41 protein-coding genes are annotated in these 49508 nt (G+C 50.0%); 21 read left to right on the top strand and 20 right to left on the bottom strand.

What is annotated here, in order from left to right:
- The first annotated feature begins 33 nt into the window (after positions 1 to 33).
- The 7 genes from BZG72_RS13725 (at position 34) to BZG72_RS13695 (ending at position 7200) form a co-directional block, all read left to right on the top strand.
- On the top strand, positions 34 to 1071 hold the full coding sequence (locus tag BZG72_RS13725) for a hypothetical protein (protein ID WP_131828037.1): 1038 nt from the start codon (positions 34 to 36) through the stop codon (positions 1069 to 1071).
- A 244-nt stretch (positions 1072 to 1315) separates the two neighbouring features.
- A complete protein-coding gene (locus tag BZG72_RS13720) occupies positions 1316 to 2071 on the top strand; it encodes a DUF2931 family protein (protein WP_077667045.1) in 756 nt (251 codons plus the stop codon).
- Positions 2072 to 2209: 138 nt separating this feature from the next.
- The gene (locus tag BZG72_RS13715; RefSeq protein WP_077667044.1) at positions 2210 to 2968 is read left to right on the top strand and encodes a DUF2931 family protein; all 759 of its coding nucleotides are present in this window, start codon (positions 2210 to 2212) and stop codon (positions 2966 to 2968) included.
- 232 nt (positions 2969 to 3200) lie between these two features.
- Positions 3201 to 3719: a type VI secretion system effector Hcp-2 gene (gene hcp-2, locus BZG72_RS13710; RefSeq protein ID WP_077459225.1), complete on the top strand. Its 519-nt coding sequence runs from the start codon at positions 3201 to 3203 to the stop codon at positions 3717 to 3719.
- A gap of 124 nt (positions 3720 to 3843) precedes the next feature.
- Positions 3844 to 5790, top strand: a complete 1947-nt coding sequence (locus BZG72_RS13705; protein ID WP_077667043.1) for a type VI secretion system Vgr family protein — start codon at positions 3844 to 3846, stop codon at positions 5788 to 5790.
- 35 nt (positions 5791 to 5825) lie between these two features.
- Positions 5826 to 6110, top strand: a complete 285-nt coding sequence (locus BZG72_RS13700) for a type VI secretion system PAAR protein (protein ID WP_077459223.1) — start codon at positions 5826 to 5828, stop codon at positions 6108 to 6110.
- Complete coding sequence (locus BZG72_RS13695; protein WP_077639322.1) at positions 6094 to 7200, top strand: sel1 repeat family protein; 1107 nt, start codon at positions 6094 to 6096, stop codon at positions 7198 to 7200. Before BZG72_RS13700 ends, BZG72_RS13695 begins: the two co-directional genes overlap by 17 nt.
- A 56-nt stretch (positions 7201 to 7256) precedes the next feature.
- Here BZG72_RS13695 and BZG72_RS13690 read toward each other — a convergent pair whose 3' ends face one another.
- Complete coding sequence (locus BZG72_RS13690) at positions 7257 to 8651, bottom strand: sensor domain-containing diguanylate cyclase (RefSeq protein ID WP_077579462.1); 1395 nt, start codon at positions 8649 to 8651, stop codon at positions 7257 to 7259.
- Positions 8652 to 8743: 92 nt separating this feature from the next.
- A complete protein-coding gene (locus BZG72_RS13685; RefSeq protein WP_077607018.1) occupies positions 8744 to 9628 on the bottom strand; it encodes an aspartoacylase in 885 nt (294 codons plus the stop codon).
- A 222-nt stretch (positions 9629 to 9850) separates the two neighbouring features.
- Here BZG72_RS13685 and BZG72_RS13680 point away from each other — a divergent pair, with 222 nt between their 5' ends.
- Positions 9851 to 11281 (top strand): 6-phospho-beta-glucosidase, encoded by a 1431-nt coding sequence (locus BZG72_RS13680; RefSeq protein ID WP_077667042.1) that lies wholly within the window; start codon positions 9851 to 9853, stop codon positions 11279 to 11281.
- A 137-nt stretch (positions 11282 to 11418) separates the two neighbouring features.
- Here the strand turns inward: BZG72_RS13680 and BZG72_RS13675 are convergent, their stop codons facing one another.
- The 3 genes from BZG72_RS13675 to BZG72_RS13665 all read right to left on the bottom strand — a co-directional run bounded on the left by BZG72_RS13675 (position 11419) and on the right by BZG72_RS13665 (position 15052).
- Positions 11419 to 11958, bottom strand: coding sequence for a histidine phosphatase family protein (locus BZG72_RS13675; protein ID WP_077607020.1), 540 nt, complete (start codon positions 11956 to 11958; stop codon positions 11419 to 11421).
- A 193-nt stretch (positions 11959 to 12151) separates the two neighbouring features.
- The gene (locus BZG72_RS13670; protein ID WP_077579466.1) at positions 12152 to 13987 is read right to left on the bottom strand and encodes a GGDEF domain-containing protein; all 1836 of its coding nucleotides are present in this window, start codon (positions 13985 to 13987) and stop codon (positions 12152 to 12154) included.
- Positions 13988 to 15052, bottom strand: a complete 1065-nt coding sequence (locus tag BZG72_RS13665; protein WP_158075480.1) for an ABC transporter substrate-binding protein — start codon at positions 15050 to 15052, stop codon at positions 13988 to 13990. It lies immediately after the preceding gene.
- Between the two features lie 208 nt (positions 15053 to 15260).
- Here BZG72_RS13665 and BZG72_RS13660 point away from each other — a divergent pair, with 208 nt between their 5' ends.
- The 4 genes from BZG72_RS13660 (at position 15261) to BZG72_RS13645 (ending at position 18130) form a co-directional block, all read left to right on the top strand.
- A complete protein-coding gene (locus BZG72_RS13660; RefSeq protein ID WP_052708091.1) occupies positions 15261 to 15647 on the top strand; it encodes a hypothetical protein in 387 nt (128 codons plus the stop codon).
- Between the two features lie 57 nt (positions 15648 to 15704).
- On the top strand, positions 15705 to 16061 hold the full coding sequence (locus BZG72_RS13655; RefSeq protein WP_046075510.1) for a hypothetical protein: 357 nt from the start codon (positions 15705 to 15707) through the stop codon (positions 16059 to 16061).
- Positions 16062 to 16110: 49 nt separating this feature from the next.
- Positions 16111 to 16665, top strand: coding sequence for a GNAT family N-acetyltransferase (locus BZG72_RS13650; protein WP_198930074.1), 555 nt, complete (start codon positions 16111 to 16113; stop codon positions 16663 to 16665).
- A gap of 160 nt (positions 16666 to 16825) precedes the next feature.
- Positions 16826 to 18130, top strand: a complete 1305-nt coding sequence (locus BZG72_RS13645; protein WP_077667040.1) for an MFS transporter — start codon at positions 16826 to 16828, stop codon at positions 18128 to 18130.
- A gap of 63 nt (positions 18131 to 18193) precedes the next feature.
- Here BZG72_RS13645 and BZG72_RS13640 read toward each other — a convergent pair whose 3' ends face one another.
- Positions 18194 to 19864, bottom strand: a complete 1671-nt coding sequence (locus tag BZG72_RS13640; RefSeq protein ID WP_077667039.1) for a methyl-accepting chemotaxis protein — start codon at positions 19862 to 19864, stop codon at positions 18194 to 18196.
- Between the two features lie 403 nt (positions 19865 to 20267).
- Here BZG72_RS13640 and BZG72_RS13635 point away from each other — a divergent pair, with 403 nt between their 5' ends.
- From BZG72_RS13635 to BZG72_RS13625, 3 genes are read left to right on the top strand one after another with little or no spacing between them, the layout of a single operon-like run.
- Positions 20268 to 20999 (top strand): 5-oxoprolinase subunit PxpA, encoded by a 732-nt coding sequence (locus tag BZG72_RS13635; protein WP_077667038.1) that lies wholly within the window; start codon positions 20268 to 20270, stop codon positions 20997 to 20999.
- Positions 20996 to 21691: a 5-oxoprolinase subunit PxpB gene (pxpB, locus tag BZG72_RS13630; protein WP_077667037.1), complete on the top strand. Its 696-nt coding sequence runs from the start codon at positions 20996 to 20998 to the stop codon at positions 21689 to 21691. The genes BZG72_RS13635 and pxpB overlap by 4 nt, the downstream gene beginning before the upstream one ends.
- A complete protein-coding gene (locus tag BZG72_RS13625; protein WP_077667036.1) occupies positions 21676 to 22626 on the top strand; it encodes a biotin-dependent carboxyltransferase family protein in 951 nt (316 codons plus the stop codon). The genes pxpB and BZG72_RS13625 overlap by 16 nt, the downstream gene beginning before the upstream one ends.
- Before the next feature lie 77 nt (positions 22627 to 22703).
- Here BZG72_RS13625 and BZG72_RS13620 read toward each other — a convergent pair whose 3' ends face one another.
- Both BZG72_RS13620 and BZG72_RS13615 read right to left on the bottom strand, forming a co-directional pair.
- Entirely contained in the window at positions 22704 to 24533 is a 1830-nt protein-coding gene (locus tag BZG72_RS13620) for a DUF3413 domain-containing protein (RefSeq protein ID WP_077667035.1), read from the bottom strand.
- A gap of 73 nt (positions 24534 to 24606) precedes the next feature.
- Positions 24607 to 25008, bottom strand: a complete 402-nt coding sequence (locus BZG72_RS13615; RefSeq protein WP_077667034.1) for a diacylglycerol kinase — start codon at positions 25006 to 25008, stop codon at positions 24607 to 24609.
- 96 nt (positions 25009 to 25104) lie between these two features.
- Between BZG72_RS13615 and BZG72_RS13610 the strand changes: the two genes are divergently transcribed.
- Positions 25105 to 26148, top strand: coding sequence for a glycosyltransferase family 9 protein (locus tag BZG72_RS13610; protein ID WP_077667033.1), 1044 nt, complete (start codon positions 25105 to 25107; stop codon positions 26146 to 26148).
- A 39-nt stretch (positions 26149 to 26187) separates the two neighbouring features.
- On the opposite strand, the gene acnA is transcribed toward BZG72_RS13610, so the two are convergent.
- Positions 26188 to 28926 carry an aconitate hydratase AcnA gene (gene acnA, locus BZG72_RS13605; protein ID WP_077579479.1) on the bottom strand — a complete coding sequence of 913 codons (2739 nt, stop codon included), beginning with the start codon at positions 28924 to 28926 and terminating at the stop codon, positions 26188 to 26190.
- A 176-nt stretch (positions 28927 to 29102) separates the two neighbouring features.
- Positions 29103 to 29705 carry a DUF6151 family protein gene (locus BZG72_RS13600; protein ID WP_077579480.1) on the bottom strand — a complete coding sequence of 201 codons (603 nt, stop codon included), beginning with the start codon at positions 29703 to 29705 and terminating at the stop codon, positions 29103 to 29105.
- A gap of 438 nt (positions 29706 to 30143) precedes the next feature.
- On the opposite strand from BZG72_RS13600, the gene BZG72_RS13595 reads away from it, so the two are divergent.
- The 3 genes from BZG72_RS13595 (at position 30144) to BZG72_RS13585 (ending at position 32689) form a co-directional block, all read left to right on the top strand.
- Positions 30144 to 30779: a 2OG-Fe dioxygenase family protein gene (locus tag BZG72_RS13595; RefSeq protein ID WP_077579481.1), complete on the top strand. Its 636-nt coding sequence runs from the start codon at positions 30144 to 30146 to the stop codon at positions 30777 to 30779.
- Positions 30780 to 30781: 2 nt separating this feature from the next.
- Positions 30782 to 32029 carry a cysteine desulfurase-like protein gene (locus BZG72_RS13590; RefSeq protein WP_077667031.1) on the top strand — a complete coding sequence of 416 codons (1248 nt, stop codon included), beginning with the start codon at positions 30782 to 30784 and terminating at the stop codon, positions 32027 to 32029.
- Positions 32030 to 32221: 192 nt separating this feature from the next.
- Positions 32222 to 32689 (top strand): ASCH domain-containing protein, encoded by a 468-nt coding sequence (locus BZG72_RS13585; RefSeq protein ID WP_046075497.1) that lies wholly within the window; start codon positions 32222 to 32224, stop codon positions 32687 to 32689.
- Positions 32690 to 32743: 54 nt separating this feature from the next.
- Here BZG72_RS13585 and BZG72_RS13580 read toward each other — a convergent pair whose 3' ends face one another.
- Entirely contained in the window at positions 32744 to 33028 is a 285-nt protein-coding gene (locus BZG72_RS13580; protein ID WP_077667030.1) for a hypothetical protein, read from the bottom strand.
- 154 nt (positions 33029 to 33182) lie between these two features.
- Between BZG72_RS13580 and BZG72_RS13575 the strand changes: the two genes are divergently transcribed.
- On the top strand, positions 33183 to 34565 hold the full coding sequence (locus BZG72_RS13575) for a class II fumarate hydratase (protein ID WP_077667029.1): 1383 nt from the start codon (positions 33183 to 33185) through the stop codon (positions 34563 to 34565).
- Positions 34566 to 34571: 6 nt separating this feature from the next.
- Here BZG72_RS13575 and BZG72_RS13570 read toward each other — a convergent pair whose 3' ends face one another.
- The 6 genes from BZG72_RS13570 to BZG72_RS13550 form a co-directional block, all read right to left on the bottom strand.
- Positions 34572 to 35579: a GGDEF domain-containing protein gene (locus BZG72_RS13570; protein ID WP_077667028.1), complete on the bottom strand. Its 1008-nt coding sequence runs from the start codon at positions 35577 to 35579 to the stop codon at positions 34572 to 34574.
- 179 nt (positions 35580 to 35758) lie between these two features.
- Positions 35759 to 35983: a hypothetical protein gene (locus BZG72_RS16210; protein ID WP_131828036.1), complete on the bottom strand. Its 225-nt coding sequence runs from the start codon at positions 35981 to 35983 to the stop codon at positions 35759 to 35761.
- A 120-nt stretch (positions 35984 to 36103) separates the two neighbouring features.
- On the bottom strand, positions 36104 to 36547 hold the full coding sequence (msrB, locus tag BZG72_RS13565) for a peptide-methionine (R)-S-oxide reductase MsrB (RefSeq protein WP_046075494.1): 444 nt from the start codon (positions 36545 to 36547) through the stop codon (positions 36104 to 36106).
- 107 nt (positions 36548 to 36654) lie between these two features.
- Positions 36655 to 37743: a succinylglutamate desuccinylase/aspartoacylase family protein gene (locus BZG72_RS13560; RefSeq protein ID WP_046075493.1), complete on the bottom strand. Its 1089-nt coding sequence runs from the start codon at positions 37741 to 37743 to the stop codon at positions 36655 to 36657.
- Positions 37709 to 38614 (bottom strand): 30S ribosomal protein S6--L-glutamate ligase, encoded by a 906-nt coding sequence (rimK, locus tag BZG72_RS13555; protein ID WP_046075492.1) that lies wholly within the window; start codon positions 38612 to 38614, stop codon positions 37709 to 37711. Before rimK ends, BZG72_RS13560 begins: the two co-directional genes overlap by 35 nt.
- A gap of 14 nt (positions 38615 to 38628) precedes the next feature.
- The gene (locus BZG72_RS13550) at positions 38629 to 39069 is read right to left on the bottom strand and encodes an ATP-dependent zinc protease family protein (RefSeq protein WP_046075491.1); all 441 of its coding nucleotides are present in this window, start codon (positions 39067 to 39069) and stop codon (positions 38629 to 38631) included.
- A 218-nt stretch (positions 39070 to 39287) separates the two neighbouring features.
- Here BZG72_RS13550 and BZG72_RS13545 point away from each other — a divergent pair, with 218 nt between their 5' ends.
- Positions 39288 to 40628: a magnesium transporter gene (locus BZG72_RS13545; RefSeq protein ID WP_046075490.1), complete on the top strand. Its 1341-nt coding sequence runs from the start codon at positions 39288 to 39290 to the stop codon at positions 40626 to 40628.
- A gap of 70 nt (positions 40629 to 40698) precedes the next feature.
- On the opposite strand, the gene BZG72_RS13540 is transcribed toward BZG72_RS13545, so the two are convergent.
- The 3 genes from BZG72_RS13540 to BZG72_RS13530 form a co-directional block, all read right to left on the bottom strand.
- On the bottom strand, positions 40699 to 41610 hold the full coding sequence (locus BZG72_RS13540; protein WP_235606061.1) for a mechanosensitive ion channel family protein: 912 nt from the start codon (positions 41608 to 41610) through the stop codon (positions 40699 to 40701).
- A 111-nt stretch (positions 41611 to 41721) separates the two neighbouring features.
- Complete coding sequence (locus BZG72_RS13535) at positions 41722 to 48444, bottom strand: VCBS domain-containing protein (protein WP_241832556.1); 6723 nt, start codon at positions 48442 to 48444, stop codon at positions 41722 to 41724.
- The coding region (locus BZG72_RS13530; RefSeq protein WP_241832555.1) for a VCBS domain-containing protein at positions 48434 to 49508 on the bottom strand (1075 nt) is incomplete at its 5' end. The genes BZG72_RS13535 and BZG72_RS13530, both read right to left, overlap by 11 nt.

Raw genomic sequence — 49508 nt, 5'->3', positions numbered from 1 at the left:
ATAAAAGATTCCAAATAATAATTGGTGGTTAATGTGAGTTTTTTGAAAGTTTTAATGATTACTGCTTGTATTTTTCCATTTGTATCTCGATCGGAAACGTTAGAGAAAGGGATTGATGTATTAAATCAAGGTCAGTTTAAAAAGGCTCGTGAGATATTTAAACCTTTGGCTGAACATGGCGATGCTAATGCAGCCTATTGGTTAGCTTATACTCAGTTTAAAACATCAAGTACATTAGAGGCCGGATCTAGCCTTTTAAAATCTGCTGAGGGAGGTAATCCTTGGGCAATGGCGACACTTGCAGGTATACATATGCCGAAAGTTGATCGTTCTTTTTGTGGTTATTTGGGTTGGCCATGTGACGAGCAATGGGTAGATAAAGCAATTGAAGGTTGGAAGAAACTTGCCGAAGAGGGTGATGGTAAAGCAATGTATGCACTCTTATATCATGACCCTAGCTGGTGGCAATATATTCCCATTTATCGAGAATATCGCTATGGTGAGCTAGCCGAAAAACTATATAAGAATAAAGGCTTTACTTTTTTTTATGATAATAGCTTTTGGTCTTTTCTGAATGAAGATAAACGGATAGAATATTTGGAAAAGATGGCTTTACATGGCGATGGGATTGCGTCTTATAAATTGTTCTACATATTCGATGATAACAAAGAGCCTCAAGAGGCGATTAGTTATATTGAAAATGGAGTAGAAGAAAAAAATTATTATTCACTATATAGGGCGTCTACAGGGTTGATGCGTCTCAAGAGGAAATACGATATAGGTTCGGAAGATGAAAGAACGTCGAAACGTGCTTATTTCTATTGTTATGCAGCACATAGTCTCTTCGAAAAGGGGTATGATTGTAGTGTCAGTGGTTTCTTCGATTTCGAATATGATAGAGATATAGAAATGCATAGGTACTATGACAAAATTACCGGAGAAAGGGTAACAGAAGAACAGCTTGAGAATATTCGGGACAAAGCAAGAGAATATGTCTCAGGGTATTATGCTGACCTGCAGTTGGATGAAACGACTGTCGAGTTTTTTAGAGGATTTTACAAGAACTTTTAGCAGTGTGAAAAAGTCTGTGTCCGGTGCCGAGAAAGCGACCTGGCGTTTTCCACTGCCTAGAACACTTACTCCGAGGACGATTTTCTGTTTGGCTAAAACCAATATTTCGTTTTAAGTGTAAAGCTTCTTCCAAGTGTTGAGTGTGTAGTCTAAATATTTACCGCCCAGTGAGTGATACAACACTCACTGGGCGGTATGTTTACTCTATTGAAATGATGGATAAAGCCCAGAAGGAAAACTACCTTTGTCTGCACTAACAAAATATAAAAACATAATAGCAACTGTGTTGTCATTGCTTCTAATTAGTGGATGTGAAGAGCTTGAGCCTATACCGGGACAGCCTTGGCAGGTTTCTGTGGTAACGCCTTCATTTTATCCCATTAAAATCACGCAAGCGTATGGTGTAAATGAAGAGCAAGACTGGACAATGCCGATCCATGGTCTCTCTCAATCGATGAGAAAAAGCCGCATAGATTATGTCCGTACTGTGTTTCCTGATTATGATGGGTTTGGTTTTCCTTTATCATCTTTGACCGCTGTTAATGGACGCCAGGTGGGATCTGCGAATAAACACTTACCAGATAGCATATATATATATTGGACCTCATTGATTAATATGCGGTTTTTTGTGACTAAGTATGACCTTTCTCCGAAGGTTAAGGAATTAATGGCGAAAGGGGTCAGCTTTGAGCGATATGATGGCTCTTTAGGTTACTGTTTTCGGACTGAATTTTTCTTTGGCATGCTGCCCAATGGCAAAGCTAAAGTGTGGTTGATGGGCTGTGATCAACTTATTTATTTGGCAGAGTTAGAGCCAGCTCGAGAGAAAGATCGTGACCAAAATGGTGTGACGGCTGAAAGATATCGAGAGTCACCTTACTATTTTGACACCATTAATCAACGTGCAAAAGATGAAGGGGTTGCCATTGAGCCAATCCCATGGGAGAAAGTTGGCAAAGTCTACAGTCACGATCCAGTCGAATTGCTCAGTGAGCAGTAATTTTGGGTAGCTCGAAGTAATGTCTTCATAGATTCATCATAAACTTAAATTTTCATCGCCCAGTGAGTGAATAGCACCCACTGGGCGGTGTGTTCACTCTATTGAGATGATGGATAAAGCTCAGAAGGAAAACTACCTTTGTCTGCACTAACAAAATATAAAAACATAATAGCAACTGTGTTGTCATTGCTTCTAATTAGTGGATGTGAAGAGCTTGAGCCTATACCAGGACAGCCTTGGCGTGTGTCTGTGGTAACACCTTCATTTTATCCCATTAAAATCACGCAAGCGTATGGCGTGAACGAAGAGCAAGACTGGACAATGCCGCTCCATGGTCTAGCTCAAACGATGAGTACAAGCAAACTAGACTATGTCCGTACTGTGTTCCCCGATTATGATGGGTTTGGTTTTCCTGTATCACCTTTGACCGCTGTAGGTGGAAGCCAGGTGGGATCTGCGAATAAACACTTACCAGATAGCATATATATATATTGGACCTCATTGATTAATATGCGGTTTTTTGTGACTAAGTATGATCTTCCTCAAAAAGTGAAAGAAATAATGGCGAAAGGGGTCAGTTTTGAGCGTTATGATGGTTCTTTAGGTTACTGTTTTCGGACTGAATTTTTCTTTGGCATGCTGCCCAATGGCAAAGCCAAAGTGTGGTTGATGGGCTGTGATCAACTTATTTATTTGGCAGAGTTAGAGCCAGCTCGAGAGAAAGATCGTGACCAAAATGGTACAACGGCCGATGAGTATAAACAGGGCCCCAAACCCACACCGCAAAGAGTTCGACAGCGTGGAGTCGATGCAGGTATATCGACTGTCCCAATCCCATGGGAGAAAGTTGGCAAAGTCTATAGCAGGGACACCGTCGAACAGGTCAGTGAGCAGTAATTTTGGGTGACTCGACGTGCGTTCCGGCAGTTTGTATACGCTCAGTGATATGCCAAGCAACTTTTTGCTTGGCTTGGCAAGAAGTTGCTTGAGGCGTGCAAAAAATTGGTCAGCAAATAATTAACTGTCTGATATATAACGAATTAAAAGTTGGCATGAATCTAGCTTTCTAGTAGGGCTAGACAGCAAGAGTCGCTGTTGAAACTCAAATCAAAAAAATAGAGGAGCGATTATGCCAACGCCATGTTATATCTCGATTGAAGGTGAAACCCAGGGTTTGATCACTGCCGGTGCCTGCACAGCTGATTCAATCGGTGATGCATTCGTTGAAGGTCATGAAGATGAGATGCTGGTACAGCAGTTTGATCACAATGTCACTGTTCCAACTGATCCTCAGTCTGGTCAGCCATCAGGACAACGTGTTCACAAGCCATTTAAGTTTACCGTGGCATTGAATAAAGCTGTTCCATTGCTTTACAACGCGCTGTCTTCAGGCGAAAAAATGTCTACTGTGGAGCTGAAATGGTACCGCACGTCGATTGAAGGTAAGCAAGAAAACTTCTTTACTACCAAACTCGAGAGTGCGTCAATTGTTGACATCCACTGTGAAATGCCACATTGCCAAGATCCGGCTAAATCTGATTTCACTCAGAATCTCACCGTATCTATGTCTTATCGTAAGATCACCTGGGATCACGTTAACGCGGGTACGTCAGGATCAGACGATTGGCGTAAGCCTATTGAAGCCTAAGGGCTCATTATGTTGCGTCGGCATATTGCCGGCGCTTCATCATTTGTCTAGCGTGCTTCAGTCATTAGTCTGAGGAGTGCTAGACAAGTGTTCACTGTTGCGGGAACAAGATTCGGGAGACATCATGGCGAAATTACGTTTTGAATTTAGCGTCGAGGGCTTAGAGCCAGACACGTTTGTGGTCAGAGAGTATCAGGGCAATGAATCTCTCTCTGCTGCGGCGTTCGATCAGCAAGCTTGCAACGGGTTTCGTTATTCGATTGCTTTGGCGAGTCGTGACCACTCACTTACTCCAGACCAAGTGGTGGACTGCCAAGCAACGCTTTCCCTCTACCGTAATGAGCAGTGTGAGCGTCGTGTCAGTGGCATTGTGCGTCAATTTTCTCAAGGGGATATTGGCCATCATCACACTTACTATGATATTGAATTAGTCCCCGATATTGAGCGCTTGTCGCTACGTCAAAATAGCCGTGTTTTCCAGCATCAAACGGTTCCGCAAATCATTTCCGTGCTTTTGCAGGAAATGGATATCACGGATGTCGGCTTCGGACTGACAAAAGAATACGCTGAGCGTGAATTTTGTGTTCAGTATCGAGAAACAGATCTGGCGTTTTTCCATCGAATCGCCGCAGAAGAGGGGCTCATCTACTGCTTTTTATGGAAAGAGGGAAAGCAGCTTTTATACATTACTGATTCACCTTTCGCTCTCCCAGCTCTAGAGCAGCCGATTGCCCACAACGCGCAGTCAGGGGCGGTGGTGGATGAGCCGTATATCCGTGCGATAGAAAAACGCACGCGCATTGTTCCCTCGTCGTTGGCAATGAAAGACTATAGCTTTAAAAAGCCGAGTTATAGTTTTTTGCAACAAGTAAACACGGCAGGCATCGATTATCAACGCCAAGATTATGAGGTTTATGATTTCCCAGGCAGATATAAAGATGATGCCCAAGGCAAACACCTAGCGCAGGTACGGCAAGAATTTCTGGTGCGTGATAAAGTCACCGCGGACGGAAAAAGTAATCATTTTCTTGTACAGGCGGGGCATGCATTTGAAATGCAAGATCATCTCGACCGTACCATGAATCAAAAATGGCAAGTGGTGCGCGTTCAGCATTACGGCACCCAGCCACAAGCGGTCGAAGAAGAAGGCTGTTCTGGCGCTACCACTTATCATAATCAGTTTACCGTGATTCCGGCCTCCACCTCGTGGCGGGCAACCCCGCACCCTAAGCCACAGGTGGACGGCCCCCTTATCGGTATTGTCGTCGGCCCCGAAGGTGAAGAAATATTCTGTGATGAGCATGGTCGGGTGAAAGTGCATTTTCCATGGGATCGGTATTCAAATGGTGACGAACAGAGTAGCTGTTGGATCCGAGTCTCTCAGGGCTGGGCGGGCAGCCAATATGGCATGATGGCCATTCCACGTATTGGGCATGAGGTGATTGTATCGTTTTTACATAACGACCCAGATCAGCCGATCATCACAGGACGCACTTATCACGCAACAAATGTACCCCCTTATACGTTGCCTGCGGATAAAACCAAAACCGTGTGGCGCAGTGAATCGCATCAAGGAGAAGGGTATAACGAGCTAACATTCGAAGATCAATCGGACAGTGAGCAAGTGTACTTGCATGCACAGCGTGATTGGCAATCCGATGTGGAAAATGATGTCATTACTCAGATAAGGCATGATGAGCACCAAAAAACCGCCCATGATTCTTTTTCTAGAGTGGCGAATAATCAACATGTTACCGTCGATAAGCAAGCAAGAGAGCGAGTGAAAAAGGACGCCACCTTTGAGGTTGATGGTGGTATTCATGAAAAAATTAATAACCGTTTCGCGGCCACCGCCGGACGTGAGGTGCATCTAAAAGCGGGCACAAATGTCGTGCTTGATGCTGGCACAGAGATTACCGTATCGGCCGGTGGTAGCATCATGAAAGTAGATGCTGCAGGCGTGCACTTATTAGGGCCTGTGATAAATCTCAATGCAGGTGGAAGTGCGGGGAGTGGATCGGGTTACCAGGGTAAACAACCGGCCTCACCACGCGCAGTGAAGAAGCCCTAATCATATTCGCAAGTTCATAAGAATCGAGGAAAACTATGCCAAAAGCTGCACTGGTTGGCCATATTGGTACCGCCCATGATGGCTTTCCGCCTACGCCCATTACAGCGGGTTCACCAACGGTAAAGATTGATGGGATCCCAGCGGTACGCAAAGGCGACCCACTGGCTCCCCATAGTAAGCCTAAGCATCCACCGCATGGTCGGTCAGTAAATGCTGGGTCTGGTAGCGTCAACATTGATGGAAAGCCGGCTGCACGAATTGGTGATGCAATAAGTTGTGGCGGCGTAATTTCAGGAGGTTCGAGTGTCAACATTGGTTAAGCCGTCACGATTAAAAGTCAGTTTTTGTACCCTTTTGCTTGTTATCAGTGGACAGGCTTTCGCCGAGCAGGTTGAAATAGAGGCGACGCCGTTTGTGTCATTGGAGCCGGTAGAGAAAATTGCCGATGACTATGATATCCAAGCGATGACACCGGAAGCACTGTTTGAACATGGCCGTTTGTCACGTGCGCAATTCCATTATCAACGCGCAGAGAAGTATCTGCGAGCGGCTGCCGATCAAGGTAATGTGCCTGCGGCTTACTTGTATGCAGTTCTGGTGAGTGATGATGGCAAGAAACTCGCGTATTCTCCTGAGGCGCAGCAATATCTCACTCAGGCTGCACGAGAAAGCTACATCCCAGCCATGAAGCTATTGGTTGAAGAAGGTGAGTGGTTGTCAGCCAACCATCGCACGATATGGCGTCACAAGTACGAAGAGGCCTTGGATGCCTGGTATAAAGATGCCCCTGAAGAGGCAGCCTTTAGTTTATACCAGTACACCGCTTCCACAGATAAACAAAAAGCTGAGGTCTATCTCGAAGAGGCCATTGCGGCAAACGATGTCGATGCGCTATTACACAAAGCATCACAAATAGAAACGGCGCAGCGCGGCTTTTATCTTTTCCCTAGCTCTCGCCTGGATGCGGCTGCTGAGGTGAAAAAGCAAATTGCCAATGCTGGGGGGATCCCTGGAACGAAGAGTTTATACCGTGACTTTATTCGCCGTGGAGAAGCCCCTAAAGCCGTTGAGTGGCGTGAAAAAGCGATAGAGCAGGGCGATCTCATGTCCTTGGCGGCGTTAGGTCGCGTATATACAACAAATTATGCACCTGATGATGAAAAGTATATTGATGGTTTGGTGTATCTCTCTGCATACCTGGATGTGGTTGGTCAAGGGCGATTTGTCGACCTAAGGGATCAAGCGATGGCACAGTTTGAGCTGGCGTCTTCTCGGGTGTCTAATGAGGTCCTGAAAGATGTGGAGAAAAACGCGGCAGAGCTACGAAAAACCCACACCTTCTTTCACTACGATCGATATTGGCAAAAAACAGCCACGAACACAGAGAAAGAAGCAGATCCAACAAGCTAGCTGGGTAGAGGTTTGATAATTTAGCTCCGGCGAAGACTTTAGCGGCCGTAATCGAATCATTGCTTCTCGATTCGATTACGGCCGTTTTCTTTTGCGAGATAGAGCGCGGTATCGGCACGTTGAATGATACTATCTTGTGTATCACCCGCCGAGAAGCCCGTATAACCGATACTGATGGTACAGCGTATGGTTTGTCCGTCGACGTGAATTTCTTCACCATGTACGCGCTCCACCAAACGCTTTAGTACAACTTCAGCACCACTCAAATCCGTTTCAGGAAGCAAACAGAGAAACTCCTCTCCGCCCCAGCGACCGTATATGTCATTAGTCCGTGATTCTTCCCGCACAATATTGCCGAAGCGTTGTAAGGCGATATCGCCTGCCCGATGACCAAAGGTGTCATTTAAGCGTTTGAAGTTATCGAAGTCGACGATCGCCAGCGTCAAGGGGTTGTTGTACCGTTCGCAGCGTGCCAGCTCTTGAACGAGAGCGTTGCTGAGGTAATGGCGATTATAAAGCTGCGTTAATGAGTCAGTATTCGCTTGTATTTCAAGCAATTGTTGCGCTTGTTCGAGTGCTTCCCAATCTCGTAGACGCGCCAGCTCGTGACCGACCCATTCGGCAAAGAGTCGTACCAGTTCATAGTCTTGCGAAATAAAGGGGCGAGTGGGTTCAGGGCTTGAAAAATTTAACGTGCCATAGCGCTCGCCATCAATAAAAATGGGGGCACCGATATATGCTTCGAGGCCGAAATGTTCGTAGCAGGGGTGGGCTTTGATATCGCTTTGCGAAACATGGTGGAACCCTTGCGCCTCATTGGCCTCATAGACGTGACAACAGTATGTTTCTTTTAGATCAAACACCTGTCCAGGCTGCAGGGCGTCATCAGGATGCTGCGCATATTGTACGGTATAACGCTGACCATGAATGTGGCTGAGTATACCGATAGGCAAATTAAAGTGTTTACAACCGAGAGAGAGAATACGCTCTACGCGCCGGCAAAAATCCAAATTGCGTGCTGACGTGATTGAGTGGAGCTGGTTGAGCGCGGATTCTACTTCTACGCGGGTGCTAATGTCTTGAATAAAAGCCACATACATGGTGACAACTTGTTGCTCATCGCACACTGGCCCACCATGTGTTTCGCCTAAAAACACATGGCCATCGGCGGTCTTATATCTCACCACATAAGCATCGTAGTATGCGTGAACTGAGTGGGTGTTAAAACGATCTTTGCCCGTTGCGGTAAAGTCTTCTTGCTCGGCGTAAAGGATGCGCGTGCTAGCGCCTTTTACGTCCGCTAGGCTGCAACCAAATAGGGCTTCTGCTTCGGGGTTTAATAGTTGTATACGGCGATTTGTATCAGCAATAACAACCGCCGTATCGAGATGGCGAAAAAGCGAGGGCAGTAATGTGACAATATGCTTGTACTGGTCAATGGGCTGATTCACTGCTGGGCTCTGTACGTCTATTTGGCTTAGACTAAGCGTAGTACAAATCCCAGCAGCTCGCGCTCGCTGAGGAGATTAGGCGGAGAAACAGGTTATACTGTGAAGGTAAATACGTTAGCCATCGACATCGCAATATTGTTGTCGTAATACGCTGCTTCATTAATGAAGTGCGGATAGGCCGTGTAGTCGCCTTGCCATGTTAATTCTTTGCCATCAAAACACATAAACAGTGGGTCACCGGGCTTTATCGGCTGAAAGTCATTGTCTTGAACGTGTTGGTGCACCATACCAATACGTTCCCCATGCTCATTTTGTGGTAAATGCAGTGTCTCTTTGTAACGGTACGCGGTGACGTTTTTAGGCAGTGCTGGCACCTTATCAATATTAAACAGATGCACGAAGTCCAAAATGTGTGTCGTCATTTCTTGCATCGATTCCATTACATCATGACGCAGTACCGATTGGGGCTGTGGGCCTACCTCAACGATCACCCCTTGTTTACCGATCGAGCATAAAAATGCATGCTGAATAGGTTCAATATGATCTTCGACTAAGATGATGGCATCGGGCATACGCTCACTAATATAAGCGGCGAGCTGCTTATTGAACGTATCAAGTGTCAAGAGTATCAGTGTGGGTCCCATGTTGCTGGTGGTGTTATGCAGGTCGATAATAAAATCGACGCGCGGATCCCCTTTAGGGCCTAATTGTTGGTTGAGGGCTTTAGCGCGACTTTGCTCATAGTTTGCCAAGCTGTAGTCAGCCAGCAGTTTAGGATCGAATTGGCGGTTAAGGTCGCAGTCTAGATAGCGTTTGTTGGCGCTATAAGCAGGGGGGTTCGCAAACACATGTTCGGTGGAAAAACTATCGCGGGCTGTGATTGCTGGGTTGGATTGCCACTGTTTTAGTGCGTAAACACCGCTAAACTCGTTACCGTGGGTGCCACCAACAATAGCAACGTTACTAAACCGACTCATGAAAGCTCCTGATATGTGAAGAATAATCGCATGGATTTGTCTATTTAGACAGCTTAGCACTAACCACTCGATAGGTTAATAGCATAATTTTTCTTTATTAATGCTTTTCTATTCACTTGATCGCGAGTTGGTAGTGGAGGTCCTATGCTTTTTCGAGTCAGTTCACACTTCAGCTGAGTGGAAATCGTTAGCCTAGCGGAAGACGATACAAAGAGGTGAACAATGAAAACGGTATTTCCTGAGCATTTTTTATGGGGTGGCGCGGTAGCGGCTCATCAAGTTGAGGGGGGATGGGATTGCGACGGTAAAGGCGTCAGCATTGTGGATGTGCTGACCAAAGGTGCCCATGGTACACCGCGCAAAATTACCCAGCGTGTTGAAGAACATGAAGCCTATCCGAACCATGATGCTGTGGACTTTTATCATCGCTACCGTGAAGACATTGATCTCTTTGCGGAGATGGGTTTTAAGTGTTTTCGCACGTCTATCGCGTGGTCGAGAATATTTCCTCTTGGTGATGAGCTCACGCCGAATGAAGCGGGCCTTGCCTTTTATGATGACCTTATTGACTACCTATTAGAGAAGGGGATTGAACCTGTCATTACGCTTTCTCATTTTGAGATGCCCCAGCACCTTGTCACCCAATACGGGGGCTGGGCTCATCGAGATGTGATTGAGTTTTTCGTGCGGTTTTGCGAGACTGTAATGACTCGCTATCGCGACAAAGTCTCCTATTGGATTACCTTTAACGAGATCAACAACCAGCTCAACTGGGACTATCCGCTATTTGGCTATTGTAATTCAGGTGTGGTTTTTACCGAGCACGATCATCCCGAACAGAGACTCTATCAAGTGCTACATCATCAATTCGTCGCCAGCGCCAAAGTGGTGTCTCTAGGGCATGTGATTAATCCGGATTTTAAAATAGGTAGCATGATCCACATGATGCCGTTGTATCCGGCGAGTTGTCACCCTGATGATATGTTGGCGTCACAGCAAGCGATGCGTGACAAATATTTATGCAGCGATGTGCAGTTGCGAGGCCACTACCCACACTATATTTGGCCGCAATGGGCCAGCAAAGGGATCGAGGTCAACATGCATCAAGAGGATGCAACGATTCTTAAAAACGGCTGTGCGGACTTTTTGGCGATCAGCTATTACATGACGAATATCGTAGATGCCAACCCGCCAGAAGAAGATGAAAATGCTTTATTCAGTGCAAGCCGATTGAATCCGCATCTACCCGCTTCGGACTGGGGCTGGCAAATTGATCCCAAAGGTTTACGCTTTGCGCTTTCTGAGTTGTATGAGCGTTACGAAAAACCGATTTTTGTGGTGGAGAATGGGCTTGGCGCGACAGATAAGCGTGAAACCTCAGGGGAAATCAATGATGATTACCGCATCAGCTATTTATCACAACATATTGAGGCGCTCGCGGATGCCATTTGGCAAGATGGCGTTGAGGTGATTGGCTATACGCCATGGGGCTGTCTCGATTGTGTGTCCTTTACCACGGGCGAATACCGCAAACGCTATGGTTTCATCTACGTTGACCGTCATGATGATGGTAGTGGCGACTTTTCTCGCCATCGTAAAAAGAGCTTTTACTGGTATCAAAACGTGATTAAGAACAATGGTTTGATAGAGTAAAGGCTCTGGTAGAATCGCAGTAAGACGAGAAGGGACGCCTATTGCGTCCCTTTTATAACTATCGGTAAAGTCATTGCATCGAGGTATGCGATTTTTACCGTTTTAGCGCTAAAGCCTCGCCCGCTAAGGGGGAGAAGTTAGAGACTGGGTTGGTAGTCGACTTCAATCACTTCTCCATACTCAATCCCTTGCTCACGATAACCCACTAAGCTCTCTATCACGTTAAAATGCGCGATAACCGCAATCGTATTGTAGTCTTGATAGGTGTCGAGCACAGATGTCACTCGGCGATATAACGCGGTCGCGGACTCATAACCTGCATTGGTCACTTCATTTCCATTGGCAAACAGTTCTCGATACTCAATCCAGCGTCGATCGCGCTCAGAAAGAGGAATATAGCTCCCTTTGATATCCGCTTGCCACTCGCGGAGGTCATGCTCGACAAACAGTTCTTTTTGCAATTGCCGGTTGAGGATTTCTGCTGTTTGTAAGGCTCGTGTGTAGGGCGAAGAGAGGATGATGTCTGCGTGTTGTAAACTCGGGTGATCGGCTAGCGATTGAATAGCGGGAATACATGCACGTTGGAGTGGTGCATAGTCTTTTTCCAGTTGGCTCATTTGGCGAGCATCGGCCAAAGAGTAATCGGTTTTTCCGTGACGGACAAAGACGACTTTCATAGGGCTTCCTTTTCTGCGTCGACAGCGTCTGAAGCGCTGCTTCTTGAGTCGGTGACAGTTTTATTATCCGGATAATGAGGCGAGACACCCGCTTGGCGGGTGGTCAACATATCGCTTACGAGGGTTGTAGCATACCGTCATCGGACTGTCATGACTCTCCCGTGGGATTGAGAGGAGGGCGTGAGCAAGCTCGCTATTTTTCTCTGGTTTGATCTAATATTTTGGTGCGATCACGGCCTTCTTCTTTGGCTTGATATAGACGCTGATCAGCCATTTCGAGTAGGTATGAGTCCGTGGTTTCGCGAGTTGGGAGCGTAATAATGCCACCGATACTGACAGTGATTTTGTCACCATCTGGGTTTTTCTTGTGCTCGATATCAAGCTTGGCAATTTCAGCGCGAATGGTTTCGGCCAGCTGAGTTAACTTCGAGGCATAGCGCGTTGAGAGCGTGATCGCAAACTCTTCGCCCCCAAAGCGTGCCACGGAACCATGAAAGCGTTCCGTTTGTGTAAGCAGCACGCGCGCGATTTGGGTGAGAACGTCATCGCCTTTGAGGTGACCGTATTCATCGTTATACGCTTTAAAATGATCGACATCGATCATCATGACGGCGACAGGTAACCGGCTGGCGATGCCATGTTGGATATGGTTTTTGAGCTCACGTTTAAACGGTCTTCGATTACTTAACCGGGTGAGATCATCGGTTTCTGCTTGTACTTTCAACTTCTCATTGGCGACAATCAGCTCTTCTTGCAGCTCTTCCATGGCGTAATGGTTTCGTTCACGGATCATCACTTCACTGATGGCGGTGGCGAAACGTTTTAAAAGCAATGTCTTATTGTTATCCCAGATGAAGGGTAGACGGCGATTTGCCACTGTAATCATACCAAAGCTTTTTCTACCGTCGGTTAGCGGAAAAGCGGCAAACGATAAAATATGCCGTTGGCGCAACCAAGAGCGCTCGTTAATTGCATTATCGCCGAGCTGGCCGACATGGGGAACGACCAGTGCGTCGGTATCAGCCAGCCACCGTTTTATCATGTGCATATCGCTTAAATCGACGGTCTGGGGGGCAAAATCAATCTCTTGTGGCCAGTAACAACGACGTTCAGCGCGAAATGCGTCAAAGGCATACCAGCCAATCGCCTCAACGCCGAGTAATGACGCCATATCGGGAAAAATTTTCTCTACGTCTTCAGTAATATATTGCGAGTCTGCACGTAAAAATTGAATTGAAATATCGGCCAGTAGAGAGCTAGCGTTTGATTGCCAATTGAGTGCTTTGGTGCGTTGCTCGACTTGCTCTTTCAATAAAGTTTGATGTTGACGAAGTTCACGCTCTGTCACGCGTTTTTGTAGAAAGTCATCTCTGATACGCGATTGCATCGCATTGATTGAGCGAGACACTTTACCTATTTCGTCATTACGTTGAATCAACGAGAGTGGCACACTCGTTTGGTTGGCCTTGTCGGTTTGGTAGTAATCGAGCGTATTTGACAGCTGTTGGAGTGGGCGCGAGCACAGCCGATGGATAACCCACAAAATCAGCAGAGTGATGATAAAGGTTTCAGTAAAATGGACGACAGCGACAGGCACGGCGCCTGTGAAGGCATCGCGTTTAATCGCACTGCGATCGAGCACAATGTTCAGGGTGCCAATATTGTTACCTTGAACGCTCAACAATGACTGATGATTGGCGTCACAGTCCTCACTGGTATTATTGACTTCAGTGATGTGTGTGCCATCAAAACCTTTTACCTCGACGCGACAAATGGTGGGGATCATCGACAATCCCTTTACACTGCGGCGTACAAGCTCTAAATCAACGACCCACAATGCATGGCTAATCACGCGAGCCGAGTTATGGCTCCGGCTCTCTACCAGTTGTGTGGTCGTAGCCAGTGTGCGCTGGTAGTTGATGTACATCTGCGTCAGTGTACTCCCTACCGCAAACAGTAAGCTAATCGCGAGCACAACGAAAGCGACGCGCGCTTGAAGACCGCGTAAGTTTACATCGCGTTTTATCACTTAGTTATCCATTTGAGTTGTGGTTGAATGACAATGGCTTTCAATCCCTTTCGCCATGTTCAAAAACGAGATTTGATCCCACGCCTGCTCGCGTAACTGTACGAAAAAAGCGGAGCCAGGTTCAATTAAGTGAAACAACTGTCCAGCGCATTGCGGTGGTAACGGCCAACCTTTATCGTGAGCGTAAATGCGGCTCAATGCAAGGCCAGCGGCTTTAAAGTGCCCGCCCCCAAGGGCTGAAATGTCGCCTTTTTCTCGCAAAGAGAGCACGCGCTCGGAGGTATTGACCGTGGCAAAATAGATGTCATCACCGGGCGTTTTTCCTGCTTGCCGCGCGGCTTTCATCGCGCCAAACGCCATATGATCGTTAGCCGTCCACACGTAGCGCACATTTGGGTAGCGTTGTAACAAGGTATGCATTTGCTCTTGGCTGATGGACTCATTCCACTGACCATGAACAACTTGATGTAAGGTAATGTCTGAGCGTTCAACGAAAAAGCGCTTGCCGCCCGCTTCGCGTTGGACGGATGCGGGGGTGGTAAGATCACCTGAAATCATGACGGCTTCGCCGGGCGCATTATCGCCTGCTTGCACCATGGCTTCGGCGATCGCATAGCCTATCGAATGATTGTTGGGAATAATGCTCGGCAGTAAGTATTGTTGCCAATGTGGGTCTTGGAAGAGCTTGGTTTTGGTCTGCTGATCGACATCATTCAAGATCAGTTGTACATAAATAGGATACTTTCTCAGTATAGGAAGTAGGTTTTTGGCCGCCAGCTTTTCATTCACGATGATAATGTAATCAGGGTGGGTCGGTTTACTCAACGTTGCGGCGAGTATTTGACGCACGGCAAAATGATTGCGATCGGCGTGGCGAATCGTTAGGTCAATATTTAATGCTGAGGCAGCGCTATTGGCATATTCATCTACGTCCTGCCAGAAGCTTTCCGTTGCATAACCGGGATTAACAAATAGTACACGGGGCTGAGCCTGTTCAGCATGAACGTGCGCACTGAACATCATGTATATAGAAACAACACACCACAAAATCAGTCTTCTACACATGTAGGGAAGGGTCCTCTCCATTGGCCACCTCTGTTAAGGATAGCGCATATGTATACGCTTGATTGCGGTAGGTTTATCATTGTCTGTAATTCGTTCAGATAGCCGCTGTTTGACACGTAAATTTTATTGGGCAAGAGAAAGCATATACGGCATCATAGTTATGTAGACTAGAGTGCCAGTCAATGGCGAACAAAATGATAACAATGCAATGAAATCTTACTACGATAAGAAGAAATTTAAGCGGCATTTTCCGATGGATTTTTATGGTGAGAGTGAAGGCTGGCAGTTTGCAGTGCGCGCCTTGTCTCCCACGCAAGTCTTATCGGCGAAAAGCTGGGTGGCGCGATTGAGCTGTCGTCGCCGAGACTTTCGGCTCGTTGATTTGGCGATTGACCGCTTCCACTTTTTGAGTGGCGGCGATGAGCAGATGCGTTTCACGGGCGTGGATTTGGGCACTAAAGTGAGTATTCGCCGGCAAGGGCAAATCGTCACTGTCGACGCCCTTAATCACCGCTATGGTGCTTTGACAGCAAACGTCCAGCCGTCAATTTCAACCGCGTGCATAGAGCCTGCGAGCAAGATCGTACTCTCTTAATAGGCGTCTCCTTGGCGGTTTGCATCAGTGCCATACTGAGAAAAAAGGTGGGAACTCATGACGTTTATTGTGATTATCGTGCTTAGCATTCTTGGTGGTTTGTTGGCGGGTGAGCACTTCCATTCTTATCTTCTTGGGCTGGGCGTCGCCAGTACAGCGGTGGGTGCTTGCTATTGGATCACGTTTCGTAGCAGTCATTACCCCCAGTTTGCACTGTTTTTGTTGTTGCTCGGGGTAGTCGCTAAGATTGCGGTGACGGCGGCGGGTGTACTGCTCGGGTTAAAACATGCGTTGATCACCTCGCCTTTGGTCTTTTCGCTTTCGTATTTGTTTTTCTTGTTCGCCTCGACCTATTGCTATTTTCGCTATCGTGAATATTGGCTCACGCGCTTGCGTCATAAAGACTTACAGTAACGGGCTCGGCGGTGTGTAGTGTGATCGTTAACGAGGGATGGTATTGGTGATGTACTCAACGAAGCGATTGACGCTGCGCGCATGGCAAGTGTCCGATTTGACCCCTTTTGCGGCACTCAATCAAGACCCCGATGTCATGCGCTATTTTCCCAGTGTGTTTTCACGCGCCCAAAGCGATGCAATGGCGGCGCATATTCAATCCAAACTGGCGGATAATGGGTTCGGATTTTGGGCGGTAGAACTGACGGAAACACGGGAATTCATTGGCTTTGTGGGGTTAAACCGTCCCACCTTCGATCTCGGCCATCAGCCGTTTGTTGAAATTGGCTGGCGTTTAGCGTCGCCACATTGGGGAAAAGGCTATGCCACTGAAGCGGCACAAAAAGCACTCGCCATCGGCTTTGAGGACGTTGAGCTTCCGGCGATTTATGCGTTTACCACCGAGAGTAACCTGCCCTCACAAGCAGTGATGAAAAAACTCGGGATGACGCCGGCTGCTCCCTTTACCTTTTTGCATCCTCATTTGGCAGCAGATCATCCGCTCGCAACGCATGTCTTATACGCGATATCGAAGCCCAGCTGGCAGGCAAACCATGCTAATTAATCGCCGGTACGATACCCGGTATGGGCAGTATTTAAAGCAACATATTCAGTTTTCAACGCGGCGGTCTTGGGTTCGCCATGATGAACATTATCACGTTGATTTTGCCGTGCCTTGCCAATAAGGGCAGAATAAAAACAAAAAGAAAAGACTGGGAGAAAGTGTGCACAAATTAGCGGATGACTTACACCAAAAACTTTTTAATGAAGAAGATGCGCGTGCCTGTAAAGACATTGATGGCAGTGCGTGCCGTGAGGTTCCGGGCAATTTTTTCCGCATCATCGTTAGCCAAGGACTCACCAAAATTGGCGACGCGGTATCTAACCCGAAAATTGTCTTGCCAGCGCTGCTCACCGCGGTTGGTGCTCCCTTGTCGTTAATTGGCTTATTGGTGCCCATACGAGAGGCGGGCTCGTTAGTGCCTCAGTTGGGTATCGCCGGTTATGTCCGCCAATTTGCGGTACGTAAGTGGGCATGGGTGGCGGGCTCTGTCATTCAAGGGGCGTGTATCCTAGCCATGGCGATCGCTGCGTTACTTTTAACCGGTCAAGTAGCCGGCTGGAGCATTATCGGCTTGCTGGTGGTATTTAGTTTGGCGCGAGGCTTGTGCTCGGTCGCCTCGAAAGATGTGTTAGGGAAAACCATCCCTAAGCCGCAACGAGGGCGCCTGAACGGGTGGTCGTCAAGCTTGGCGGGGGCGGTGACGATTGCCGCCGGTGTCGGATTATTCAGTGTCTCGGATCAGCAGCATGTGTGGGTCTATTGCGCGCTGTTGGCGTTCGGCGCAGTACTTTGGTGGATTGCCGCAGCGGTTTACAGCCAAGTTGATGAATACGAAGGGGCCACAGAAGGCGGTGCCAATGCGCTCACGCATGCGCTTTCTAAACTGCGCTTGTTGGTGGATGATAGACGTCTACGCCACTTTGTGATCACCCGTTCACTGTTACTCTGTTCGGCCCTATCCGCGCCCTATTATGTGCTGTTAGCCAGTCAGCATAGCCAAGCGCTGGCGATCACCACCGCAAGCTTTGTCGCCATTAGCGGTATTGCAAGTTTGTTGTCGGCTCCTTTTTGGGGGCTATTTGCCGATCGATCTAGTCGCCAAGTGATGATAATGGCTGCCGTGGTGACGGCGTTACTGGGGCTGGTGGTCGTGAGTATCAGTCATTGGTATCCCGCGCTGTTTTCTTTGGCGTGGGTACTGCCTGGCGTCTATTTTGTCCTGACCATTGCTCACGAGGGTGTACGCCTTGGCCGTAAAACCTACATCGTGAATATGGCTGAGGGCAATCAGCGCACCGATTATGTCTCAGTTAGCAATACTTTGATTGGCTTCATGCTCTTATTCATGGGCGGCGTCACGGCATGGTTGAGCCAGTGGGGGTTGATGGTGGTGATTGCGGTGTTATCGGCGCTTGGCTTGCTGGGGGCATTGATGGCGCGCGCCTTGCCTGAGGTGGAACGGTAAGCCGATTGTCCAGCAGCAAAAAGGCGCTGAAATATCAGCGCCTTTTTCGTTTGGTTTGACGAATCAAACTTTGAATTGGCTCACCAGACGTTTGAGCTCTTCGCCTGTCTGATTTAAGTCAGTCGCCGCTTGTGCCGAGTCATTACTGGCGTTGAGTAGTTGGCTCACAATGTCGCGAATCGATACCAGATTACGGTGAATGTCTTCGGTCACCGTGGTTTGCTCCGAGGCAGCCGAGGCAATGTAGCTGGTCATGTCATTGATTTGTGTGATTGCATTACTTACTGAATCAATGCCGCTACCAATTTCGTTGGATGCCTCCGAGGTTTGCTGGCAGGTATCGTTGCTTTGCTTCATCCCCTCAACAGCCTGATTGACGTATGACTGAAGTTCATCCAGCATTTCGCGAATTTCGTGAGTGCTCTTTTGCGTACGGCTTGCGAGGGTTCTCACTTCGTCAGCGACCACGGCAAAGCCGCGACCCTGTTCGCCTGCACGTGCGGCCTCAATGGCAGCGTTAAGTGCCAGCAAGTTGGTTTGTTCAGCAATATCGCCAATCACAGAAAGCACACCAGTAATTTTATGGGACTGCTCATTCAGCGAATCCACATGTGTACTCGAGGTATTCATTTGCTCGACCAGCGCTTGCATCGAGGTGATCGAGAACTGAACTTTCTCTTGGGCGTGACGCGCGTCGTCAGTAGCTGCACCAGTGGCATCAGCCACTTGGGTGGCGTTCTGTGACACCTCTTGCGCGGCTGAGCTCATCTGGGTAACAGCGGTGACCACTTGCTCGGTCTCGTTATCGTGAGTCTGTAATTGCGTGGCAACCATCTGGGTTTGCTCGTCAATCGTGCGTGCGGTGTGGCTCACTTTTTCCGTGACATCCACCACGCTGCGGATGGTGGTTTGCAGCTTATCGATAAAGCGGTTGAATGCATCCCCAAGCTGAGCAATTTCGTCACTGCCTTTAATTTTCAGGCGCTGGGTCAGGTCGCCATCACCGTCGGCAATATCATTGAGGTTGTCCAGCATGTCTTTCACCGGTATTGACATCCGTTGGGCAACAAAGGCGACGGCAACGAACGTAATGATCAAAATAAGAATACCCGCAATGACCATGCGCGCAGTTTGTGCCGCTAATGCTTCCTCTGCATTTTCACGGAAATCGGTAACGCGCGCCTCAATATCATCAATGTACGCCCCAGTACCCAACATCCACTGGCCGTTATTGACCATATCGGCATAGCCAATCTTTTCGATCAGTTCATCGGTACCCGGTTTTTGATAGAGGTAGGTGAAGGTGCCATCACCGCTTTGCGCCGCTTCGAGCAGACCCACGATAATTTTGTTGCCCTTGGGATCAGTAAGATTGATCAAGGACCGGCCTTCTAGCTCTGGCTTTAAGGCATGGAATACGTTGTTGCCTTGTTTATCGTAGATGTAAAAGTAGCCAGCCTTACCAAAGGTCACTTCGCGAAGTGCGTCTTTGACATTTTGCGTAGCATCGCCGCCCGCTTGCTGTGCGTTTTTTACTACAGTCGCGGCAATTTCAGTCGCTTCCCGCAGTTGCATTTTTCGCTCATCAATTAATTTGGTTCGAAAAGTGGCAATGTTCTCTTCGACCAGCTCTCGCTCGTAATAGGTAGTGATAAACAACGTAACGAGAATGGATAATACCAAAGGTACGATGGCAAGCACTAAGAGCTTTCCGCGCAGCATTAACTTCAACATACCGGATACCTTGTGTTAATTGTGGTTTCGATTTCGCTAAAGTATGGAAGACATTTTTTCCATTTGCCGCGCAAAAAGCCCTTTTATTTGATGTGGATTGGGAAACATCCTGCAATCTATTATTCCTGTCTACATAAATATACAGCTGTGTTTTTTGTTAAACATTTGATTAGTCGAAAATTAATGGTTAATTTGTTAGGTAGATACTCACTCTTCTGACCTCTTAATAATAACCTTTGATTTGGTGGCGCATTCTATCTTTGCCTGTTTTTCTAGGCTAAATCTGTTCTTTTATAGATAGTAAGTGCTACGGGGGTGGGTGATCATGAGTCCGAGTTGTGGTGGTTTATCCACGGGTTAAAAAGCCGTAAGGTAAAGCAAAGTCAGTGAAATCGAGGGAGTGATGAAACTAAACGCAGACATGGGTGAAAGCTTTGGTGCGTGGACGATGGGGGTGGATAGCGCGCTAATGCCGTGGATTGATATGGCCAATATCGCGTGTGGTTTTCATGCCTCAGATCCTGATGTAATGGCGGCCACGGTGGCACTTGCAGTAAAGCACAATGTGAGTATTGGTGCTCATCCCGGTTACGCCGATAAGCAGGGCTTTGGCCGTCGTCATATTGATCATACCCCAGCACAAATTAGTCACCTCGTTCGCTATCAAATCGGTGCGCTACAAGGGATCTGTGCACGCTTTAATGCGAGCCTTGATTATGTGAAGCCCCATGGTGCGCTGTATAACACCATGATGGTGGACAATGATTGCTTTGAAGCGGTGTTGGTTGCGGTGGCTGATACGCTGCCCAATACACCATTAATGGTGCTGGCACTGCCGGATAACCGTCAGCATCGCCAGCTTGCCCAACAAGTCGGTGTGCCGCTGATTTTTGAGGCCTTTGCTGATAGAGCCTATCTGGCGTCAGGGCAATTAGCGCCGCGCGGTCAACCGGGCGCGGTGTTAGATGACGCTAACGCGATGATTGCGCAAGTGTTGCAGCTATCTCAACATGGCACGGTGACAACCCTTGAGGGGCAAACGCTCACCCTATCGCCGGATACGGTGTGTGTGCATGGCGATAACCCACAATCGGTGGAGGCGATAAAACAACTTAGAAAGGCCTTAACACCATGACACTCAAGGTTGAGCAGGTCAGTGAAACCACGGTAATGATCCGGTTGGGCAATACAATCGATCTTGCCTTAGTCCCACAGTTATCTGCGCTGTGTGAGCGAATCCGCCAACACTTTGGCCGTGGTGTGGTTGAGTTAATTCCCGCCTACACCAGCGTTCTAGTAGAAGTGAATGTTCACTTGCTTCCGCCAGAAAAGTTGAAAACGTGGGTGATGGACCAAGGCGAATCACTGCGAGTCACCGACGACGCCGTGGGCGGAAAACACGTGACATTGCCGGTGTATTATCACCCTTCGGTTGGGCCCGATTTAGCTGCGGTCGCCGAGTTTGCTGGCGTGAGTGAGCAAGAGGTGATTGCGCGACACAGCCAACAAACTTACACCGTCTGTGCGATTGGTTTCGCGCCCGGCTTTGCCTTTCTTGCGTCGGTGGATGAGACGATAGCCATGCCGCGGCATACCACGCCTCGCCATCAGATCCCCGCCGGCAGTGTGGGCATTGCACAACAGCAAACCGCGGTGTATCCGGCGGCGTCGCCCGCAGGCTGGCAAATTATTGGCAACTGTCCCAAGGTGCTATTCAATCCCCGTCAATCGCCCATGATGCCGTTTGATGTAGGTGATACCGTCCGTTTTGAGCCAATGTCAGAGTCTGATTACCGCGCGGTAGGAGGTCAATGGTGGCAGGATTAACGGTGCTCGACCCCGGCGTATTGAGCTTGGTGCAAGACACAGGGCGCTATGGGGTGGGCCAGCTTGGCTTAAGCCAAGGCGGGCCGGTCGATTGCCACGCTTTTGCTTGGGCGAATTATTTACTCGATAACCCCGCGAATACACCGCTTGTCGAAATAACCATGGGTCAGGCACGTTTTCGTGCTGACCATGCCATTTCGATCGCTATCACCGGCGCAGACATGCAACCTTGTATCAATGGTCAGCGCGTAGGTATGTGGCAGACGTTAGCGCTAAATACGGGTGATGAACTGAGTTTACGCTACGCGCGCCGTGGTTTGCGGGCCTATCTCGCGGTGCGTGGCGGGTTGGCGGTCGATGGCGCATTTGGCAGTGCCGCGACGGTGATGCGCAATCAACTCGGCGGCCTGCATTCCGGATTAGGTGAACAGTCGGGAGGCATGGCACTCGCGAAAGGAGAGGTGTTGCCTTGCCGACCGCATGCGCTGTTGCCGAGGGTGCGTGGTGTGCCGACCCGTTTTATTCCTGACTACAATGCCCTGACCCCACTGGCGCTTGTGCCGGGGTATCAATTTGATAGCTTCAGCTCCGAGGCGCTAACGGCGTTTTTTGAGGGCGAATATACAGTCGATCAGCACAGTGATCGTATGGGCGTGCGGCTCAATGGACCGAGCGTCGTGAGCAAGCAACCGGGCATTGTTTCCGAAGGCATTGCGCTCGGGGCCGTGCAAGTGCCCCCGGATGGTCAGCCGATTGTGTTGCTCAACGATCGGCAAACACTCGGTGGTTATCCTAAGCTTGGCTGTTTAGCCCGTGCCAGCTTGAGCATGTTGGCGCAAACGCCACCCGGTCAGGCCGTGCGCTTTTATCCAGCGCGGCTGGCGGATGCATCGGCGCAATGGCAGGAGTTTGTGCAGTTTTTTGACTGGATCTAGCCTGCAGAAAATGGATAGATGAGCCTCTGGAAGACAGAGGCTCATAAACGGATAGGCTTTAACGTGCAAGCGACGGACTAGCGGAAACGGCTGATTTGCTCGAGGGCTTTTTCCATTTGCGCAAAGTCAGGTGACGCGTTTTCTATGGGTCGGTTGGTGTTATCCATGTATTGATATTGCCCTCCTGCACCCACTTCTAAAATAGTGTCGTCGGTGACTAACGCATAGCCGCTGTAGTTTGACGATAACACCCAATCTTGGCCGGGATTTGGCGCAAGTAAGTCATGACCAATTGCGTAGCTGGCTGGATCGGACGTTACGCCTAAATAGTGCTTCATCAGGGTGGGCGCGACATCTTGGTGGCTGGTGAGTTGTTTGCCGGTATCGACCTGTTTTGCCTCGATGCCGGGGCCTATCAGCGCGAACGGCACGTGAATTTGTGGGTCAGTAAAGTTACTGTTATGACCCCAATAATTCAGCTGGTTATCATTCATTTCTTGGCCGTGATCGCCAGTGAGAACCAGCAGAGTATTGTCGAACTCCCCGCTTTGTTTCAGCTCTTCAACCACTTGGGCTACCAAACTATCAACGTAACGCACGCTGGTCTTGTAGCGATTGAAAAACGGCGTCGGATCTGTCTCGTTATTTAGCTTGAGATAGTTAACTTCGTCCAACATCGGCTGATACTTGGGCGTAAAGTTCGCAGGAAAATCATAGCCATGTGGCGCATCGTAAAACAAAAACGAGAAAGTGGGACGATTGGGGTCACGCTTTTGGTGCCAACGGATCCAATCTTGGGTTAGATCTGCGTCTAGCTCGGCGGGAGAGTCGCCCTCAGAGCCGTTACGTAAATCGGACACCTTGGCAAACACGGTTTGGTTGAATTCCGGCTTTTCCAATTGCGCGGCGGTAAATATACCCAATTGATAATCGAGCGCCTGCAGGCGGTCTATCAGTACCGGTGATTGCTGATTGGCAAGAAAACTGTGCCAATAGGTGCCAGGCATGCCATAAAACAGGCCAAAAATGCCGGTACGGGTGGCGTTCCCCGTCGCAAGGTGATGTGAATAGGTACGGCCATTTTGTGCCAGTGCCCAAAGGTGAGGGGTGTTGTCGGCGTTGAAGGTATCCGCGCGCCATGAGTCAACCACCAGAAACATGATATTCACCGGTTGTTCAACATGGATGGTTTCTAAGGGTGAAAGCGGGTAGTTAAGGTCGGCTTCGCGATCTACATCCATCGCCTTTTGGCGCGCTAGAGCTTGTTCATCAATCCAGCCGTTTTTGCGCATCATACTGTTGGCGGTGGCTGGATAGAAAAGTGGCAAATAACGTTTTACCGTTGTCACGGGTTGGTACGCATAGGCCGCAGCCCAGATATGAATCCCGTGGGTGGCGAGCAAGGTGAGAAACGTGAGCAGCGCAAACTTTTTGCCGACTTTGTGCTGGTGGGAAAACCGTGTCCGCGACAACGCAGCCAGTAGCGCCCATTGCGCGGCGAGGCAGGCAATCACGCCACCTATCACCATCAGCCAAGTGATCAGCGGGAAGCTGACAATCTGCCCAGCGAGGATCAGATCTAACACCATGGCATTAATATGGAATCGGTACTGGGCAAACACGATGGTATCGATGAAAAGCGTGATCACACCCACCGAGGCAATCAAGGCGAGCAACGGTTGGCGCACCTTGGTTGGCAGCAATAGCAGTGGCAGTGTTATCAAGCCAACAATGGCGGCAAGTAAGGCCATTTGGCTAAAGGTACTGACCACGATAAAGGTGATGCCAAGTGGCTCAGTGGGAAAGCTAGGTAGAAACGCAAAGTAGCGGCTGGCTATTGCCATTAACACAAGGGCGTTAATGGCGATGAACCAGCTGTGTGTTTGAAGTCGCGATTTAAAAGACATGATTTCTCATCACAGTTAAGTTAATCAATCGGCAACATAATGGACGCGTTGCCGGGTTGTATGACGACGTGTGTTATTGAATCAATTGGACACCAAAGTGATGCCATAAGATGGTAAGCCAGACTACACCTGCTAAAAGCAAACTGACAAACACCGCCGCAGAGCCGATGTCCTTTGCTCTGCCGCTGAGCTCATGGCGCTCTTCACCCACTCTGTCGACCACGGCTTCAATGGCGGAGTTAAGCAGCTCGACGATGATGACTAACACAATGACACTGAACATTATCAGAGAATCAGTCAACGGTAATTGCAGCCAAAGTAATACGGCTAACGCCGCTGCCAATAATACAACTTCTTGACGGATCGCCGCTTCATGGTGATATGCCGCTTTTAATCCAGCCCAAGAATAGCCAGTGGCTTTAATGATACGTATCAGCCCTCGCGGCTTTTCTGAGGGGGATGTATTAGCGCCCATAAATACATTCTCGTAACAATTTGATCGATAGGGTGGCATTTTACATTTAACCGAGCCAACTGCATAATCGGCGCGATAACTTAATTGGAATTTGTTATGCCTCTGTTTACCCACGCCCCACGCTCCCTGTGTTTTTTGCGCCTATCTGCGATTGGCGATGTCTGTCACGCGGTCGCGGCGATCCAAGCCGTGCAGCGTCATTGGCCGCAGACGCAGATCACTTGGGTGGTTGGTAAAATCGAAGCCCAGCTTTTAGCCGGGCTGGAAGGGGTGGAGCTGGTGGTGTTCGATAAAAAAGCGGGCTTGGCAGGTATGCGTCACGTCTGGCGGCAGCTGAAAGGGCGCCGGTTTGATGCGTTAGTGCATATGCAGCTTGCTTTTCGCGCTAGCTTATTGACTGTGGGGATCGGCGCGCGCTATCGAGTGGGGTTTCATCGCCACCGAGCGAAAGAGGGACAGTGGCTGTTTACCAATAAACGGATCCTCGATACCCAATCTTGCCATGTGTTAGATAGCTTTTTCGCCTTCACTCAATATTTGGGCGTGCCGGTTACGCCGCCGCAGTGGAATTTACCACTTTCTGAAGACGATCATGCCTTTGCTGAAGCGCAACTCGGTGATAAGCCTACTATCGTGATCAGTCCCGCCGCGAGCAAAGATGAGCGCAACTGGCTACCAGAGCGTTATGCCGAATTTGCCGACTACGCGGTCGGTAAAGGTTATCAGATGGTACTCTGTGGTTCACCGGCTGCGCGTGAAAAAACGCTGGCTGCGCGCATTATTGCCGCCGCTAACGCGCCACTGGTTAACTTGGTGGGACAAACAAGCCTTAAGCAATTGGCTGCGGTGCTCGCACGCGCCGATGCGGTGCTGGCCCCCGATTCTGGCCCCGCGCACATGGCGACCACCCAAGGCACGCCTGTCTTAGGCCTTTATGGCCATAGCAACCCGAAGCGGACCGGCCCTTACAACAATCTTGAGGATGTGGTCAGTGTTTATGAAACCTTTGCTGAACAGCAACATGGCAAGCCCGTTGAGCAATTAGCATGGAGCACGCGGGTGAAAGGCGATCATGTGATGGCCACCATTGGCACTCAGCAGGTGATCGACGCGTTTGAAACCATGATGGCGAAGCAATAAAAAAGGCCCCGCGGGGCCTTTGTGGTATCGATGCCAATATTAGCTGGCGAGTTGGCGCAGCACATAGTGGAGAATGCCGCCGTGGCGGTAGTAATCCCACTCGACGGCGGTGTCGATGCGGACGTTGACGTCAAACTCAATGGTTTTATCATCCCGAACCGCACGCACCTTGAGGGTAGAGGGTTCGCCGCTGATCTCCTCAAAATCGAACGTTTCCGTGCCATCCAACTCGAGTGACTCGACGGAATCGCCGTCTTTAAATTGTAACGGCAACACACCAAAGCCCACTAAGTTAGAGCGGTGAATACGTTCAAAGCTTTCAGCAATGACTGCTTTAATCCCCAGCAGGTTAGTGCCTTTGGCTGCCCAGTCACGGCTCGACCCTGTCCCGTACTCTTTGCCGGCCAAGACCACCAATGGGGTGCCATCTTGTTGATAGCGTTGGGCCGCCTCATAGATGCTCATTTGCTCATTGGTGGGCAAATAGGTCGTCATGCCGCCCTCGGTGCCCGGTGCCATATGGTTTTTTAAACGCACGTTGGCAAAGGTGCCGCGCACCATGACTTCGTGGTTACCACGGCGGGAGCCATAGCTGTTGAAATCTTTCGGCTCAACCCCTTTGGATTTCAAATACTCGCCCGCTGGACTATCCGGTTTAATCGCCCCTGCAGGTGAGATATGGTCAGTCGTAATAGAGTCGCCCACTTTCACCACACAGCGTGCGCCCTTGATGGGTTTCATCTCGGGGAGCGCCATGGTCATGCCATCAAAGTACGTTGGTTTTTTAACGTAGGTGGAGTCAGGCCATGAGTAAATCTCATCTTCAGGGACTGGCAGTTTCCGCCAAGCGTCTGTACCGGCAAATACATCCGAATATTTGTCTTGGTACAGCCCCTCCGTCATCGCTGATTGGATGGTTTGCGCGACTTCCTGTGGCGTTGGCCAGATGTCTCTGAGGTAGACCGGCTTGCCGCTTTCATCTTGTCCTAATGGCTCCTTAAGGACATCCACATTCATATTACCTGCCAGTGCGTAGGCCACGACAAGTGGTGGTGAGGCTAAATAGTTGGCTTTCACATCTTGGTGAATACGGCCTTCAAAGTTACGGTTACCGGACAGTACGCTAGTCACCAATAAGTCGCCGGCGCGAATGGCTTCAGTGATAGGCTCTGGTAATGGCCCTGAGTTACCAATACAGGTAGTGCAGCCAAAGCCGACGATGTTAAAGCCAAGCTCAGCCAGAGGCTCGAGTAACCCCACATTCTCTAAATAGGCAGGGACAACTTGTGATCCTGGCGCAAGCGAGGTTTTCACCCACGGTTTTGTTTTTAAGCCAAGCTCGCGTGCTTTTTTTGCCACCAGCCCAGCGGCAACAAGTACGGCCGGGTTTGAGGTGTTGGTGCAGGAAGTGATTGCCGCGATGACGACGGCGCCGTTTTCAAGCGTAAACGTCTCTCCCTTATACTTAACTTGAGTATCACCTTGTTCGCGCACACTGGGATTATCGACCGCAGTTTGTCCACCTTCACTGGCAAAACTGGCGATCAAGTTATTTGCTGCCGCTTGTTCTTTTTCCAACAGCTGATCGAATTGGGTTTTGGCATCGGTTAATGCAATTCTATCCTGTGGACGTTTGGGACCCGCCAGGCTTGGTACCACATCACCCAGATCGAGATGGAGCGTGTCACTATAATCAGCAACGGGTGCATCGTCATCACGCCACAAGCCTTGTGCTTTAGCGTAGGTTTCGACCAGCGTGATTTGCTCATCGGTGCGTCCTGTCAGGCGCATGTAGCTAAGCGTTTCTTCATCAATCGGGAAGATGCCACAGGTTGCACCATACTCTGGCGCCATATTGGCAATGGTTGCGCGGTCAGCCAGCGGCAATTTAGCGAGGCCCGGGCCATAAAACTCAACAAATTTACCCACCACGCCGCGCTCACGTAGCATTTGGGTGACGGTAAGTACGAGATCTGTTGCCGTGGCAGACGCAGGCAGCTCACCTTTGAGCTCAAAACCGACCACTTCAGGAATTAGCATGGTAATAGGCTGGCCGAGCATCGCCGCTTCCGCTTCGATACCGCCTACCCCCCAACCCAGCACACCCAAGCCGTTAATCATGGTGGTGTGCGAGTCAGTGCCCACGAGCGTGTCTGGCATGGCTAACTTGTTGTCGCCGTGCTCTTCCACCAATACACCGGGTGCTAAAAACTCGAGGTTCACTTGGTGTACGATCCCAGTGCCAGGTGGTACGACGCGGAAATTGGAGAAGGCTTGTTGACCCCAGCGCAAAAATTGGTAGCGCTCGCTGTTGCGCTCGAACTCAATCTCAGTGTTTTTCTGCAAGGAATCAGGGTTGCCATAATCATCGACCATCACTGAGTGGTCAATGACAAGATCAACCGCACCAAGCGGGTTGATTTTAGCTGGGTCACCTTTAAGCTCTCGCATCGCGGCACGCATGGCTGCTAGATCCACCACGGCAGGTACGCCGGTGAAGTCTTGAAGTACGACGCGAGCGGGGGTGAAGTTCACCTGATCTTGTCCTGCTTTATCAGCTTGCCACTGGCAAAGTGTGCGAATGTCATCGGCAGAAACATTCTTACCATCTTCTTTGCGTAGTAAGTTCTCTAGCAGGACTTTTAGGCAGTAAGGTAATCGATGAATGTTGAACGTCTCAGACAGTGCGTCCAATCGGTAGTAGTCGTAGGTTTCACCATTGACGTGTAGGGTTCGTCGGGTATTGAAACTATCTGGATGTTGAGATGGGTTGCTCACGGATGCCTCCCCTTGTCCGTTATTGTGAATAAGAGAGGCGACCTTACCTCGAAGGCCGTCGCCTCGCTCGGGGGATTGCTTGATTTTACCGCACTATTGTAAATGGGGTTTTGATGAAGTTAAAGCATCGTTATCACGGTATTTCCAATCACTTCCATCGGCTGTACCTTACTGCGTCAGGGTAGGGACTGTCTTCCTCTCGGTGATGGTGTTGATTGCCCGACATGATGGACAAGCCCTCGCGGACGTCCTTCACGGTCAAAAAAGACATTGGGGCGATGTTTGCCTAGTAGTCGTGCCCACAAGCCCTTTACGGCAGTGATAACCATCAGGCGCAATGGAAATCGTGCGTGAACCTTGTTTACTGTAGGCGTTGAGCGAGCATCTTGGCCTTGCACATACCAGCGAACCGGGCCGATCTCTTCTTCATTATCTCCTTCAATGTGATAGCAAGCACTCACCACGCCAACAAAAGGAATATCGGCATTAATCGTATTGGCGATAGGCGTTTGGCAACAACGAGTATACCAGCGGTATAGGCCTCGCTCGCCCAACCTTAAACAGGTTAATTGATCTCGGCCGCGATAAATACGGAGCTGCGCTGGCGTAATTTGTAGCACTTCTGTGCCGCCGCCTGGCTCGAGTTCAGTGTGGTAGCCCAGTGTTTGCGCATAGGTCTGACAATCACTGCAAAAGCACACACAGCGTTGGCTTTGTTGTGCGTCAATGATCTCTCCTGTCATCTGCCCACATGAACACTGAATGGCAAGACGAGCCATATTATTTCCCCCAAGCTGCAGAGCGTGTCTTAACAGTATAGCGCGAATTGTGAGTTCAGACGGTTGCGATAAACGGATAGACACAGCCACAAAAGGGCGGAACCTTATCTATAACATCCTGTTTTATCACTCATGGCAACTTTTCGTGACAGAAAAGTGGCGAGGTGGTGATTTAAAATGTTGCTAATAGTTTTTATGTTGGTGATTAATGCTGATGTTTAATATTTGTTAACTTTCGGGTTGGAGGTTTTCAATAGCTTAAGGGTTATCAATAGCGGATAATTCTGATTGATGTTTTTATGGTCGACAAATCTAGGGTTGAAACTGGAAATAACAGGGGATTTAGTTAAATATAACATGTAACGCATTTGTTAATCTTGTATCTGGCAACGGCCCTGGCATCAATGCGTGCGTCGGTACAGATAAAAGGAGAAAGCCATGAATACGTCTTCACTACTCATGCAGCTCAATCAACTGGACGATAATCACATCAAGCAGCTTCAACCCTCGTTTGGTAATCTTCCAGGCACTTCACATGCTGATGGCGGCTATCGACTTCGCCGTTACTCGGTGGTTCATGTTTTCAATGGGGGCGTCGAAAAGCTACCACCGCGACCGTTTATGCAAACCTCGGACATTAACGAGTTCCAAGGTGACGTAGCGAGAACATTTGAAGATATTGAATCAGAAACCGTGCAAAAGCCCGGCTTTCATGCCATGTGTCGCACGTTCCGCGATGTGTATCAATTAAGTGACGATAACGATATTGAAATCCACCAAATTCGTATTCAGGCGGATAATCAGTCGGTGCAAGTCGCCCCAGAAGGCGTTCACCAAGACGGCTTTGATCATATCGCCATTGTCAGTATTGGCCGCGATAATATTGAGGGCGGTGACTTTCAGGTATTTAGTCATAAAACCAGCGCACCGCTGTTTAGCCTGCCGCTGGAACCGGGACAAATGGCGGCACTTGATGACCGTACACTATGGCATTACGCTGAGCCGATTACGCCCGTGGATAACCAGAAACCGGGCACGATGGATGTATTTGTACTCACAGCAACAAGGAAGTAACGATGACACCGGCAGGTTTTTCACCCCATGCTGTTCGGGGCCACTTTCCCGCACTCGCGCAAATCATTGAAGGCAAACCCGTCGCATTTTTCGATGGGCCTGGGGGCGCGCAAGTGCCCCGCGCGGTGCTTGACGCTATGGTGGATTATTTAGGGCACTACAATGCCAATCTGGGCGGCCAGTTTTTCTCTGGTCGTTATACCACCGAGCTTATGCAGCGCGCACGTGATGTGGCAGCCACCTTTGTGAATGCCGCATCGTCAGAAAGCATGGTATTCGGTCCGAATATGACCACCTTGACCTTCTCTTTGAGTCGGGCGATCAGTCGCGACTGGCAGGCGGGAGATGAAGTGATTGTTTCGGCACTCGATCACTATTCAAATGTATCTAGCTGGCAACAAGCGGCGCACGACAAAGGCGCGATCGTGAAACAGGTACGTGTTGATGAGTCGACGTATTCTATCGATATGACCCACCTTGCCAGCCTAGTAACCGACAAAACTAAGTTGATTGCGGTGACACTCGCCTCTAACACCACAGGCAGTCTGGTGGATGTGGAAAAAGTGGTAGAGATGGCGAAACAAGTGGGCGCCAAAGTGTTTGTGGATGCGGTGCATTATGCGCCCCATCACTTAGTAGATGTGCAAGCACTCGGGTGCGATTTCCTTGCCTGTTCGGCGTATAAGTTTTTTGGACCCCATGTTGGTTTTGTCTATGTCGCGCCTGAGTGGGTACAGACGTTAAAACCTTACAAAGTGGAACCTGCGACTAATCAAGGCCCCGGCCGATTTGAAACAGGCACCCAAAGCTTTGAGGCCATCGCGGGGTTTATCGCCGCAGTCGAGTATCTCGCACAATGGGGTGATCCGACGTCGTCACTACGAGAAAGGCTAGCGGCAAGCTATGCGCAGTATCAAGCGCATGAGCAAGCACTGTCAGCACATTTTATCCAGTTGATGCGCGCTTATCCCAAAGTACGTATTTATGGTATTACCGACGATAATCAGCTCGATAAACGCACGCCAACGTTTGCGATCCGCATAGAGGGAGCAGAACCTGCTGAGGTTGCTCAAGCACTTGGCGAGCAAAATTTGTGTGTCTGGAATGGACACTTCTACGCCCAAGGCTTGTGTGAGCAGCTTGATATCTTAGATAAAGGCGGTGTGATCCGCATCGGTATGATGCATTACAACACAATTGATGAAATTGACCGGCTTCACCAAGCCTTATTGCCATTTATTAGCGATTAAACGTCTCTTCTATTCTGAGCGGCCATCCTGGCCGCTTTTTTATATTGGTTGGTTAGTGTCAGCGACCTTTATTTCGTTGTAAGAAAAATGTGAAACGTTAGCTGGCGCATAGGCGAAAACGAAACAGAGCGTTAAGATAACCGTCGTTTAACTGCCCAAGAAACCATTCAAAAAGAAAACAAGGCGAGAGAGATGACTGAAGAACAATACGCCTTTTGGCACCAGTACCTTGCGACCCTGCCAACTCACCAGCGGCCAAGTGACGATATGGTGGTAGTCGATACGTTAAGCCACCATACCGTCAGAGCCAATGAAGTCGCGACCTTGGTGAGTTTGAATAAAAAGAAAGCGCACTGCCGGTTGCGTAGTTCTTTGGAAGAGAAAAATGCGGTGATCCCGCAAAAAGGACATTATAAGATTGTCCTTAATGGTCACCAGCGACCCGTTTGCATCGTCAAAACCACACAGGTGAGCTATTGCCCGTTTAACCAAGTCAGCGCTGAATTTGCCGCACGAGAAGGCGAGGGAGATGGTTCGTACCAATGTTGGCACGAAGCGCATTGGGGTTACTTCTCCCAGTACGCTAAAACACACGGCCTGCATTTTGATGAGCACTCGGATGTGGTGCTTGAAGAGTTTGAAAAGGTCTACCCGCTCTAAATATAAAAGCCGCGCCCAGCGGCTTTTTCGATGACGGCCATCAGAGCGATAGGTTTACTCACCGATATCCAAATTAATCTCATCGGTCCATGGCATGTCTGGCAGGGTGTCTAAGTTGGCTTCATAGCGGGACAGGGTAAATTGCCCGTTGTGATGGCTAACATCATAGATCTCAACCATTAACGCACAGGCAATGTACTCGATAGCTTCGTCGCGTGAATAGCCGGTCATACGCAGGCGCATCAAGGTTTCTGCTACCTTTTTAGGGTCTTGGTCGGCGATCTGGTTCTCAACCACTTCAATCAAGTTAGCGATACTGGTACTGGTTTCATCTTGCATATTATTACTCATTGATTGTGACGCGGGCACCATATTAGGCCATAGCAGATGTTCAAGCACGGGGTTTTTCAATCCGTCGCATCAGCGCGTTTCATTTATCAGGCGTAATATGTTAATGATAACCATTATCGTAACGTGAAAGGAAGGTATCAAAATGACAAAAACACGTATTGAAAAAGACAGTATGGGCGATGTCGAGGTGCCTGAGCAGGCGCTGTATCAGGCTCAAACACAGCGTGCGGTGAATAATTTTGCAATCAGTGATCAGACGATGCCAGCGGACTTTATTCGTGCGCTGGCGATGGTGAAGCATGGGGCGGCACAGGCAAATGAGTCGCTAGGGTTGTTAGAGAGTAAGATTGCCGGTGCCATATGTGAGAGCGCAAAAGAAATCATGGCGGGGAATCACATTGAACAGTTTCCTGTTGATGTTTTTCAAACGGGCTCTGGTACCAGTTCTAATATGAACATGAACGAGGTGCTTGCTACCTTAGCCTCCGAGAAATCCGGTGAGACGGTCAGTCCTAACGATCATGTCAATATGAGCCAAAGCAGCAATGACGCGGTACCAACGGCCATTCAGATCAGTACCACATTAGGCTGTGAGGAAAAGCTGCTACCTGCACTCGCGCATCTGCGTGATGCGTTACAGGAAAAGAAACAGTCAGTTGGCCACATCGTGAAAACGGGTCGTACCCATTTGATGGATGCCATGCCTGTTACTATCGGCCAAGAGCTAGAGGCTTGGTCTCAGCAGATCGAGCACGCGATGGTACAAATTACCCAAAGCCTGTCATCGGTACGCGCATTGGCTCAGGGTGGCACCGCGGTGGGAACCGGGATCAATGCTCATCCATTGTTTGCCGAGCGTTTTGCCGAAGCGGTAGCCGCGCTTAGCAAGACGGGTTTTACTGCCAGTGAGAACCCATTCTTTGCCATTGGTAGCCAAGATGCGTTGGTTGCGCTTCACGGCCAGCTAAAAACCACCGCCGTGGCAACCATGAAGCTAAGTAATGACTTGCGCTGGATGAACTCCGGTCCACTCGCAGGGCTCGGTGAGATCGAGCTGGAAGGGTTGCAGCCAGGCTCGTCAATTATGCCAGGCAAGGTCAACCCAGTGATCCCTGAGTCGGCGGCGATGGTATCAGCTCAGGTGATGGGCAATGACACCACAGTGACGGTGGCAGGTCAGTCAGGTAATTTTGAGCTTAACGTGATGTTACCAGTGATTGCCGCGAACGTGTTGCAAAGCATCAACTTGCTCGCTGGCGCAAGCCGACTGCTTGCTGATAAAGCGATTCGCAGCTTTAACGTGAGAGAAGATAACCTGCAAGCCGCGCTGTCTCGTAACCCTATCTTAGTGACCGCACTTAACCCCGTTGTGGGATACTTGAAAGCGGCAGAGATTGCCAAGAAAGCATACCAACAAGGCCGCCCCATTCTCGATGTCGCCGAAGAAGAGACCGAGCTGGGTCGAGAGAAGCTCTCGCAGCTGCTTGATCCAACCAAGTTGACAAAGGGCGGCATTGCGGAATAGCGTGGCTCACTCCGCCGTGTTGGGCGCTACCACCACCCGATTGCGTCCCAAGCTTTTGGCGGTATAGAGGTGATCATCGGCACGGTCAAATACTTGCTCAGGGTGGCTATCGTGTGGACGGCTTTCGGATAAGCCACAGCTGACCGTGTAGGTGAGCAACTGATTGTCAAACCGTGAGGTATTCGCCGCAATACGTTGGCGAATACGCTCGGCCACATAGTAGGCATCGTGACTGTCAGTATTGCGAAAGATAATCACAAACTCTTCCCCACCATATCGAGCCACCAAATCGGTTTGGCGAACGGCGCGTGTGATCTCAGCAGCAACATCTTGCAAGACGCGATCGCCGGCGGAGTGGCCATATGTGTCGTTAAATTGTTTGAAGTTATCGACATCAATGACCGCGACCGTATAGGTGTACTGCGTTCGCCGAGCGCGCTCGTATTCAATCGCTAATTCAGGCAATAGGCCGTAGCGATTAACGGTGCCCGTCAGTGGATCTAGGCTGGCTTTTCGTTGCCAGCTGTCTCGTGCTGCCACGGCATTTTTATACTCCATCACTTGGATGGAAATACTGATGCTGGCCAGTACGGTGGTAAAGATAAAAATAAGCAGTGCTAACACGCCGTCATAGAGGTTAGGGATCGCGAATGCGCCCATATCGAAGGGTACCATTAAGATAGACACGATGATTAAGCCACAAAGGCCAATCAGAAGCGTACGCCAATGGCCGGAGAACGCGATATAAATCAGCAACGCAAGCTCGATGTAGATTGCGCCTGGAAATATAGAAAAACTGATGAGTGTGAGTGCCATAATGGCAGTGACGTAGCCCACGTTTTGCCAACTGAGTTTTGACCAGTCGATCCCCAGCCTTTGCCAAGCGGTGTACAAGCTGACCCAAAGCAGTGTTGATGTGGTGTAAGTCATCATAAATTCAATGGTCAAGAATTGTAGTCGTCCGTGAACTAACTGATCATCGATATAAAGCGGGATGGCGACAATGGCCATCATTACTATTGCGGGGAATAGGCATCCAACGAGAACAAACCGAAAAAGGGCCCGCACTGTATCCAGGCAATGTGGATAATATTTTTGCCATAGCCATGCGGAGAGTGCCGAGGCGAGCGTTAAAAATGTACCAAAAAAAATGCCTGTCGCGAGATGGAGCGACTCGATGCGGGCGATGGCGGCTAGACCGTGGCCAAGAGAGCCGGCAAGGATAGCGGGAGTATCATCCCCATTCCCAGATGCCGGAATAATACCACCGCAAGGCCACTGGAGATATTGAGCAAGGTGACCGTGTGGACATCGAGTATCGCGGATAAATAGCGCATATCCAGCCAGACGATTGCCCCGTAAATGAAGCTCCACAACAAAATGTGGCGAGCGGAAGGTAGAGAGAGCCCCAGTAGCATGTCACCTCTGCGTCGTGCGATGCAATAGGATATAAACGTGATTGATAGCGGCAGTACGGTTAATGAATAGTATAGCAGAGCCGAGGTAGAGCTCTGCGTTTTCAGCGGGACAGGTACTTTTTAATCGAGTTTTTTCAACGCAACGGCATTCATACAAAAGCGTAAACCAGATGGTGGGGGACCATCAGGAAATACATGGCCAAGATGCGCGTCACAGGTCGCACAGGTGGTTTCAATCCGTGTCATCCCGTGACTGCCATCTTTGTGATAAGCGATAGCATTATCTTGCGCCGGTTGCGTAAACGAGGGCCAGCCTGTACCTGAATCAAACTTTTCATGCGCATCAAACAGCAAGGTGCCGCAGCATGTGCACCCATAACGCCCTGGCTCAAAGAGCGTACACATGCCTGAGCTGAACGCGCGCTCTGTGCCTTTTTGCCGGGTAACACGAAAGGCTTCTTCACTGAGTTGTGTTTGCCACTCTTGGTCTGTTTTCTCAACCCGCGACGGCGGCGCGAGATTACCGCTTTCACTTCGAGCGACGATGTCTTGCCATGTCAGCATGATGTCGTTCCTCTTATTGAACGGGCGGCTGCCCGTGCTACAAAACGCGTAGTGTTATGAATCTTATTGCTCGATGCAAGTAGTACGGTTTGTTTCTCGTGACTCGATCATGTTGATAGCGTACCAATTCCCCACTTTAACTCATCATCTTGGTCGTCTTTGACTTGGTCTCGATAACCCTCCAAGTGTTGTTCAATCAAATCGTCAGACTGTGAGAAAAAAGCAATATGAAAGATAGCATCACCTTCATTGACCACGGGCAGTGTTTGCTGCCCGATGAGGATACCGCTCTGAGGCGCGATCACTTCTACCTCTTGGCTGCCTGCTGGATCAGAAATGATACCGATTACTTGTTGCTTGGAGACCATTTCACCCAGTGCAATGTGGCTGCGGAATATGCCATCGGCGTCGGCGCGCACCCATCGGGTTGCTCTGGCTGTGACGGGTTTGTAAGGTAATTTACGCCGCGACTGACGCAGCATACCCAAGTGGCGCATTACGCGTATCACTCCCCTGACCCCTGCGTTAATTGCGTAAGGCTCAAAGCGTAGGGCTTCACCGGCCTCATAGGTGATCACCGGAATGCCAATTGCCTCTGCCTCTGCGCGTAAGGAGCCGCCCCTTAAGGCGGCGTCGACAACCACAGGGGCGGAAAATGCGGTCGCCATCGCCCCCGCTTCTGGGTTATCTAAATTGGCGCGGATTTGTGGCAGATTGGTGCGGTGGATAGCGGCGGTATGCAAATCGATCACATGGGTGCATTGGCTAATCACTTCATTAAACAGCTGATACGCCATGCGCCCGGCAATTGAGCCACGTTCAGAGCCCGGAAAGGAGCGATTCAAATCACGCCTATCCGGCAGATAGCGAGACTTGTGAATAAAGCCAAATACATTAACAACGGGAATGGCAACGATTGTTCCGCGTAGTTTTTGGGTGTCGGTTCTCGCCATAATTTGGCGAACAATTTCGATACCATTGAGCTCATCGCCATGAATGGCCGCACAGATTAACAGTGTAGGGCCCGATAGTTTGCCGTTAAGAACCTCTATACTCACGTTGAGTGGGGCGTGGGTATAAAGCTTGGCGATTTCCAGCTCTAAGCTAAGGCGATCACCTGGGTTAACGGTCTCACCCCCGATATCGATAGCATTGTTTCTTTTAGCCCTTACCACGAGTTCGCGTCCTCTTGGCATTAGCAGTCTTTTCGATGTATTCCACCACCATACCCGCGACGTCTTTCCCGGTGGCTTTTTCTATGCCCTCTAACCCCGGTGAGGAGTTGACTTCCATCACCAAAGGGCCGCGCTCGGAGCGCAGTAAATCGACCCCAGCGACATTGAGTCCCATGGCTTTAGCCGCAGCAATTGCGGTTCGACGCTCTGCCGGTGTGATCCGTACCAAGGTTGCGGAACCACCTCGGTGTAAATTGGAGCGAAACTCCCCTGGCTGGGCTTGACGTTTCATCGCGGCGATGACTTTGTCACCAATCACAAAACAGCGAATATCGGCGCCGCTGGACTCTTTAATATACTCTTGCACCAAAATGTCTGCTTTTAGGCCCATAAAGGCTTCTATCACACTTTCAGCCGCTTTTTTGGTTTCGGCGAGGACGACACCAATGCCTTGAGTGCCTTCCAGCAGTTTGACGACCACAGGGGCACTGCCGACCATCTCCAATAGGTCTCCAACATCCCCAGGCTTGCTAGCAAACCCAGTATGTGGCATGCCTATGCCTTTGCGCGACAGCAATTGCATCGAGCGCAGCTTATCTCTAGAGCGGGTGATAGCCACGGACTCATTAACGGGAAAAACCCCCATCATTTCAAACTGGCGCAGTACGGCACAGCCATAAAAGGTCACCGATGAGCCGATACGAGGGATGATGGCTTCAAACCCTTCTAGCTCTTCGCCAGCAAGATGAATTGACGGTTGTGTGGAGTTGATGCTCATGTAACAGCGCAGCGCGTCAATGATTTTATACTCATGACCACGCTGTTCGCACGCTTCAATCAGACGTCGAGTGGAATAGAGGTTTTTATTCCGGGAAAGGATACCGATTTTCATTGTGGTTAGGACTCCTATTTGCCGAGCAGGAATGAATGCATAGGATCGACAATGACGTTGCCTGTCATCGCGGTACGACCTAACAGCATACGAAAGCGCATGTTATCGCGTGCGGTGAGTGTCATCTCTATGGGATAACACAGTTCACCGGCTTTGAGTGTGGTCTGAATCACATAGCGAAGTTGCTCGTGCCCGCCAGAGTCGCGCACGACACGGCGCGCAAGCACGGGCGCTTCCGCTTGAATAACATGTTCGTCATCACCTTGGTGAGGATGGATCCAAAAACGAACCCAAGCAGCGCCTCCTTTTTCAAACTCTTCAATTTTGAAGGTATGTAAGCATGAAGTACGCGCGCCCGTGTCAATTTTGGCTTTTATACGCGCAATATCTAGGTCTGGGAGGCTAATCCATTCGCGCCAACCCACACACACTTTTTCCGTTGATTGAACCGGCATTGTTATCATTACTCGTTATTGCTCTGCCTTGCTTTTACCATAGAAGTGATAGCGGTTATTCGTGGTAAGAATCTGAAAAATCAGCGATGATATGTGATAACCATCGCACACTGGAAGCGGCACTATCATGGCATATGGGAGACTGGTTGAGAGGGACGCCCTACCGGGGCGGGTCGCTGGGTTTCTGTGCACATGATGACCGTTGAGAAGGAAATACCATGCAAACGAGTGATAGACAAGAAGTGATTGATGATTTGCTATCAAAAGTCGATCAAGGTGCGCCCGAAACGATACAAGAGATAGAGCAAGCACACGGTGTTGATAGCCTTGCTTTGTTATTAGAAGCATTACCTGTTAGCGATCGTGTGGGCTTTTGGGAGCAACTCTCTCCTTCAATACAGCTTCCTGTGTTGGCGGAGATGCGCGATGACGCAGGCGAAGCGGTTATCCGTGCCGTTGATGAGGCACAGCTACATACACTGTTCGCTGATCTCGACGCGGACACCTTGTTGGAACTGCAAGATGTGTTGACCGAACCGCTGTTAGAGGAAGCGCTCGGTCGGATGGACTCGGAGCAAAAGCAACGCTACGCCTCTGCGCAACAATATGCGGATACTCAAGTGGGCCACTGGTGTGATCATCAACCTTTGGTGGTGCCGGCTAAAACCAAGGTAAATGTGGTACTCCGTCTACTTCGACGGGTGATGCCAAAATATTGCGATCATGTCTTCGTGGTCGATAGTCGAGGCATTTGGGTGGGTGCGGTACCTATTCATAAGCTGTTCGGCGCGGACGGTATTCTCAAAATCAGTGAGCTGGTACGCGAGCAATTTCCCAGCTTAAATGCGCGTGATGATATCTATACCAGTGCCGACAAAGTCGCGAGCAGTGAAGAAATCGCGCTACCCGTATTGGATGATGGTGGCATGTTAATTGGCCGGCTTGACCTTGGTACTGCCTATGAGATGCAAGCGGAACGGGCAGAAGCGCAAATCATGGCCACGGCGGGTTTGGATGAAGATGAAGATTTATTCTCCCCGGTGATGAAAAGTGCGCGCAATCGTGCACTGTGGCTTGGCATTAACCTGATGACGGCTTTTCTGGCCTCTTGGTTTATTGGTTTGTTTGAAGCGACATTGCAACAAGTGGTCGCGCTTGCCGTATTGATGCCCGTGGTCGCCTCAATGGGTGGGATTGCCGGTAGTCAAACGCTGACGCTGATCGTGCGAGGCCTCGCGTTAGGACAAATATCTAAGGCTAACTTAAAGCCCCTTTTGAGTAAGGAATTTAAAGTGGGGCTACTCAATGGCGTGCTTTGGGCGCTTGTGATTGGTGCTATTGCGGGTTATTGGTTTGAAAGCTGGGGACTCGGTGCGGTGATTGGCGCCGCGATTGTCGCCAATATTATCAGTGCTGCACTGGCGGGGATTTTTGTACCTGTGTTATTAGGGAAGCTGAAGATTGATCCGGCTCTGTCAGGCTCAGTGATTTTAACCACGGTGACTGACATCGTCGGTTTTGTCGCTTTCTTAGGCTTAGGAACGTTGTTTTTACTGTAAGTGATTCTTAGGCGTGATGTGTTGTTACTTAGTGGATAGCGCTCGTGATAGCCACGAGCGCTTTTTTATATCAAGCCGATGTTGAAGGTGTGGCCGTTTCTGCCTCTGACCGCTCGGTTTGTTCGCTCAGTTTACCGTCTGCTGCGGGGAGCAGCTTTTCGCAATAAAGCGTCATCACATCCTCGCGAATGAGCTGCTCTAATTCGGCCGCACGCTCGGTAGGACAAAATAAGCGCACATGCACCAGTTGCTCTCCTGTCTCTGTGTGCGAGAGATAAAGATGAGGCTCTGGGCCGGGAAGATCGACACCAGCATGGCGCTCAATCACATGGTTATAACGTCGAGCAATATCCATAAAGTCTTCGCTGTGATCATCAATACGCGCCAGTAGTGCGGGAATATGGGGGTATAAATTTATATCGCCACGGATCACCAGGTGAAAATGGTGATAAACATAGCGCTTCATAAAGTTCAGGTTTTTCACAGTGGTAGAGAAAAACAAGCTGTTCGGTAATGTCGCGGTTTTTCCGGTGTAGCAATAGTGCCCATGATGGGTATCAATTTCTTGAATTTTGGTCGCCATCAAATTGTGCTCGATCACTTCGCCACGAGAGTTACCGACCTCAATCCAATCCCCGATACGAAATGATCGTGAACTGGCGCGCTGAATAGAACCGGTAAAGCACAGGATAATTTCTTTGGAAGCCACTACCACCGCGACCGCAATGGCTGTGAGCGAGAGAGCGAACTCACTAATTTCTGTGTTCCAAAACAAGAACAAAAACAGTAAAAGCAGACTAAATGCACCATTTTTAGTGCGAGATATCCACTTACGTTGATCTTCGCTGAGAAAGTTACTATCACCGCGAATATGACGCAAAATCAGGCGACGGATCACGCTAACAAAGACGATAACACCAATGGTGGTCAATAGTTTGTTTTCGACCAACAGTTGGGCGATGTTTTTCAACTCAGATAACAAAATCGCTCCCGTAATGCTTCTGGCAAGTTTTGGCGCTATTCTGCCCCTTTGTTAGGCAAAATAAAACGTAAACTTGCGACTATCACGCATAAGGTGCGCGTTAGGCATGGGTTAGTCTGTCATCAGTTTGCTTTGTTGGATCATGGCATCAATCACAGAAGCACTTAGCTCTTGGCTGCTCAGGCCACTCATATCAATTTCGTATGCACTAGCCATGTCTGCCACACTGAGGTTTTCAAACACCACGTGCTGGTCGATTTGATTATCGCCCGCCGAGGCGATGTACAAGGTGGCTTCACCTTGGTCGTTGTCCTCAAGGGTTAGGTAGTCTTCTAGATTCGCACCGTCTTGGTCTTCATCAATCAGAAGCTCGGAGAGATCTAGTGTGTCCTTTTGCACATCAAAGTCAGTAATACGATCAACCGCCTCAGCGCCGATAGACCCTTGATCACCGCTCAAAAAGGCGAAAGTGTCCGACCCAAGCCCCCCTGTCAACGTGTCGTCACCTTGGCCGCCAATCAGCAAATCATCGCCAAGGCCGCCATCAAGCGTATCATCGCCGTGGTTCCCGAGTAAGCTATCATCTCCTTCGTTACCGATCAGGGTGTCGTCACCTGTACCGGCCGCGAGAATTTCACTTTGATAGTTACCTTCTAGCGTTTGGTCATCAATGGCAATAATATCAACCAGTGCACTGTCCATATAACTGCCGTTAGAGGTAGTGTACTCAAATTGATGCTCAGGCTCTGGTAACACCGCATTCGAGCTATCCAAAGTCAGGTAAATCTCGTAGCTTTCGGTGTCATTAGATCCATTGTTGGAAACGATCTCAAAGTAGTAAGTGCCCTGCTGACCGGCCGTAAAACTATTACTGCCAGAGTCGGGATTGAGGGTGTCCAAAAGCTGTTGGTTTTGGTCATAGACTCTCACGCTTAGATCATTGAACCAATGGTCATCATCAAAGAGTAAGGTTTCGTTCTGGTAAAGATCCATTTTCGTCATATCACTATCAATGCCGTTCTGGACCGTCCCCGTCAGGGCAGCATTGGCACCATAGTTACCAGCATCAATGTGTGTCCACACCTCCTGTGTCATGGTGCCGAATTTACCGCGGTCTAGGCTCTGTGCCTGAGCAAAGGAACTGGCGAAATCGCCCAGTTCGGATTCAGCAATAAACTCGGAATCGTTACCGATGGGATCAAGGAAGCTTTGCGTATTCATCGCACTATCGGGCGTGAAAGTGACGTCATCTGTGCCCGTTACCGACCCTTGTATCGCATTACTGGTGGCCGTGATCGTACTGTCCATCGAAGGAATATCGTTATGCGTTAAGGCCAAACCGGGAATGACGATCGGACTACCATCATGAATATTGGTGATTACAATATCGTGATTGGCATCTAGCCGTGCCTCGTAGTAGAGGTTAATGGCGACATTGACCTCACTGGTATCGCCATCGTTGTCGGTAAGCGTCAGCGCAATTTGCTCTTGCTCGTTGAGAATATTTCTGTCGACCGCAACGCGGTAGTCGTATTCGCCGGTATCAAAATTGATGGTGAGGATACCGCCTTTTGCGGTTTCAAAGGTCTGCTGCGCGCTGTCAGTCGCCGGGTCATAGTTGTACGTTTGTCCATCCAAGGTGAGTGTAGAAATATAGCCATCGTCGGCGCCGAACAAAGAGACAGTATTGCCGTCATCATCCGTCAGCACGAGACCGCCTGACACTTGTCCACTCTCAATGGTTTGTAGCAGTGAGTAGGCGAGCTCATTTTCATCGGTGACCAGCAACACATTGTCACTGGTATTGCCTGAACTGCTTGCCGCAATCGGTGTCAGTGGCGATGTCGTAATGCCATCCCCGACCCCGACACTGAAGGACTCGTCAATACCTTGCGTACTGACATAAGTTTGCCATGCGCTTTGCAGGCTGGTGTTACTTTCAAAGTCATCATTGGGCATCCCGTCCGAGATAAAATACGAGATAGTCTTATCTGCGCTGATCCCTGATGTATCAATATTATTGATGATCTCATTGAGCGCGTTATCGTACCGGGTCGCGCCACCTGCGTATAAGCCCTCAATGGCATCCAACGCGCTGGCGGCGTCATTAAGAAGCCAGCCTGATGAACTCGCCGTATCCGAGAACGACACAATTTGGATATTAAGATCCCCGAGTCTGTCGTATTCCTCAATCATCGATTTTAGCGCGGCTTTAGTGACTTCCATCCGAGTGGGTGAATCCGGATCGCTTGGGTCAACCGGATCGGACATACTGCCGGACAGATCAATGGTGAGAATAAGGTTAAACGTCGAGCTACTCTCCGCCGTCGCGTACAAGGCACTTTCGATGTTGTCTGAGGTCGGCGTGTCATCTTGCACATTGACCGTTAATGTCGATGAGCGATACGCCGTAGACGCCGTCGGATCATAGGTGGTGTAGGTGAAGGCTTCGCTCACGTTATCACCGCTGGTGGCATTATTGAGCGTATAGGTGTAGTCACCCGCGCGATAACCTTGGGTGTTGTCTTGGTTATAAACAGTCAGAGTGCCACTGGCAGTGGTGAGGGTTAAAACCCCATCACTGCCAAAGCTTTGCCCATTAATTTGATGCAGGCTGACATTAACGCCAATCCCCGTATCATTATCCAACAGGTTACCTTGGGTGGTTTGACTATTATCGTCGCTCACTAACCCTTGCTCGCTGACTGAAGCGATATCGGCGTTTAACTGGGTATTGTTGTCATGACCGAGTGTGAGCTGCGCCTGACTCGTATCCCCATCGCTGTCGGTGAGGGTATAGGTGAATACCTCATCGTCCAGCGTGCTGGCATCCGTCGTTGACGCGACCGATGATTGATACAGATAGCTGCCGTCGGATTGAATGGTTAATTGCCCTTGCGATGTGGCAATCACAGTACTGCCGTTGACTGCATACGTGGTGCCATTGAAGCTAACCGCGGTCACTGTGGTGGTATCCGCCCCGAGGTTATCGGCACCGGCGCCGGCAGTGATCACGTTCCCACCTGTCGAGGCGCCAGAGGCTACGCTATCACTATCATCATGGGCTACCGGCGCAGAGTCGCTCACATCGAAGGTCACGGTTGTCCACTCTTCATTCTCGCTACTTTGGTAGGAGAAACTGTCATAGACGTGACCGCCGCCTGCATGATTCACTGCCGGTGCAGTGTAGGTAAAGCTACCGTCTGCGTTGACAGTAACACTGCCACCCAATGCGGTGGCGATGGTGGCAGGGCCGATCACAATTTCACTGTTACCACTTTCTCCTTGGCTGGCATTGGTGGCAACGCGGGTGACAGAGGCCTGTGTGTCTGTATCGTTGCTGATCAGTCCGTCGACACTAGCAATGCTGGTGGCTTGTCCTTCGGTCTGTGCAAAGCTGTCATTTTCTAGATTCAGAGTGGCCGTGGTTGATGCCTGATCCGTGCCGTCGGTACTGATAGCCGTAATCGATAGCGTGACACCCGTAATATCGGCAGGAGAGGCGAGATTAAGACCACTCAGTTGCGCGTCCGTGAGTAGCCAATCGCCGGTGCTTGCCTCTTTTGTCCCCGCTGATAATACTGCATCATCCGGTAAGCCGCTGATTCGGTAAGTAAGTGTTTCGCCCGATTCATTGGCGGTGCCGGAGATTGTTAAAGGCGAAAGAATCGCACGTGACCCGCCTGCGCCAGGGTCAGTGGCGGAGATTTGTCCCGTGTCATCGATATAAGTCAGTGATTGATCGCCACGGCTGACTGTGAGGGTGGGGGCGGTAGCAACCCCTTCGACGTTGAAGGTGACATCGTGGGTCAGGCTCGCATTTTGGGTATCGGTGGCGCGGAAGCTTACTGTCTCTGTCCCACTCCAATCGGCGACCGAAGAAATGGTCGCGACTCCATTCGCATCAATAGAGACAGAAACTCCACTGGGCACATTTGCCACATCGAAACTCAAGGTATCGTCACTGTCGATATCGGAAAACACCGTATTGAGATCAATGGTGTAGCTAACAAAATCTTCTTGCAGAGTTTGTGTTGAAACGGCTTGAGCCAAGGTGGGGGCGTCATTGGTCCCCGTAATGGTGATCACAATATCTTGCTGTGTGTTATCGCTTGCAGTGAGCGTGATAGTGTCCGTCACTTGATCACCGGCATCTAAATCCTGCACGGCAGACTGATCAAGCGTGTAAGTCCAATTGCCGTTCACCAGCTCTAGCGAGCCATAGTTGCCTGCCTGTGTAACATCGGCAAAGGTTGGGTTATCGTCACTATCGACATCGCTGATCGCGATGGTGCCCGTCGCAGTCACCGCGGCATCGCCCACGTCACCTTCAGTCACTGAGTCAACAAAGCTACCGGTGACTTCAGGTAAGTCGTCGGTGCCGGTAATGGTGATGACGATATCTTGTTGCGTGTTATCGCTTGCGGTGAGGGTGATGGTATCCGTCACTTGATCACCGGCATCTAAATCCTGCACTGAGCTCTGATCGAGGGTGTAGGTCCAAGCGCCATCTACTAGCTCCAACGAGCCGTAAGTGCCTGCCTGTGTGACGTCGGCAAACGTCGGATTGTCATCGCCATCGACATCACTGATCGCGATGGTGCCGGTGGCAGTGACCGCATCGCCTTCGTCACCTTCGGTCACTGAACCAGTAAAGCTTCCAGTGACTTCAGGTGCATCGTCCGTCCCCTTAATGGTGATGACGATATCTTGTTGCGTGTTATCGCTTGCGGTGAGGGTGATGGTGTCCGTCACTTGATCACCGGCGTCTAAATCCTGCACGGCAGACTGATCGAGGGTGTAAGTCCAATTGCCGTTGACCAGGTCGAGTGAGCCATAGGTGCCTGCCTGTGTGACGTCAGCAAACGTCGGATTGTCGTCGCTATCCACATCACTGATCGCAATGGTACCCGTGGCAGTGACAGGGGCATCGCCCACGTTGCCTTCGGTGACTGAGCCAACAAAGCTACCGCTTACTTCAGGGGCATCGTTCGTCCCCGTAATCGTGATAACAATATCTTGCTGTGTGTTATCGCTTGCGGTGAGCGTGATAGTGTCGGTCACCTCATCACCGGCATCTAAATCCTGCACGGCAGACTGATCGAGGGTGTAGGTCCAAGCACCATCTACTAGCTCCAACGAGCCGTAAGTGCCTGCCTGAGTGACGTCAGCAAACGTCGGATTGTCATCGCCATCGACATCACTGATCGCAATGGTGCCGGTGGCAGTGACCGCATCGCCTTCGTTGCCTTCGGTGACTGAGCCGGTAAAGTTACCGGTGACTTCAGGTAAGTCGTCGGTGCCGGTAATGGTGATGACAATATCTTGTTGCGTGTTATCGCTTGCGGTGAGCGTGATAGTGTCTGTCACCTCATCACCGGCATCCAAGTTTTGTACGGCAGACTGATCGAGGGTGTAAGTCCAATTGCCGTTGACCAGGTCGAGTGAACCGTAAGTGCCGCTCTCTGTGGTATCGGCAAAGGTTGGCGCGTCGTCACTATCGACATCACTGATCGCGATGGTGCCGGTGGCAGTTACTGCGGTATCGCCCACGTCATCTTCAGTCACTGAGCCGGTAAAGCTACCGGTGACTTCAGGTAAGTCGTCGGTGCCGGTAATGGTGATGACGATATCTTGTTGCGTGTTATCGCTTGCAGTGAGGGTGATGGTGTCGGTCACTTGATCACCGGCATCTAAATCCTGCACTGAGCTTTGATTGAGCGTGTAAGTCCAATTACCGTTCACCAGCTCTAGCGAACCGTAAGTGCCGCTCTCTGTGGTATCGGCAAAGGTTGGCGCGTCGTCACTATCGACATCACTGATCGCAATGGTGCCACTTGCAGTGACCGCGGCATCGCCCACGTTGCCTTCGGTGACTGAACCTACAAACTCACCACTCACTTCTGGCGCATCGTCGGTCCCCGTAATCGTGATGACAATATCTTGTTGTGTGTTATCGCTTGCGGTGAGGGTGATGGTGTCCGTCACTTGATCACCGGCATCTAAATCCTGCACGGCAGATTGATCGAGGGTGTAGGTCCAGTTCTCACCGACTAGCTCCAACGAGCCGTAAGTGCCTGCCTGTGTGACGTCGGCAAAGGTTGGCGCGTCGTCACTATCGACATCACTGATCGCGATGGTGCCCGTGGCAGTTACTGCGGTATCGCCCACGTCACCTTCGGTGACTGAGCCGGTAAAGCTACCGGTGACTTCAGGTAAGTCGTCGGTGCCGGTAATGGTGATAACAATATCTTGTTGCGTGTTATCGCTTGCGGTGAGGGTGATAGTGTCTGTCACCTCATCACCGGCATCTAAATCCTGCACGGCAGATTGATCGAGGGTGTAAGTCCAATTACCGTTCACCAGCTCTAGCGAACCGTAAGTGCCGCTCTCTGTGGTATCGGCAAAGGTCGGGTTATCGTCACTATCAACATCACTGATCGCGATGGTTCCCGTGGCAGTGGCCGCATCGCCTTCGTTGCCTTCGGTGACTGAGCCAACAAACTCACCACTCACTTCTGGCGCATCGTCGGTCCCCGTAATCGTGATGACAATATCTTGTTGTGTGTTATCGCTTGCGGTGAGGGTGATGGTGTCTGTCACCTGATCACCGCCATCTAAATCCTGCACGGCAGACTGATCGAGGGTGTAGGTCCAGTTGCCGTTAACTAGGTCTAGCGAGCCATAAGTCCCCGCTTCAGTGGTATCGGCAAAGGCCGGTGTATCGTCGCCGTCGACATCACTGATCGCAATGGTACCGGTGGCAGTGACCGCATCGCCTTCGTTGCCTTCGGTGACTGAGCCGGTAAAGTTACCGGTGACTTCAGGTACCATAAGTCCCCGCTTCAGTGGTATCGGCAAAGGCCGGTGTATCGTCGCCGTCGACATCACTGATCGCAATGGTACCGGTGGCAGTGACCGCATCGCCTTCGTTGCCTTCGGTGACTGAGCCGGTAAAGTTACCGGTGACTTCAGGTAAGTCGTCGGTGCCGGTAATGGTGATAACAATATCTTGCTGTGTGTTATCGCTTGCAGTGAGGGTGATGGTGTCTGTCACCTCATCACCGGCATCTAAATCCTGCACGGCAGATTGATCGAGGGTGTAGGTCCAAGCACCATCTACTAGCTCCAGAGAGCCGTAAGTGCCAGCCTGTGTAACATCGGCAAAGGTTGGCGCGTCGTCACTATCGACATCACTGATCGCGATGGTGCCGGTGGCAGTTACTGCGGTATCGCCCACGTCACCTTCAGTCACTGATCCAACAAAGCTACCGGTGACTTCAGGTAAGTCGTCGGTGCCCGTAATGGTGATGACGATATCTTGTTGTGTGTTATCGCTTGCAGTGAGGGTGATGGTATCCGTCACTTGATCGCCGGCATCTAAATCCTGAACCGAGCTTTGATTGAGCGTGTAAGTCCAATTACCGTTCACCAGCTCTAGCGAACCGTAAGTGCCAGCCTGTGTAACATCGGCAAAGGTTGGCGCGTCGTCACTATCAACATCACTGATCGCAAGGGTACCGGTTGCAGTGGCCGCATCGCCCACGTTGCCTTCGGTCACTGAACCATTAAAGCTACCGGTGACTTCAGGTAAGTCGTCGGTGCCGGTAATGGTGATGACAATATCTTGTTGCGTGTTATCGCTTGCGGTGAGCGTGATAGTGTCTGTCACCTCATCACCGGCATCCAAGTTCTGCACCGCAGACTGATCGAGGGTGTAGGTCCAGTTGCCGTTAACTAGGTCTAGCGAGCCATAAGTCCCCGCTTCAGTGGTATCGGCAAAGGCCGGTGTATCGTCGCCGTCGACATCACTGATCGCAATGGTACCGGTGGCAGTGACCGCATCGCCTTCGTTGCCTTCGGTGACTGAGCCGGTAAAGTTACCGGTGACTTCAGGT

The sequence above is a fragment of the Salinivibrio sp. PR6 genome (assembly GCF_001995955.1).
GTDB lineage: Bacteria > Pseudomonadota > Gammaproteobacteria > Enterobacterales > Vibrionaceae > Salinivibrio > Salinivibrio siamensis.
This window is presented reverse-complemented; position numbering and strand designations above follow the sequence as displayed.

Excerpts from the sequence above, each read along its gene's own strand:
- hcp-2 (WP_077459225.1), top strand. The coding sequence starts at position 3,201 with ATGCCAACGCCATGTTATATCTCGATTGAAGGTGAAACCCAGGGTTTG.
- BZG72_RS13705 (WP_077667043.1), top strand. The coding sequence starts at position 3,844 with ATGGCGAAATTACGTTTTGAATTTAGCGTCGAGGGCTTAGAGCCAGAC.
- BZG72_RS13700 (WP_077459223.1), top strand. The coding sequence starts at position 5,826 with ATGCCAAAAGCTGCACTGGTTGGCCATATTGGTACCGCCCATGATGGC.
- BZG72_RS13685 (WP_077607018.1), bottom strand. The coding sequence starts at position 9,628 with ATGAGTCGGTTTAGTAACGTTGCTATTGTTGGTGGCACCCACGGTAAC.
- BZG72_RS13680 (WP_077667042.1), top strand. The coding sequence starts at position 9,851 with ATGAAAACGGTATTTCCTGAGCATTTTTTATGGGGTGGCGCGGTAGCG.
- BZG72_RS13675 (WP_077607020.1), bottom strand. The coding sequence starts at position 11,958 with ATGAAAGTCGTCTTTGTCCGTCACGGAAAAACCGATTACTCTTTGGCC.
- BZG72_RS13665 (WP_158075480.1), bottom strand. The coding sequence starts at position 15,052 with ATGTGTAGAAGACTGATTTTGTGGTGTGTTGTTTCTATATACATGATG.
- BZG72_RS13660 (WP_052708091.1), top strand. The coding sequence starts at position 15,261 with ATGAAATCTTACTACGATAAGAAGAAATTTAAGCGGCATTTTCCGATG.
- BZG72_RS13655 (WP_046075510.1), top strand. The coding sequence starts at position 15,705 with ATGACGTTTATTGTGATTATCGTGCTTAGCATTCTTGGTGGTTTGTTG.
- BZG72_RS13650 (WP_198930074.1), top strand. The coding sequence starts at position 16,111 with ATGTACTCAACGAAGCGATTGACGCTGCGCGCATGGCAAGTGTCCGAT.
- BZG72_RS13640 (WP_077667039.1), bottom strand. The coding sequence starts at position 19,864 with ATGTTGAAGTTAATGCTGCGCGGAAAGCTCTTAGTGCTTGCCATCGTA.
- BZG72_RS13635 (WP_077667038.1), top strand. The coding sequence starts at position 20,268 with ATGAAACTAAACGCAGACATGGGTGAAAGCTTTGGTGCGTGGACGATG.
- pxpB (WP_077667037.1), top strand. The coding sequence starts at position 20,996 with ATGACACTCAAGGTTGAGCAGGTCAGTGAAACCACGGTAATGATCCGG.
- BZG72_RS13625 (WP_077667036.1), top strand. The coding sequence starts at position 21,676 with ATGGTGGCAGGATTAACGGTGCTCGACCCCGGCGTATTGAGCTTGGTG.
- BZG72_RS13620 (WP_077667035.1), bottom strand. The coding sequence starts at position 24,533 with ATGTCTTTTAAATCGCGACTTCAAACACACAGCTGGTTCATCGCCATT.
- BZG72_RS13615 (WP_077667034.1), bottom strand. The coding sequence starts at position 25,008 with ATGGGCGCTAATACATCCCCCTCAGAAAAGCCGCGAGGGCTGATACGT.
- BZG72_RS13610 (WP_077667033.1), top strand. The coding sequence starts at position 25,105 with ATGCCTCTGTTTACCCACGCCCCACGCTCCCTGTGTTTTTTGCGCCTA.
- BZG72_RS13600 (WP_077579480.1), bottom strand. The coding sequence starts at position 29,705 with ATGGCTCGTCTTGCCATTCAGTGTTCATGTGGGCAGATGACAGGAGAG.
- BZG72_RS13595 (WP_077579481.1), top strand. The coding sequence starts at position 30,144 with ATGAATACGTCTTCACTACTCATGCAGCTCAATCAACTGGACGATAAT.
- BZG72_RS13590 (WP_077667031.1), top strand. The coding sequence starts at position 30,782 with ATGACACCGGCAGGTTTTTCACCCCATGCTGTTCGGGGCCACTTTCCC.
- BZG72_RS13585 (WP_046075497.1), top strand. The coding sequence starts at position 32,222 with ATGACTGAAGAACAATACGCCTTTTGGCACCAGTACCTTGCGACCCTG.
- BZG72_RS13580 (WP_077667030.1), bottom strand. The coding sequence starts at position 33,028 with ATGCAAGATGAAACCAGTACCAGTATCGCTAACTTGATTGAAGTGGTT.
- BZG72_RS13575 (WP_077667029.1), top strand. The coding sequence starts at position 33,183 with ATGACAAAAACACGTATTGAAAAAGACAGTATGGGCGATGTCGAGGTG.
- BZG72_RS13570 (WP_077667028.1), bottom strand. The coding sequence starts at position 35,579 with ATGATGGCCATTGTCGCCATCCCGCTTTATATCGATGATCAGTTAGTT.
- BZG72_RS16210 (WP_131828036.1), bottom strand. The coding sequence starts at position 35,983 with ATGCTACTGGGGCTCTCTCTACCTTCCGCTCGCCACATTTTGTTGTGG.
- msrB (WP_046075494.1), bottom strand. The coding sequence starts at position 36,547 with ATGCTGACATGGCAAGACATCGTCGCTCGAAGTGAAAGCGGTAATCTC.
- BZG72_RS13560 (WP_046075493.1), bottom strand. The coding sequence starts at position 37,743 with ATGCCAAGAGGACGCGAACTCGTGGTAAGGGCTAAAAGAAACAATGCT.
- rimK (WP_046075492.1), bottom strand. The coding sequence starts at position 38,614 with ATGAAAATCGGTATCCTTTCCCGGAATAAAAACCTCTATTCCACTCGA.
- BZG72_RS13550 (WP_046075491.1), bottom strand. The coding sequence starts at position 39,069 with ATGCCGGTTCAATCAACGGAAAAAGTGTGTGTGGGTTGGCGCGAATGG.
- BZG72_RS13545 (WP_046075490.1), top strand. The coding sequence starts at position 39,288 with ATGCAAACGAGTGATAGACAAGAAGTGATTGATGATTTGCTATCAAAA.
- BZG72_RS13535 (WP_241832556.1), bottom strand. The coding sequence starts at position 48,444 with ATGGTACCTGAAGTCACCGGTAACTTTACCGGCTCAGTCACCGAAGGC.